The sequence below is a fragment of the Rhodococcus sp. RDE2 genome (assembly GCF_020885655.1).
Taxonomy (GTDB): domain Bacteria; phylum Actinomycetota; class Actinomycetes; order Mycobacteriales; family Mycobacteriaceae; genus Rhodococcus; species Rhodococcus pyridinivorans.
Genome location: NZ_AP025186.1, coordinates 1,311,036 through 1,368,326, shown reverse-complemented (window position 1 = coordinate 1,368,326; position 57,291 = coordinate 1,311,036). Strand labels below are relative to the sequence as shown.

50 protein-coding genes and 1 pseudogene (2 of these 51 running past the window's edge) are annotated in these 57,291 nt (G+C 67.7%); 19 read left to right on the top strand and 32 right to left on the bottom strand.

Annotated elements, in window-relative coordinates; genetic code table 11:
• A protein-coding gene (locus LPH33_RS06450) for an MFS transporter (protein WP_229567488.1) crosses the window boundary here: on the bottom strand, nucleotides 1-1,114 show its 5' portion. Its footprint begins 110 nt before the window's first position; 1,114 of the gene's 1,224 nt are visible here — the first part of the coding sequence; its start codon is at nucleotides 1,112-1,114; its stop codon lies off the left edge, out of view.
• Nucleotides 1,115-1,190: 76 nt separating this feature from the next.
• Here LPH33_RS06450 and LPH33_RS06445 point away from each other — a divergent pair, with 76 nt between their 5' ends.
• Nucleotides 1,191-2,069, top strand: a complete 879-nt coding sequence (locus tag LPH33_RS06445) for a LysR family transcriptional regulator (RefSeq protein WP_145692708.1) — start codon at nucleotides 1,191-1,193, stop codon at nucleotides 2,067-2,069.
• A gap of 22 nt (nucleotides 2,070-2,091) precedes the next feature.
• Here the strand turns inward: LPH33_RS06445 and LPH33_RS06440 are convergent, their stop codons facing one another.
• From LPH33_RS06440 to LPH33_RS06425, 4 genes are read right to left on the bottom strand one after another with little or no spacing between them, the layout of a single operon-like run.
• Nucleotides 2,092-3,519: a xylulokinase gene (locus LPH33_RS06440; protein ID WP_229567486.1), complete on the bottom strand. Its 1,428-nt coding sequence runs from the start codon at nucleotides 3,517-3,519 to the stop codon at nucleotides 2,092-2,094.
• Nucleotides 3,516-4,448 carry a carbohydrate kinase family protein gene (locus LPH33_RS06435; RefSeq protein WP_229567485.1) on the bottom strand — a complete coding sequence of 311 codons (933 nt, stop codon included), beginning with the start codon at nucleotides 4,446-4,448 and terminating at the stop codon, nucleotides 3,516-3,518. Before LPH33_RS06435 ends, LPH33_RS06440 begins: the two co-directional genes overlap by 4 nt.
• The gene (locus LPH33_RS06430) at nucleotides 4,445-5,917 is read right to left on the bottom strand and encodes a mannitol dehydrogenase family protein (RefSeq protein ID WP_229567483.1); all 1,473 of its coding nucleotides are present in this window, start codon (nucleotides 5,915-5,917) and stop codon (nucleotides 4,445-4,447) included. The genes LPH33_RS06435 and LPH33_RS06430 overlap by 4 nt, the downstream gene beginning before the upstream one ends.
• Nucleotides 5,918-5,923: 6 nt before the next feature.
• Nucleotides 5,924-6,943 carry an NAD(P)-dependent alcohol dehydrogenase gene (locus tag LPH33_RS06425; RefSeq protein ID WP_016693891.1) on the bottom strand — a complete coding sequence of 340 codons (1,020 nt, stop codon included), beginning with the start codon at nucleotides 6,941-6,943 and terminating at the stop codon, nucleotides 5,924-5,926.
• Nucleotides 6,944-7,027: 84 nt separating this feature from the next.
• Between LPH33_RS06425 and LPH33_RS06420 the strand changes: the two genes are divergently transcribed.
• From LPH33_RS06420 to LPH33_RS06390, 7 genes are all read left to right on the top strand, one after another.
• Nucleotides 7,028-8,134: a sugar-binding domain-containing protein gene (locus tag LPH33_RS06420; RefSeq protein ID WP_016693892.1), complete on the top strand. Its 1,107-nt coding sequence runs from the start codon at nucleotides 7,028-7,030 to the stop codon at nucleotides 8,132-8,134.
• A gap of 56 nt (nucleotides 8,135-8,190) precedes the next feature.
• Nucleotides 8,191-9,501 (top strand): ABC transporter substrate-binding protein, encoded by a 1,311-nt coding sequence (locus LPH33_RS06415; protein ID WP_186455247.1) that lies wholly within the window; start codon nucleotides 8,191-8,193, stop codon nucleotides 9,499-9,501.
• Nucleotides 9,498-10,463, top strand: coding sequence for a carbohydrate ABC transporter permease (locus LPH33_RS06410; RefSeq protein ID WP_145692713.1), 966 nt, complete (start codon nucleotides 9,498-9,500; stop codon nucleotides 10,461-10,463). Before LPH33_RS06415 ends, LPH33_RS06410 begins: the two co-directional genes overlap by 4 nt.
• Nucleotides 10,460-11,350 (top strand): carbohydrate ABC transporter permease, encoded by an 891-nt coding sequence (locus LPH33_RS06405; RefSeq protein ID WP_145692714.1) that lies wholly within the window; start codon nucleotides 10,460-10,462, stop codon nucleotides 11,348-11,350. The genes LPH33_RS06410 and LPH33_RS06405 overlap by 4 nt, the downstream gene beginning before the upstream one ends.
• Before the next feature lie 33 nt (nucleotides 11,351-11,383).
• Nucleotides 11,384-12,463 carry an ABC transporter ATP-binding protein gene (locus LPH33_RS06400; RefSeq protein ID WP_229567482.1) on the top strand — a complete coding sequence of 360 codons (1,080 nt, stop codon included), beginning with the start codon at nucleotides 11,384-11,386 and terminating at the stop codon, nucleotides 12,461-12,463.
• Nucleotides 12,464-12,500: 37 nt separating this feature from the next.
• Nucleotides 12,501-13,055: a sugar O-acetyltransferase gene (locus LPH33_RS06395; protein WP_016693897.1), complete on the top strand. Its 555-nt coding sequence runs from the start codon at nucleotides 12,501-12,503 to the stop codon at nucleotides 13,053-13,055.
• 100 nt (nucleotides 13,056-13,155) lie between these two features.
• The gene (locus tag LPH33_RS06390) at nucleotides 13,156-13,740 is read left to right on the top strand and encodes a hypothetical protein (RefSeq protein WP_229567480.1); all 585 of its coding nucleotides are present in this window, start codon (nucleotides 13,156-13,158) and stop codon (nucleotides 13,738-13,740) included.
• 22 nt (nucleotides 13,741-13,762) lie between these two features.
• On the opposite strand, the gene LPH33_RS06385 is transcribed toward LPH33_RS06390, so the two are convergent.
• The 8 genes from LPH33_RS06385 to LPH33_RS06350 form a co-directional block, all read right to left on the bottom strand.
• Complete coding sequence (locus LPH33_RS06385; protein ID WP_229567479.1) at nucleotides 13,763-15,190, bottom strand: lipase maturation factor family protein; 1,428 nt, start codon at nucleotides 15,188-15,190, stop codon at nucleotides 13,763-13,765.
• Nucleotides 15,191-15,332: 142 nt separating this feature from the next.
• The gene (gene recD, locus LPH33_RS06380) at nucleotides 15,333-17,210 is read right to left on the bottom strand and encodes an exodeoxyribonuclease V subunit alpha (RefSeq protein ID WP_229567477.1); all 1,878 of its coding nucleotides are present in this window, start codon (nucleotides 17,208-17,210) and stop codon (nucleotides 15,333-15,335) included.
• 8 nt (nucleotides 17,211-17,218) lie between these two features.
• A complete protein-coding gene (locus LPH33_RS06375; protein WP_229567476.1) occupies nucleotides 17,219-20,551 on the bottom strand; it encodes a UvrD-helicase domain-containing protein in 3,333 nt (1,110 codons plus the stop codon).
• A 14-nt stretch (nucleotides 20,552-20,565) separates the two neighbouring features.
• Complete coding sequence (recC, locus tag LPH33_RS06370) at nucleotides 20,566-23,859, bottom strand: exodeoxyribonuclease V subunit gamma (protein WP_229567474.1); 3,294 nt, start codon at nucleotides 23,857-23,859, stop codon at nucleotides 20,566-20,568.
• Nucleotides 23,860-23,988: 129 nt separating this feature from the next.
• A complete protein-coding gene (locus LPH33_RS06365) occupies nucleotides 23,989-24,219 on the bottom strand; it encodes an RNA-binding S4 domain-containing protein (RefSeq protein WP_019287993.1) in 231 nt (76 codons plus the stop codon).
• Between the two features lie 99 nt (nucleotides 24,220-24,318).
• Nucleotides 24,319-24,516, bottom strand: coding sequence for a hypothetical protein (locus tag LPH33_RS06360; RefSeq protein ID WP_019287992.1), 198 nt, complete (start codon nucleotides 24,514-24,516; stop codon nucleotides 24,319-24,321).
• Between the two features lie 165 nt (nucleotides 24,517-24,681).
• Nucleotides 24,682-25,182 (bottom strand): DUF2505 domain-containing protein, encoded by a 501-nt coding sequence (locus LPH33_RS06355; RefSeq protein ID WP_229567473.1) that lies wholly within the window; start codon nucleotides 25,180-25,182, stop codon nucleotides 24,682-24,684.
• Between the two features lie 66 nt (nucleotides 25,183-25,248).
• Complete coding sequence (locus LPH33_RS06350) at nucleotides 25,249-25,584, bottom strand: hypothetical protein (RefSeq protein ID WP_037215768.1); 336 nt, start codon at nucleotides 25,582-25,584, stop codon at nucleotides 25,249-25,251.
• A 341-nt stretch (nucleotides 25,585-25,925) separates the two neighbouring features.
• Between LPH33_RS06350 and LPH33_RS06345 the strand changes: the two genes are divergently transcribed.
• Together LPH33_RS06345 and LPH33_RS06340 are read left to right on the top strand one after the other, a co-directional pair.
• On the top strand, nucleotides 25,926-26,885 hold the full coding sequence (locus LPH33_RS06345) for a ferritin-like domain-containing protein (RefSeq protein WP_229567472.1): 960 nt from the start codon (nucleotides 25,926-25,928) through the stop codon (nucleotides 26,883-26,885).
• A 210-nt stretch (nucleotides 26,886-27,095) separates the two neighbouring features.
• On the top strand, nucleotides 27,096-27,809 hold the full coding sequence (locus tag LPH33_RS06340; RefSeq protein WP_229567471.1) for a type 1 glutamine amidotransferase domain-containing protein: 714 nt from the start codon (nucleotides 27,096-27,098) through the stop codon (nucleotides 27,807-27,809).
• Here the strand turns inward: LPH33_RS06340 and LPH33_RS06335 are convergent.
• A complete protein-coding gene (locus tag LPH33_RS06335) occupies nucleotides 27,799-28,821 on the bottom strand; it encodes an alpha/beta hydrolase (RefSeq protein ID WP_229567470.1) in 1,023 nt (340 codons plus the stop codon). The genes LPH33_RS06340 and LPH33_RS06335 overlap by 11 nt on opposite strands.
• Nucleotides 28,822-29,322: 501 nt before the next feature.
• Here LPH33_RS06335 and LPH33_RS06330 point away from each other — a divergent pair.
• Nucleotides 29,323-30,780: a benzaldehyde dehydrogenase gene (locus tag LPH33_RS06330; RefSeq protein WP_229567469.1), complete on the top strand. Its 1,458-nt coding sequence runs from the start codon at nucleotides 29,323-29,325 to the stop codon at nucleotides 30,778-30,780.
• A 64-nt stretch (nucleotides 30,781-30,844) separates the two neighbouring features.
• On the opposite strand, the gene LPH33_RS06325 is transcribed toward LPH33_RS06330, so the two are convergent.
• Nucleotides 30,845-31,822 carry an NAD(P)/FAD-dependent oxidoreductase gene (locus LPH33_RS06325; protein WP_229567468.1) on the bottom strand — a complete coding sequence of 326 codons (978 nt, stop codon included), beginning with the start codon at nucleotides 31,820-31,822 and terminating at the stop codon, nucleotides 30,845-30,847.
• Nucleotides 31,819-32,664 carry a class I SAM-dependent methyltransferase gene (locus LPH33_RS06320; protein WP_229567467.1) on the bottom strand — a complete coding sequence of 282 codons (846 nt, stop codon included), beginning with the start codon at nucleotides 32,662-32,664 and terminating at the stop codon, nucleotides 31,819-31,821. The genes LPH33_RS06325 and LPH33_RS06320 overlap by 4 nt, the downstream gene beginning before the upstream one ends.
• 48 nt (nucleotides 32,665-32,712) lie before the next feature.
• On the opposite strand from LPH33_RS06320, the gene LPH33_RS06315 reads away from it, so the two are divergent.
• Entirely contained in the window at nucleotides 32,713-33,297 is a 585-nt protein-coding gene (locus tag LPH33_RS06315; protein ID WP_019287984.1) for a helix-turn-helix domain-containing protein, read from the top strand.
• 18 nt (nucleotides 33,298-33,315) lie between these two features.
• Here the strand turns inward: LPH33_RS06315 and LPH33_RS06310 are convergent, their stop codons facing one another.
• The 4 genes from LPH33_RS06310 to map all read right to left on the bottom strand — a co-directional run bounded on the left by LPH33_RS06310 (nucleotide 33,316) and on the right by map (nucleotide 36,379).
• Complete coding sequence (locus LPH33_RS06310) at nucleotides 33,316-33,804, bottom strand: FBP domain-containing protein (protein ID WP_229567466.1); 489 nt, start codon at nucleotides 33,802-33,804, stop codon at nucleotides 33,316-33,318.
• 86 nt (nucleotides 33,805-33,890) lie between these two features.
• Complete coding sequence (gene fmdA / locus LPH33_RS06305) at nucleotides 33,891-35,144, bottom strand: formamidase (protein ID WP_006550661.1); 1,254 nt, start codon at nucleotides 35,142-35,144, stop codon at nucleotides 33,891-33,893.
• 75 nt (nucleotides 35,145-35,219) lie between these two features.
• Nucleotides 35,220-35,504 carry an FmdB family zinc ribbon protein gene (locus LPH33_RS06300; RefSeq protein ID WP_324256236.1) on the bottom strand — a complete coding sequence of 95 codons (285 nt, stop codon included), beginning with the start codon at nucleotides 35,502-35,504 and terminating at the stop codon, nucleotides 35,220-35,222.
• Between the two features lie 95 nt (nucleotides 35,505-35,599).
• Nucleotides 35,600-36,379: a type I methionyl aminopeptidase gene (map, locus tag LPH33_RS06295; RefSeq protein WP_019287982.1), complete on the bottom strand. Its 780-nt coding sequence runs from the start codon at nucleotides 36,377-36,379 to the stop codon at nucleotides 35,600-35,602.
• Between the two features lie 92 nt (nucleotides 36,380-36,471).
• Here map and LPH33_RS06290 point away from each other — a divergent pair, with 92 nt between their 5' ends.
• Nucleotides 36,472-36,738, top strand: coding sequence for a helix-turn-helix domain-containing protein (locus LPH33_RS06290; RefSeq protein WP_006550664.1), 267 nt, complete (start codon nucleotides 36,472-36,474; stop codon nucleotides 36,736-36,738).
• An 81-nt stretch (nucleotides 36,739-36,819) separates the two neighbouring features.
• Complete coding sequence (locus LPH33_RS06285; RefSeq protein ID WP_138842094.1) at nucleotides 36,820-37,734, top strand: hypothetical protein; 915 nt, start codon at nucleotides 36,820-36,822, stop codon at nucleotides 37,732-37,734.
• 16 nt (nucleotides 37,735-37,750) lie between these two features.
• Here LPH33_RS06285 and LPH33_RS06280 read toward each other — a convergent pair whose 3' ends face one another.
• Entirely contained in the window at nucleotides 37,751-39,022 is a 1,272-nt protein-coding gene (locus LPH33_RS06280) for an MFS transporter (protein WP_071934545.1), read from the bottom strand.
• Nucleotides 39,023-39,144: 122 nt separating this feature from the next.
• On the opposite strand from LPH33_RS06280, the gene LPH33_RS06275 reads away from it, so the two are divergent.
• Together LPH33_RS06275 and LPH33_RS26940 are read left to right on the top strand one after the other, a co-directional pair.
• Nucleotides 39,145-40,119, top strand: a complete 975-nt coding sequence (locus LPH33_RS06275; RefSeq protein ID WP_229567464.1) for a pseudouridine synthase — start codon at nucleotides 39,145-39,147, stop codon at nucleotides 40,117-40,119.
• Nucleotides 40,120-40,472: 353 nt separating this feature from the next.
• The gene (locus LPH33_RS26940) at nucleotides 40,473-40,772 is read left to right on the top strand and encodes an SAP domain-containing protein (protein WP_229567463.1); all 300 of its coding nucleotides are present in this window, start codon (nucleotides 40,473-40,475) and stop codon (nucleotides 40,770-40,772) included.
• Between the two features lie 870 nt (nucleotides 40,773-41,642).
• On the opposite strand, the gene LPH33_RS06265 is transcribed toward LPH33_RS26940, so the two are convergent.
• From LPH33_RS06265 to LPH33_RS06240, 6 genes are all read right to left on the bottom strand, one after another.
• Entirely contained in the window at nucleotides 41,643-42,068 is a 426-nt protein-coding gene (locus LPH33_RS06265; RefSeq protein WP_229567462.1) for a nuclear transport factor 2 family protein, read from the bottom strand.
• Between the two features lie 25 nt (nucleotides 42,069-42,093).
• Nucleotides 42,094-43,005, bottom strand: coding sequence for an acyl-CoA thioesterase (locus tag LPH33_RS06260; protein ID WP_229567461.1), 912 nt, complete (start codon nucleotides 43,003-43,005; stop codon nucleotides 42,094-42,096).
• A gap of 37 nt (nucleotides 43,006-43,042) precedes the next feature.
• The gene (locus LPH33_RS06255) at nucleotides 43,043-44,236 is read right to left on the bottom strand and encodes a thiolase family protein (RefSeq protein WP_229567459.1); all 1,194 of its coding nucleotides are present in this window, start codon (nucleotides 44,234-44,236) and stop codon (nucleotides 43,043-43,045) included.
• A gap of 67 nt (nucleotides 44,237-44,303) precedes the next feature.
• A complete protein-coding gene (locus LPH33_RS06250; protein ID WP_229567458.1) occupies nucleotides 44,304-45,347 on the bottom strand; it encodes a hypothetical protein in 1,044 nt (347 codons plus the stop codon).
• Between the two features lie 72 nt (nucleotides 45,348-45,419).
• The gene (locus tag LPH33_RS06245; RefSeq protein ID WP_229567456.1) at nucleotides 45,420-47,144 is read right to left on the bottom strand and encodes a class I adenylate-forming enzyme family protein; all 1,725 of its coding nucleotides are present in this window, start codon (nucleotides 47,142-47,144) and stop codon (nucleotides 45,420-45,422) included.
• 358 nt (nucleotides 47,145-47,502) lie between these two features.
• On the bottom strand, nucleotides 47,503-49,020 hold the full coding sequence (locus LPH33_RS06240; RefSeq protein WP_229567455.1) for a carotenoid oxygenase family protein: 1,518 nt from the start codon (nucleotides 49,018-49,020) through the stop codon (nucleotides 47,503-47,505).
• A 203-nt stretch (nucleotides 49,021-49,223) separates the two neighbouring features.
• Here LPH33_RS06240 and LPH33_RS06235 point away from each other — a divergent pair, with 203 nt between their 5' ends.
• The 3 genes from LPH33_RS06235 to LPH33_RS06230 all read left to right on the top strand — a co-directional run bounded on the left by LPH33_RS06235 (nucleotide 49,224) and on the right by LPH33_RS06230 (nucleotide 51,773).
• Nucleotides 49,224-50,444, top strand: coding sequence for an acetyl-CoA acetyltransferase (locus LPH33_RS06235; protein ID WP_229567454.1), 1,221 nt, complete (start codon nucleotides 49,224-49,226; stop codon nucleotides 50,442-50,444).
• 143 nt (nucleotides 50,445-50,587) lie between these two features.
• A complete protein-coding gene (locus LPH33_RS26815) occupies nucleotides 50,588-50,710 on the top strand; it encodes a hypothetical protein (protein WP_267499192.1) in 123 nt (40 codons plus the stop codon).
• A gap of 118 nt (nucleotides 50,711-50,828) precedes the next feature.
• Nucleotides 50,829-51,773, top strand: coding sequence for a winged helix-turn-helix transcriptional regulator (locus LPH33_RS06230; protein ID WP_229567453.1), 945 nt, complete (start codon nucleotides 50,829-50,831; stop codon nucleotides 51,771-51,773).
• 121 nt (nucleotides 51,774-51,894) lie between these two features.
• Here LPH33_RS06230 and LPH33_RS26935 read toward each other — a convergent pair.
• The 5 genes and pseudogenes from LPH33_RS26935 to LPH33_RS06205 all read right to left on the bottom strand — a co-directional run.
• A pseudogene (locus tag LPH33_RS26935) lies at nucleotides 51,895-52,068 on the bottom strand (hypothetical protein); the annotation flags it as partial.
• 291 nt (nucleotides 52,069-52,359) lie between these two features.
• On the bottom strand, nucleotides 52,360-53,907 hold the full coding sequence (locus LPH33_RS06220) for a class I adenylate-forming enzyme family protein (RefSeq protein ID WP_229567451.1): 1,548 nt from the start codon (nucleotides 53,905-53,907) through the stop codon (nucleotides 52,360-52,362).
• Nucleotides 53,908-54,352: 445 nt separating this feature from the next.
• Entirely contained in the window at nucleotides 54,353-55,837 is a 1,485-nt protein-coding gene (locus LPH33_RS06215) for a carotenoid oxygenase family protein (RefSeq protein WP_229567450.1), read from the bottom strand.
• 46 nt (nucleotides 55,838-55,883) lie between these two features.
• Nucleotides 55,884-56,342, bottom strand: a complete 459-nt coding sequence (locus tag LPH33_RS06210) for a PaaI family thioesterase (RefSeq protein ID WP_229567449.1) — start codon at nucleotides 56,340-56,342, stop codon at nucleotides 55,884-55,886.
• Nucleotides 56,343-56,346: 4 nt separating this feature from the next.
• Nucleotides 56,347-57,291, bottom strand: the 3' portion of a protein-coding gene (locus tag LPH33_RS06205; protein ID WP_229567448.1) for a class I adenylate-forming enzyme family protein. The gene runs 720 nt beyond the window's last position; only the last 945 of its 1,665 coding nucleotides appear in the window; the start codon falls outside the window, past its right edge; its stop codon occupies nucleotides 56,347-56,349.

Sequence of the window (57,291 nt, the reverse complement as noted above, 5' to 3'; positions counted from 1 at the left end):
CGCACACCGCCTTCCACCCTCCACCGAAGTACACGAGGGTGGACAGCACACTTCCGAGCGATCCTGCGAGGAAGTAGCAGGTCATATAGGCGGTGTTGAGCCGGCTCCGCGCATCGGACCGAAGCGGGTAGATCAGGCTCTGGTTGCTGATGTGTGTTCCCTGTATCCCCAGATCCAGCAGCGCGACCCCGATCGCCAGAGCGACGACGTGACGCTCCCCGACGGCGAGCAGGAGGAAACTCACCGCGGTGACGGCGACGAAGAAGCCGGTCTGACGACGCGCATATCCCCGGTCGGCGAGAGCACCCGCCACACGGGCGGCCAACGCACCCGCGACCCCGTAGAGGGTGAACATCCCGATGCGCGCATCGGACCATCCGTATCCCGGTCCGGCGAGGAGGAATCCCACACTCGTCCAGAACACCCCGAACGACGCGTACGTCAGTGCACCGTACGCAATTCGTTGCCGCAGAACGGCTTCGGCGGACACCAATCGGATCACCGAGGCCAGCACCGCACGGTACCCGGCATCGGTGGTGGGGACCGACTCCGGCAGGGTGCGGATCAACAGCACAGTGAGCAGCATCAGCGCCGCTGCGCATACGAATACCGCTCGCCAGCCTGCCACCTCGGCAATCAGTCCTGCCACTACGCGGGACAGCAGGATGCCCAGCAACAGACCGGTCATCACGTTGCCGATGACACGTCCACGTTCGTCGTCGCGGGCGAGACTCGCCGCGAAAGGCACCAGCACCTGGCCCACGACCGATCCCGTACCGACCAGGACGGCACACGCCGCCAGAATCCGCCAGTCCGGTGACCATGCCATGATCAGCAGGCCGGCAGCGGTGGCGAAGAGCATCCAGCGCAGAAGTGTCCGTCGTTCGACCATGTCCCCGACAGGAACGAGGAACGCCAGGCCCAGCGCGTACCCGATCTGTCCGGCCGTGACCACGAGCCCGACCTCGGCAGTGGAGGCGTCGAAGGTGTCGGCGATGGCGCCGACCAGCGGCTGCGCGTAATAGCTGTTGGCCACCACCAATCCCGATGCAAGGGCCATCACCGCGACGAGTCGGCGATCCATGCGAGGCGTCGAGGTATCGGTACGTGACATGAATCCGATCCTCGAATGCCACCCATTGATCTGTCCAACGGGATAAATCAATCGGATCCAGAAGTAGAATCGATCAATGGAATTTCGTCAGCTCCGCCATTTCCTGGCGGTCGTCGAGCACGGCCACTTCACCCGTGCCGCCGAATCCGTGCACCTGTCCCAATCGGCCCTCAGCGCCTCCGTCCGCGCGTTGGAGAACGAGCTGGGAACACCGCTGTTCGAACGCACGACCCGCTCGGTGGTCCCGACCGATGCCGGCAAGGTGCTCTATCCCTATGCGCAGAGAATGCTCGGGGAGGCGCAGGATGCGGTGGCCGCTGTCGGACGGTTGCGGACCGGAGAACTGGGCACATTGACGCTGGGGACGGTGCAGACGTTCACCGTGGTGGACCTCCCCGCACTGCTGGCTCGCCTGCACGGCAGGTTTCCGGGAATCGGAGTGACGCTGAGGGAAGCGACCACGGACGAACTCTTCGATGCCGTGACCACAGCGGAGCTGGACCTGGCGTTCGTCGCGCTCGATGCACGCCCGCTCCCGTCGGGGCTGACTGCGCTCCGGACCTACCGTGAGGAACTGACCGTCGTCGCGGCTCCGGATCATCCGCTCGCAGCTGTAACGGAAATCGACATACACGCCCTGCAGTCCTGTTCGTTCGTCGACTTCCAGGCGGGCACCGGTCTGCAGACCACGATCGAGTCGCTGTTCGCGGCCGCGGGAGTGCGACGACACATCACGTTCCGGGTCGGCGACATGGACCGTCTCCTCGAACTGGTCCGCTACGGCCTCGGCGTGGCGGTCGTGCCCGAACCGATCGCGCAGCGCAGCGGGCTTCGACGGATTCGCATGAACACCGGAAACCGTTGCCGCACCCTCGCACTCGTCGGACGCGCCACCGCGTCCCACAACAGGGCCGCGAGACTCTTCCTCGACCTGCTCGCCGAGCCGATCGTGTGACCCCCGTGCCGAACGGGTGTTCTCACCCCACCGAGGGTGACTCCCGGGCAATGTCCGAACCGTCCGTCAGGTCCCGCACCTCCGCGTAGCGCTCCCGCACGTGCGGTGTCGGGTCGGCCTCGTAGTGGCGTGTCGCGCCGGATTCCCACGATGGGGGTTCGTCGTCTCCGCGCAGCACCCACGCGGCCTGTCTGGCGGCGCCGCGCGCCACGTACTCCCCCGGTTCGGGAACGTCGACAGGCATGCCCAGCACCGCCGGCGCCAGCTCGCACACCGCCTGCGAGCGCGCCCCACCGCCGACGAGCAGCACCCGCCGGACCTCGGTGCCCTGCGCCCGGATGTGGTCGATGCCGTCGGCCAGCGAACACAGCAGGCCCTCGAACGCCGCGCGGGCGAGATGCGCGGGAGTCGCCGTTCCGAGCCGCAGCCCGTGCAGTGCGCCGGTCGCGCCGGGACGGTTCGGGGTACGTTCCCCTTCCAGATACGGGACCAGCACGAGTCCGTCGCTGCCGGCCGGCGCCGAGAGTGCGAGCCGCGTGAGCTCGGTGTGGTCGACGCCGAGCATCGTCGCGGTGGCGTCCAGTACCCGGGCCCCGTTGAGCGTGCACACCAGTGGCAGATGCCGGCCGGTCGCGTCGGCGAATCCCGCGACGTAACCGTCCGCATCGCGGGCCGGTGTCGTGGACACCGCGCACACCACGCCCGACGTGCCGATCGAGACGACCACATCGCCTTCGCGGACGTCGAGGGCCAGCGCGCTCGCCGCATTGTCGCCGGCCCCCGGACCGAGCAGGGCACCGGCGACCGTCTCACCGACGCTCTCGGCCGGCCCGGCGACCCGCGGAAGGATCGGGCTCGGCCGGCGCAGGGCCAGTTCGAGCAGATCCCGGCGGTAGGTGTCCGTGGATGCGTCGAAGTAGCCGGTGCCGCTCGCGTCGCTGCGATCGGTGGCGAGCCGGTCGAGGTCGCGGTCGGTGCGCATCGTCCACGTCAGCCAGTCGTGCGGCAGGCACAGCGCCGCGGTGCGGTCGGCGTTGCCGGGTTCGTGGTCGGCGAGCCAGCGGGCCTTCGCGACGGTGATCGCGGCGAGCGGGACCACCCCCGCGGCCTCGGCCCATGCGGCCGAGCCACCGGCCTCGTCGACGAGATCGGCTGCTGCCGCGGCGGATCTCGTGTCGTTCCACAGCAGCGCGTCACGGACCACGTCGCCGCGATCGTCGAGGCACACCATGCCGTGCTGCTGCGCTCCCACCGAGATCGCCGCGACGTCGTCGAGCCCGCCCGCTTCGGAACACGCCCGATCGAAGGCGGCGCGCCACTCCAGCGGGTCCACCGCGGTGCCGGGTGGATGCGGAGCGCGACCTTCGCGCACGACGGCTCCGGTGTCGGCGTCGCACACGACGACCTTGCACGACTGGGTGGACGAATCGATCCCGGCGACGAGCGTCATCGTCCCGCCTCCCGGGCCGCGGTGCGGTCGGCCAGCGTGGGCAGGTCGGCGCCGGCGCGCGCGACGGTCAGACCGGACGTCCACGCGGCGGTGTCGAGTACGTCGCGCAGGTCGTCGATCCCGATGCCGCGCAGCCGTTCCCGATGGTCGGCACCGAGGAGTCCGCAGGTCCACAATCCGTCGAGCAGACCGGTGGTGAAGGCGTCGCCGGCGCCGACCGTGTCGACAACCTCGACCCGCACGGCGGGCACCTCGACGGTTCCGGCCGCACACAGCGCCACCGCACCGCGTTCTCCGCGGGTCACCGCGACGATCGCCGGCCCTCGCGAGAGCCAGTCCCGTGCGGTGTCGAGCGGGTCGCGGTCGGGCGCGAACCACGTCAGGTCCTCGTCGCTGGCCTTGACCACATCGGCGAGCGAGACGAGGCGTTCGATCCGTTCCCGTCCGCGCGCCGGGTCGTCGAGCAGTGCCGGGCGGACGTTCGGGTCGAAGCTCACCGTGGACGTTCCCGACTGCTGCGCAACCAGTTCGGCGACGAGATCGCACCCGGGTTCGAGCACCGTCGCGATGGACCCGGTGTGCACGAGCACGGCGTCCACCGACGGTGGCGGCTCGACCGGATCCCAGACGATGTCGAATTCGTACTTCGCGGAGCCCTTCTCGTCGATCTCCGCGTGTGCGGTCGCCGTGCGCTCGGCTGCCGCGCTGCCCGGTGTCAACGACACACCGGAGGCTGCGAGATGGTCGACGATCCGCCGTCCGCGGGCGTCGGTGCCGACGCGGGTCGTGAACTGCACGGGCCGGTCGAGCCGCCCCAGACCGAGCGCGACGTTGAGCGGGCTCCCGCCCACATGCTCGACGGGTTCGGCACCGCCGCGGTGGACGATGTCGACGAGGGCTTCTCCGACGACGAGGGCGTGGCCGTTCATTCCGGCTCTCCCGGAAGTTCCTTCAGCGTGGCGCGGGCGCCGTCGTTGTGCAGGGCGTTGAGCGCCCAGGTGTAGGCGTCGACGAAGCGGTGGTTCTGCGCGAGATCGCCGAAGACCTCGGTGTTCTCGATGAAAGCGGTGGGATGCGTGAGTTGTCGTCGCGCGATCGGGACGAGCGTGTCGGCGAGCCGGTCGACCACCTCGATCGGTTGCCCCTGTTCGTCGACGCCTTCGGCGTAGCGCGCCCACGAGGCGACGATCGCCGCGGACGACTGCACGTGACCACCGGTGGCCAGGTTCTCCCGAATCACCGGCACCAGCCACTTCGGGATGCGATCGGACGACTCGGCGCACAAGCGGGCGATCGTGTCCCGGATCTCGGGGTTCGCGAACCTCTCGATGAGGGTGGTCTTGTACTCGTCGAGATCGATGCCCGGCACCGGTTTCAGGGTAGGTGTCGCTTCGGTGTCCATGTACGCACGGACGAATCCGGCGAGGAGCGGATCCTGCGCGGCCTCGTGGACGAGCCGGTAGCCCATGAGATACGCGAAATAGCAGAGCCCCTGGTGACCGGCGTTGAGCAGGCGCAACTTCATCAGCTCGTAGGGAGCGACGTCCTCGACGATCTGCACTCCCGCATCCTCGAAGGGCGGTCGCCCGTCGGCGAAGGCCTCCTCGAGGACCCACGAGGTGAAGGGCTCGGCGGCGACCGGCCAGCGGTCCTGCACGCCGAAGCGTTCGGACAGCGCCGAGACCACCTCGTCGGTGGTCACCGGGGTGATCCGGTCGACCATCGAGTTGGGGAAACGGACGTGCTCGGTGATCCATTCCGCGAGATCCGGATTCAGGAGGCGCGCGTATTCGGTGAAGACGCGGCGCGCGACACTTCCGTTGCCCTCGATGTTGTCGCACGACATCACCGTCGGAGCGCGCAGTCCCCGCTCCCGTCGCCGGGCGAGAGCCTCGGTGACGAGACCGAATACGGTGGCCGGGGGTTCGCCGGACCGCAGATCGTGTTGCACGGCCGGATCGTCGACGTCGAACTCGCCGGTGTCGTGACGGATGTTGTAACCGCCCTCGGTGACGGTCAGCGAGATGATCCGGGTGGTCGGGGCCGCGAGGAGCTCGATGACCGCCTCGGGATCGTCGGGGGCGTAACGGTAGTCGACGATGGAGCCGATCACCCGCGGCTCCCACGTGCCGTCGGGGTGGGTGAGCACCAGTGTGTACAGGTGGTCCTGCGCGGCGAGCGCCTCCTGCATACGGCGATCACCGGGGAGCACCCCGACACCGCAGATACCCCATTCCTTCGCCTTCCCCTGTTCGAGGAGCCGGTCGACGTACATCGCCTGGTGCGCGCGGTGGAATCCGCCCACACCGAAGTGCACGATGCCGACGGAGACGTCGTCGCGCCGGTAGCTCGGGACGGGCACGCCCAGCTCGGGCAGGGTCTGCTCGTTCACCTGCATGGATCTTCAGTCCTTTCCCGCCGGATCGGTCACGTCCACGACGGCCTTGATGTTTCCGGGTGTCCGGTCGGATTCGAGCGCGTCGGCGGTCTTGTCGAGGGGGAACCGGGCGGTGACCATCGAGTCGAGATCGACCCGGCCCGCCTCGACGAGTGCGAGCGCGGTCGGCCACGTGTTCGCGTAGCGGAACACACCGGTCAGGATCAGTTCGCGGTTCTGGACGAGCTGCACCGGCAGGGTCATCGTCTCCGCGCCGGATCCGACGAGGACGACGGTGCCGCCGGGACGGACCGCGCGGATACCCGAGTCGACGGCGGCGGGGGCACCGGACGCGTCGATGTAGGCGTCCACGCGCAGGGCCGACGGATCGTCGAGGCGGGGATCGAGCGCAGCGCTCGCCCCGAACGACAGTGCGGTCTCGCGTCGTCGTTCGTCGAGGTCGGTGACGACGACCTCGACCGCACCGAAGGCGCGCGCGACCTGGGTGACGACGATGCCGACGGGCCCGGCGCCGGTGACGAGGACACGGGAGCCGGCAGTGACGCGGGCCTTGCGGACAGCCGCGATGCCGACCGACAGCGGCTCGCACAGCGCGGCGGCGTCGTCGGACACGGTGTCCGGAACGGGATGGGCGAAGGCCGCCCCGATGGTGACGTACTCGCACAGCGCGCCGTCGACGGGCGGCGTGGCGTAGAAGCGCATGTGCGGGCACAGGTTGTAGTCGCCGCGGCGCGTCTCCTCGGTGAGTGGGTCGGGACGTTGCGGTTCGATCGAGACCCGCTCGCCGATCCGGCTCTGCGGAACACCGTCCCCGACCGCGACCACGACCCCGGACGCCTCGTGGCCGAGCACGATCGGATCGGTCACGACGAACTCGCCGATCCGCCCTTCGCGGTAGTAGTGCGCGTCCGAGCCGCACACCCCCACGGTGGTCACCCGGACGAGGACGTCGCCGGGCTCCGGTACAGGTAGAGGCCGTTCCTGCATCTCGATGCGGCCCGGTTCGAGAAGCACGGCAGCACGCATCGTGTCCGGGAGCGTCGGGCGAACTGTTGTGTGGGTCACACTCCGATGCTAACGTACTGAGCAGATGCACGCACCCCTGAGCAGATGCTCACGGAGCGCGACGAAGACTGCTCGCACCAAGGAGAGCTCGTGACCGCCCCCGGCCCCGCCAACATCCCGGACACGGAGAGCCCGGTATCCACCGAGGATCTCCGTCTCGCCGTGCGGGCCGCGACGCTCTACTACCTCGACGGCCTCACGCAGGCGGAGGTGGCGCAACGCCTCGGCGTCTCCCGCCCCACCGCCGGCAGGCTCGTCGCGCGCGCTCGCGCCCAGGGTCTGGTGCGCATCGAGGTCACCGTGCCACCCACCTGGCGCGACGACCTGCACGCCGAGACCGAACGGGCACTCGAGGAGCGCTACGGACTCGTCGAGGCCGTCGTGGTCGGGCGCCGCGTCGACGACGCCGGCCCGATCGAGGACTCCGCGAGCTTCGCTGCCCTCGGACGCGCCGCCGCCGGCCTGCTCACCCGCCGCCTCCGCCCCTCCGACACCCTCGGATTCACGTGGGGTCCGGAAACGGTCGCCGTGGCGCAGGCCCTCCCGTCCGGTGTCGCCAGTTGCGCGACGATCGTCCAGCTCGACGGATCCATCTCCACGAGCGCCTACCAGACCGGCACCGAGTTCGTCCTCGGCCGCTGCGCCGAACAACTTCGGGCACAACCGCTCCGGCTTCCCACACCGCTGTACGCCGATCCGTCCACGGTCGCGTCGATGCGCACCGACTCACTGATCTCCCGCACACTCGAGGTCGGACGCCGCGCCGAGGTGATGATCTTCGGTGTGGGCGCGGTGTCGACCTCGACCACTCTGTTCGAGGGTAGTTTCCTCGACACCGCGATGCTCCACGAACTCGACGGCCTCGGTGCGGTCGGCGAGATCGGCGGCCGGTTCTTCCGCGCCGACGGCACCGCCGTGCACGGCGAACTCGAGACCCGCACCATGTCGGTCCCCCTCGACGACGTCCGCGACTGCCCCGCCACCATTCTCGTCACCGGCGGACAGTCCAAGCACCGCGCTGTACTCGGTGCTCTCCGAGGCGGTCTCGCGAACATGCTCGTCTGCGACATCGCGTGCGCCCAGTACCTGCTCGACCATCCCGACCACGCCCTCGAGAACGGCACCCCGAAGGACGAGGCACCACCGAAATGAGGTAGACCATCGTGCCTACAGCAAGAAGATCCATCCGCACGGCCGCGGCAGGAGCCGTGGCCCTGAGCGTCGCACTGACCGGTTGTGCCGGTGCAGGATCGATCGGTACGTCCGGCCGCACCGTCACCATCGCGATGGTGTCGAACTCCCAGATGCAGGACGCACAGCAACTCGCGTCGCAGTTCGAGGCCGAGAACCCGGAGATCGACCTGAAGTTCGTCACGCTCTCCGAGAACCAGGCCCGCGCCAAGATCACCGCATCCACAGCGATGGGCGGCGGCGAGTTCGACGTCGTGATGATCAGCAACTACGAGACGCCCCAGTGGGCGGAGTACGGCTGGCTCACGAACCTGTCGCCGTACATCGAGCAGACCGACGGCTACGACGCCGACGACATCATTCCCTCGCTGCGCGACGCACTCTCGTACGAGGGCGACCTGTACTCGGTGCCCTTCTACGGCGAATCGTCGTTCCTGATGTACCGCAAGGACCTGTTCGAGCAGGCCGGCATCACACTGTCCGATCCACCGACCTGGACCGAGGTCGCCGAGGCCGCAGCGCAACTCGACGGCCCCGACATCAACGGCATCTGCCTGCGCGGCAAGCCCGGCTGGGGTGAGCTGCTCGCACCGCTCGACACCGTCATCAACACCTTCGGCGGACGGTGGTTCGACGAGAACTGGAATGCGCAGCTGAACAGCCCCGAGGTACGCGAAGCGGTGCAGTTCTACGTCGACCTCGTCCGCGAGTACGGTCAGCCCGGTGCCGCGACGAGCGGATTCAGCGAGTGCGCAACGCAACTCGCGCAGGGTCGGGTCGCCATGTGGTACGACTCCACCTCGGCCGTCTCGACTCTCGAGGATCCCGCGTCGAGCAACGTCGTCGGCAAGATCGGCTACGCGGCCGCGCCCGTCCAGGAGAAGGATCCCTCGGGCTGGCTCTACACGTGGTCGCTCGGTATCCCCGCGAGCAGCGAGCACACCGAGGACGCGTGGAAGTTCATCTCGTGGATGACCGACCAGCAGTACCTGCGCACCGTCGGCGAGCAACTCGGCTGGGAGCGGGTGCCGCCGGGCAGCCGACTGTCGACCTACGAGATCCCCGAATACGCCGAAGCCGCCGCGGCCTACGGTCCGATCACCCTCGAATCCATCGAAGGAGCCGACCAGCAGAACCCCACGGTCGACCCCGTCCCGTACACGGGCATCCAGTTCGTGGCCATCCCCGAGTTCCAGGATCTCGGCACCCGGGTCAGCCAGCAGATCAGCGCCGCCATCGCCGGACGGCAGAGCGTCGAGGACGCCCTCGACCAGGCACAGAAGTACGCCGAGGCCGTCGGCGCGACCTACCGGGAGAAGGACCAATGACCGCACCTGCAGCGCAGCGTCCCGCACCGGACGCCGACGAGCGAATCCGCGCCGTACGGGAAGCGAAGGAGGAACAGATCTCCCGCGCCGAAGGATGGCGCCGCCGCGGACCCCTGCTCCCGGCCCTGATCTTCACGATCGTGGTCACGCAGATCCCGTTCCTGTTCACGCTGTACTACTCGACCCAGTCGTGGAACCTCGTCAGCCCCGGTTCCCGCCGGTTCGTCGGGCTCCAGAACTACGTCGACGTCTTCCAGGACAGCCAGTTCTGGCAGGTCACCCTGAACACGGTGATCCTCATCGTCGGCACGGTCCTGATCTCCGTGATACTCGGGTTGCTCCTCGCGCTCCTGCTCGATCGGGCGTTCCTCGGACGCGGTATCGCACGGACCCTGCTCATCACGCCGTTCCTCGTCACCCCGGTCGCCAGTGCGCTGATCTGGAAGACGTCGATGTTCGATCCCGTCTTCGGCATCATCAACTTCGTACTCTCCCCCTTCGGAGTGGGCGAGGTGGACTGGATCAGCCGATTCCCGCTCCCGGCCGTGATGGTCGCGCTGGTGTGGCAGTGGACGCCGTTCATGATGCTGCTCATCCTCGCCGGACTGCAGTCGATGCCCCGCGACATCCTCGAGGCCGGCCGCGTCGACGGCGCCGGAGCGTTCGCACTGTTCCGCGAACTGACGCTGCCGCACCTGCGCCGGTTCATCGAACTCGGCACCGTTCTCGGCGCGATCTACTTGGTGAACACGTTCGACGCGATCTACATGATGACCCAGGGCGGACCCGGCACGGCCAGCTCCAACCTGCCGTTCTACATCTACCAGCGCGCGTTCCTCGGCTTCGACATCGGCCAGGCCGCGGCAATGGGTGTCGTGGTCGTCATCGGCACGATCGTCATCGCCACCTTCGCACTGCGCCTGATCTTCACATCGTTCACCGGCAAGGAGGAAGCGGCATGAGCACCACGGCCACGGAGCCGCAGGCTTCGGACACCACGGAACCCACCGGCCGTGTCATGCGCACGGCCCGGAAACGCAAGAACCGCAAGTTCAATCCCTGGGGTGTGGTCGCGTGGATCGCCGCCATCGGATTCTTCTTCCCGGTCTTCTGGATGGTGCTCACCGCCTTCAAGCAGGAGGCCGACGCCTACTCCGACCCCCCGAAGTTCTTCTTCACCCCCACCCTCGACCAGTTCCGGGCGGTGTTCGAGACCGGAGTGGGCACGGCCTTGCTCAACTCGGCGTTCGCCACCATCGTCTCGACGGTCCTGGTCCTGTTGCTCGGTGTACCGGCGGCCTTCGCGCTGTCGCTGCGTCCGGTGAAGAAGACCAAGGACGTGCTGTTCTTCTTCATCAGCACGAAGATGCTGCCGATCGTCGCCGCGATCATCCCGCTGTACGTGATCGTCGCGAACCTCGGTCTGCTCGACAACATCTGGGCCCTGGTCATCCTGTACACGGCGATGAACCTGCCCATCGCGGTGTGGATGATGCGGTCGTTCTTCCTCGAGGTCCCGGGCGAGCTGCTCGAGGCGGCGAGCATGGACGGTGCGAGCCTGTGGACCGCGGTGCGCGAGCTGATCCTGCCGCTCGTCTCCCCCGGTATCGCCGCAACCGCCCTGATCTGCGTGATCTTCTCGTGGAACGAGTTCTTCTTCGCCGTCAACCTGACCGCAGTTCAGGCGCAGACGATGCCCGTCTTCCTCGTCGGCTTCATCACCGGTGAAGGTCTGTACTGGGCCCGGTTGTCCGCCGCCGCGACGATGGCGGCGCTGCCCGTCGTGCTCGCGGGCTGGCTCGCCCAGAACAAGCTCGTGCGCGGCCTGTCGTTCGGCGCCATCAAGTAGACCCGATTCCCCTTACCAGCAAGGACTTCCACCATGGCCGACATCACCTACCGCAACGCCTCGTGCATCTACGAGAACTCCGACACCTTCGCGGTCGATTCGCTGAACCTCGACATCGAGGACGGCGAGTTCGTGGTCCTCGTCGGACCGTCCGGATCCGGCAAGAGCACCGCGCTGCGCATGCTCGCCGGACTCGAGGACATCGACGAGGGGTCGATCTCCATCGGCGGCAAGGACATGACCGGTGTGCCGTCGAAGGACCGCGACATCGCGATGGTCTTCCAGAACTACGCGCTGTACCCGAACAAGACGGTTGCCGAGAACATGGGATTCGCCCTGAAGATGCGCGGTGTGAGCGCCGACGAGCGCCGCCGCAAGGTCGAGGAGGCAGCGAAGATCCTGGACCTGACCCAGTTCCTCGACCGCAAGCCGGCCAAGCTGTCGGGTGGTCAGCGCCAGCGCGTGGCGATGGGACGCGCGATCGTGCGTGAGCCCCAGGTGTTCTGCATGGACGAGCCGTTGTCGAACCTCGATGCGAAGCTGCGCGTGCAGACCCGCACCGAGATCGCGGCGCTGCAACGCCGTCTCGGCACCACCACCGTCTACGTCACACACGACCAGGTCGAGGCGATGACGATGGGTGATCGCGTCGCCGTCCTGAAGAACGGAGTGCTGCAGCAGTTCTCCAGCCCCACCGAACTCTACGACCGCCCCGCCAACGCGTTCGTCGCCGGTTTCATCGGCTCACCGTCGATGAACCTGCTCCGCGCGAAGGTCGTCGACGACGGAGTCGTCGTGGGCAGCACCGTCATCCCCGTCGAACGCGACCGCATCGCGCGACTGCACTCCGCAGGCATCGATGAGGTCACCGCCGGGATCCGGCCCGAGGACTTCGAGATCGCCGACGAGGGCGTCGAAGCCGTCGTCGAACTCGTCGAGGAGCTCGGCAGCGAGTCGTACCTGTACACGCGGGTGCCCGGCACCGGCAATCAGGTGGTCGCGCGGGCACTGGTCCGTACCCCCGCGCGCCCCGCCGACACCGTGCACCTGCGCAAGCGCGAAGGTACGGTGCACCTGTTCCACGTCGACACCGGAGAGCGGGTGGGCGACTGACCCGGCGACGGAAGGATCCTCAGTGGGCGAGCAGTCGGTGGGCGAGCAGAAGGAACGGATGCTGGCCGGCGAACTCTACATCGCCGACGATCCCGAACTCGCCGCCGACGCGCTCCGGGCAGCGCTGCTGACCGAGAAGTACAACGCGTCGAGTGCAGCGGATCCGGATGCGCGTCGCGCACTGCTCGAGGAGTTGTTCGACTCGATCGGTGACGACGTGGAGATCCGGCCGCCGCTGCAGGTGGACTACGGATACCGGATCACCGTGGGGAACGGGACATTCGTCAACTTCGGCGCGATCATGCTCGACGTCGCGCCGATCACGATCGGCTCGGACGTGCAGATCGGCCCGAACGTGCAACTCCTCACCCCCACGCATCCGCTCGAGCCCGATCTCCGCCGCGCGAAGTGGGAATCGGCACAACCGATCACGATCGGCGACAACGTGTGGCTCGGCGGTGGCGCGATCGTCGGACCGGGCGTCACGATCGGCGAGAACACCGTCGTCGGAGCCGGCGCGGTGGTCACCCGCGACCTGCCGCCGAACGTCGTGGCGACGGGCGTACCCGCGCGGGTGACGCGCCGGCTCTGAAACGATCGGAGCCGCCTGCTCAGAGACGATCGGAGCCACCGGCTCAGTGACGATCGGAGCGGAACTTGCGTCGCTCTCGGCGCTCGCTATGCTGCCCCGCATGATCAGTCGCCGCACACGCCTCGTCAGCTTCGTCGTCGTCGCGGGTGCGGCACTCGTCGCGGCAGGGTGTTCGCGGAGCGTGGAGGGTGAGGCCACCGCATCCGGAGCACCCGCCGAGCCGGCGAGCACCAACGCCACCTCCTCGGCGCCGTCCACGACCACGACCACGACGGCCGCACCGAAGCCGGTCGACCCCGACGGCTACGCCGCGACCAGCGAGGGCGTGTACTACTTCGCGTCGCCGGGCGGACAGTTCGGATGTGCCATCCTCGTCCACACCACGCCCTTGACGGGCTGCCAGGGCACGATGCCGGCCAGTGCACCCCAGGTCCCCGGCAGCGGTGCGCCCGACGCCCTCGTGCCGGCGAACGCCCTGATGCTCGAAGGCGACGGCCCCGGAGAGTGGGTCAGCATCGGCGACATCGCGTTCACGGATTTCGGCGGTGCCCCGAAGACGCTGCCCCACGGCAGCACTCTCACGGTCGATCCGTTCACGTGCACCGTCGACGAGAAGACCGGTGTCACGTGCGAGACGGACGCCCACGGATTCACCGTGTCGGCGACCGGCGGCGAAGTCTGGTGATCGCGGCGGTGCTCGGGGGTGATCAGGGCAGGTCGTCCCGCGCCATCGGCATCATGAAATCGCCGATCTCGTCCCGCATCCACCACTGGCCCGTCGCGCGCCGTTCGGCGTGCGTCGCGAAGCGGTATCGGAACAGGCGGGCCCGCACCAGGCGCGGCGGTTCGTCCGGGAACGGGTTGTGCCGGAGCAGTTTCACGGTGGCCGGATCGTTCTCGAGCAGCTTGCCCGCGAACCGCGGGAACCACCCCGCGGCGTAGTCGCGGGAGATCCCCGCGAACCACATCAACCAGTCCAGACGCAGGTGGTACGGCGCGTACTGACGCGGCCTGCGGTACACGTCGCCCGGTTTGCCCTTGAACTCGTACTCGCGCCACTCCGTCGCCGGTGTCACCACCGCATCGGTGGTGCCTTCGACGATCACTTCCCGCCGGGTGCGTGTGACGGTGCCGAACGCGCCGTACGTGTTCACGAAGTGCCACTTGTTGAACGAGGCGTTCATCGCCTGCCGATGCGACATCATGTTCGCCACCGGCCAGTAGCTGAGCACCGCGACCAGCACGGTCAGTGCCACCACGGCGACGGTGAACGCGATCGGTGTCGGACCGTAGGTCGTGTCGGAGTCGATCAGCAACCCGTAGAAACTGTCGGGCACCACCGAGAGCGCGATGACGATGGTGATCCAGTTGAGCCACGCGAAGTTGCCGCTCGTCACCAGCCACAACTGCGTGACGATCATGATCAGTGCGGCGATCCCGGCGACCGGCTGCGGCAGGAACAACCCGAACGGCACGACGAGCTGCGTGAAGTGGTTACCCGCCACCTCCACCTTGTGCAGCGGCCGCGGGATCAGGTGGAAGTACCGGCTGAGCGGGCCGGGCATCGGCTGGGTTTCGTGGTGGTAGTACAGGCAGGTCAGGTCGCGCCAGCACCGGTCGCCGCGCATCTTGATCAGCCCGGCGCCGAACTCGAGGCGGAACAGCAACCAGCGCAGCAGGATCAGCACGAGCAGCGGCGGCGCGGTATCGGCGTTGCCCAGGAAGATCGCGAGCACACCGGCCTCGAGCAGCAGCGACTCCCAGCCGAACGAGTACCAGACCTGCCCGACGTTGACGATCGACAGGTACAGCAACCACATCACGAACCACACGAGCATGCAGACCACGAGCGGCAGCTGCTCCGTGACACCGAGCACGGTCACCACCGACAACACGAGACCCATCGCGGCGACCGCGGTGAACAGACCGTCGGAGTATCTCCAGTGGAACAGGCTCGGCGACTGCCGGAACGATGTGAGTGCCAGGAATCGGGGGGCGGGAAGGATGCCGCGTTCGCCGATCAGCGCCCGGAACTGCAGCAGGGCCGCGAGGAAGGCCACGGCGTACAGCACCGCGAGTCCACGGGTGACCAGCAGCCGCCCGATCGTGTACCCGTCCGCGTCCAACCAGTCCATCGCTCGGCTCGTTCGTCGTCTGTCGTGCGCGCCATCTCGAGCATGCCACGTCCCGTTCGCCGGCGGAGACGGTCTCGCGACGATGGAACCGGACTCGTCCTCATCCGGTCGAGCGCGGAGGTCGACGACCGCTGACGACCGGCTACACGCGAATCTCCCGTCGCAGCCCGCTCGCTCGGAGCACCTGCCGTGCCACGCCCGCGCGTACCGCGTCCTCGGTCCCGATGATCCGCACGTGCGACCGCGCACGTGTGATCGCGGTGTACAGCAGTTCGCGGGTGAGCAGCGCCGATCCGGAATCGGGCAGCACCACCGAGACGGTGCCGTACTGGCTGCCCTGGCTGCGGTGGATCGTCATCGCGTAGACGGTGCTCACCGCCGGGAGCTGACTCGGGCGCAGTTCGAACGGTGTCTCGCCGCGGGCGAACGCCGCGACGAGTTCGTCGCCGCGCCGCACCACCACGCCGGTGTCACCGTTGTAGATCTGCATGTCGTGGTCGTTCGCGGTGACGAGCAGCGGCCGGCCGGGGTACCAGCTCTCGGGGTCGAGGCGCTGCCCGGCGGCCTCCCCGATCCATTCGGCGGCCTGCCGCGCCCACCACTGCACGCCGGCCGGGCCGTCGCGGTGCGCGCACAGCAACCGGTGTTCCTCGAAGCGCTTCAGCGCCGTGTCGACGTCCCCCGTCTCGGCGGCCTTGGTGACCTCGGCGGCGGAGCGGACGATGTCGTCGCGCAGGGCGTCGAGGTCGTGGGGAGATAGGAACGACACCTTCGGGTCGCCGCTGCGCAGGATCTTCAGTACCTCATCGGCTTCACCCTCGCGTACGGCAACGGCCAGCTTCGCGATTGCGCCACCGAAGCGGCGGCCACGGCTCAGGCGCACGACACCACCACCGAGCCGGGCGCGTTGGGCCGGAGTGAAGGCCGCCTCGGCCGGGTCGTCGGCGGCCGCCAGATCGCGGGCGACGACCCGTTCGAAGACCGGATCGAGGGTGCCGCCGACCGGGCTCCCCACCAGATCGGCCAGCACGGCACCGGCGTCGACGGAGGCGAGCTGATCGGGGTCGCCCACGAGGACGAGCCGGGTGTCGGGCCGCACTGCCTCGAGCAGGCGGCACATCATCGTCAGCGACACCATCGACGTCTCGTCGACGACGATCACGTCGTACGGCAGATGGTTGCCCGCGTGGTAGCGGAAGCGGGTGCGGCCGCGCTGCCAGCCGAGCATCCGGTGCACGGTCATGGCGGTGAGATTCGGCGGCAGACCCAGCTCGGTCTCCTGCTCACGCACCGACTCCTGCAGGCGCGCGGCGGCCTTACCGGTGGGAGCGGCCAGGCCGATGCGCAGCTCGTGCCCGTACAGACGGGTGAGCAGCGCGAGGATCCGCGCCACGGTGTGGGTCTTGCCGGTGCCCGGCCCGCCCGCGATCACCGTGGTCGGTCGGGTGGCGGCGAGCGCCGCCGCGACACGCTGACGGTCGGGTGCCGGCGCGGGCCGGGACGGATCGTCGGGATGGTGGAACAACTCGTCGAGCGTCGCCGCGATGCGCTCCTCGTCGAGGTCGGTGAAGGTCGCCGCGCGTTCGGCGAGCACCCGGCGGATCGTCTGCTCCTGCCGGAAGTACCGGTCGAGATACAGCAGCGGGCCTTCCGCGGTATCGACGAGACGCAACGGTCGCAGGGGCCCACGTTCGCCGCCGACCACGAGGGGGCTGCGACGCAGCGCCGCGAGCACGTCCTCGTCGCGGGGCCACGGCAGGCTCGCGGGGTCGACGACGGGATGACCGTCCGCGTCCTCCTCGACCGTGACCTCGCGGAAACGCGTGAGGTCGAGGCACACCGACCCGGATCGCACGGCACGCACAGCCAGCGCGGTGGCGAGATGCACGTGCGGGTCGTCCTCCCCGCCGAGTGCCGCGAGTCGCAGCGCGACGTGCACGTCGGCGGCGGAGAGTGCGCCCACCTCGTTGAACTGCCGCAGAGCACCCTTGCCGCGCTGGGCGATCCGAACGTCGGTCATGGACTCGATCACGAGATCACGGCCTTTCCGGCGAGGAGGTCGGACAGGTCGGTGACGAGGTCGGCCGGCGGATGCCAGTCGAACACCCCGCTACCGGGTGGACTGTCCGGTCCGGCCATGCCGCGGACGAACAGGTACTGCACGCCACCGAGGTGGACGTGCGGGTCGTAGTCGCGCATCCGCCACCGCAGATAGCGGTGCAGGGCAACGGAATAGAGCAGAGCCTGCATCGGATAGTGGGCACGGAGCATCTCCGCCGCCATCGACTCACGGGTGTAGTGGGCGGTGGTCAGTTCGTCGACGGGCGCGAGCCGGTTGGTCTTGTAGTCGACGACGACGAATCTCGGACCGTCGATGCGCAGCACGGCGTCGATACTGCCGTTGAGGTAACCCCGCAGCGGCACGGGTTCGAGGGTGCGCACCAGATCGGCGTAGGCCGCCATCGGATCGTCGGCGGGCAGGTGCCGGCGCAGCAACCCGCCGACCGCGTCGAGGGTGACGGTGACGGGCACCGGGCTGTCGCCTCCGGTGAGCGGCAACTCGAAGTCGAGCTCGGAGAGCCGGTCGGACGGAGTGAAGTCGGCGAGGGTCCGGCCGAGCGGCCCGAGCGGGGTGCGCATCACCGGGAGCAACGCCGCCGCGAGCTGGGCGGAATCGATCGGCGACATCTGGCGGCGCACCGTCTCGCGGCAGCAGTCGAGCAGTTCGGCTTCCAGGTCGGGGGCGGAGGTGTCGACGACCTCGAGGACGGCGTGCACCAACGTGCCGAAGACCGTGCCGCCGGGCAGTCCGTTCATCGGTGACGGAATGCCTTCGCGCGCCGGTTCCGTTGCGCTCAGCGGAGGCTCGGCCGGCTCGTCGGTCGTCACCGGTTCCTCCACCTCACCGCTCACCACTGGCGCATCGTGCACCGAGGCGGTGAGCGCCGAATAGGAGGTCCTGCGCCAGTTCTCGTCGACGACCCGATCGAAGCGCGCGGCGGCGAGAGGGCCGGTCTCCACGCGGGGGCGGGTCCAGCGCAACACCGGAATCGGATGCGACCCCACCGCTTCGGCGGCGATGACCCCGTCGGCGCGCGCGGCCCACCGGTCGAATTCCTCGGCCATGGCCTCGTCGTGGCCGATCCGGCCTTCCGCGGCGACCTCCGCCGAACCGGGGTCGCGGGCGAACAGCAACCGGTGCAGCGGCGACCGTGAGGTGGGTGTGGACGGCGCCCACCAGAGGGTGAGCGCACACTGCGCGCGCGTCACCGCCACGTACAGCAGGCGCAGTTCCTCCCCCGCCTCCTCGAGTTCGTGCTGACGCCGCCGCGCGACGTAACCGGGACCGCTCTTGCCGCCCACATCGAGGATGCGTCGGCCGTTCTCGTGCAGCAGCAGCTTGTCGGGCTCGGGGTTCTTCGCGGCATCCCACCCGTACGGGACGTGGACGACGGGGAACTCGAGTCCCTTGCTGCCGTGCACGGTGAGGATCTGGACCGCCGCGGCGTCGCTGTCGAGGCGCCGGATCCGGTCGGCCCCACCGCGGTCGGGGTCGTTGATGCGATCCTCGAGCCAGCGGGTGAGCGCGGCCGGCCCCAGCGACTGCGCCGAGGCGACATCCTCGAGCAGCTGTGCGACGTGCCGGATGTCGGTGAGGGTGCGTTCCCCGGACGGCTCGTCGAGGAGGCGGGCCTCGACCGAACCGAAGGACGCGAGGCGTTCGAAGACGGCAGCGAATCCGGTGCGGGCGTAGACGTCGTTCAGTTCGCGGAGCAGTCCGCCGACCTCCACGACCAGCGCTTCGCCCTCCGAATCGATGTCGGTCATCGTGCGGCCGAGCAGCGGGGTGAGCGCGGCGAGCCGGACGCGATCGGCGCGATGGGGCTGCTCGAGCGCATAGAGAACCCACAGCCAGTGCTGTGCGGACGGTGTGGCGAACACACTCGTGCCCCCGGCGACCACGCACGGCACGTTCGCCTTCGTCAGCGCGTCGTGGACGAGCGTCACCTGTTTGTGTTTGCGCACGAGGACCGCGATGTGCCCGGGTTGCACACGCTCGGGCCCGGAACCGAGGTCGACGGTGACGTTCTCGTCGTCGAGCAGGCGCACGATGTCGGCCGCCACGTCGCGAGCGACCCGCCCACGTAAGCCGTCGAGGTTCTGCGGGAAACCCCAGTCGTTGAGCGGACCGGCACCGGCGCGGGGCAGGTGACGCACCCGCAGGGGCGCGATACCCGAGAGCCGGGAATCGGCGGCTGCCGCCTTCACCGGGTTCACCACGATGCGGGGATCACCGAGAGCCGCACCGAGATGGACGTGTTCGAGCGCCCGGACGAGATCGCCGTCGCTGCGCCAATTGGTGGTCAGCTCGCAGTAGGTGTCGGATTCGGAGACGGCGTCGAGATAGCTGAGCACCTCCGCGCCGCGGAAGGCGTAGATCGCCTGTTTCGGGTCGCCGACGAGCACGAGCGTGCTGTGCCCGTGGAACGCCCGGCGCAGGATCTCCCACTGCTTGGGGTCGGTGTCCTGGAACTCGTCGACGAGGACGACGGAGAAGCGCGCACGCATCCGCCGGCAGGCGGCGTCGCCGTGCTCCGGATCGCCGAGCACCGCGTGCAGTAGGGACAACTGGTCGTCGAAGTCGCGCAGTCCGAGCCGGCGCTTGCGCCGTTCGACCTCCTCGCGGACCGCACGCGCGAATTCCACACGCTCGCCTGCCGCGGTGCCGTCGGCGTCGTTCGGTGCGAGTTCGGCCTGCGGGTCGAAGATCGCCTCCTTCGCGGCGACGGCCGCCTCGGCGTAGGTGATGGGGGCCTGTCCCCTGCCGTAGCGCCGCAGGTAGAGATCGTCGACGACCTCCACCCGCAGGTCGTCGACGTCCTCGACGACCGTGACGTCGGGTTCGCGTTCACCGGCGATCCCGAGTTCGTCGAGCATGCGGCGGCAGAAGCCGTGCGTGGTGGAAATGGTGCCGGAGTCGAAGTCGGACAACGCCTGTCGTAGGCGGGCCCGCCGCGCGTCGACGTCCTCGCTCGCGAGATGACGGACGAGCATGTCGGTGCTCGCCCGCGCGCTCTCGGGATCGGCGAGGGCGGTGGCGACCTGCGCGAACCGGTTCCGGGTACGTTCGCGCAGTTCCTGCGTCGCAGCCCGGCTGAAGGTGACGAGCAGCAGATCCGACAGGTGGGCGCGCCCTTCGGCGACGAACCGGGTGGCGAGCCCGACGATCGCGTACGTCTTCCCCGTTCCCGCGCTGGCCTCGAGAACGGTGGTGCCGCTCGGGAGCCGGCCGAGCAGATCGAAGCCTGCCGGCGGCGGACCGCCCGCGGCGCGCGGATCGGTGATGGCGGTATCGGGCACGCTGCGTCCTTCTCTCACGGGCGTCCCTGGTTCTCGGAGGCGAGCAGGGGTTCCCACAACCGTCGGGCGAGCACACCGAAACGGGTGGGGTCGTCGAACCAGCCGGCCTCGACACCCTCCGGTGCGTCGGCGGTGAGCTGCCCGAACGTGACGTCGGGCCCGTACAGATACTGCACGTGACGGTCCTTGCCGTCGCCGAACGCGCCACCGAACGCCTTCCCGGCGGCCGACAGTGCCATCTCCACGGAATCACCGCGGTGGCGGCGATCGGCGTACTCGGCCGACGCGCCCGTCACGAGCGGCAGCGGCCGGCACAGTCCACGATCGCGCAGATCGACGAGTGCGGCGAGCAGCGCGACGGGATCGGCGGGAGCCAGAAGGGTCGAGCGCCAGGCCGGATACGAGCGCGAACGGCTGCGCCCGGTGGTCACCGCACGCCACTGTCCGGGATGACCCGAGGCGACGACGGCGAGCAACCGGATCCATGCTTCCAGCCGGTGTTTCGGGGACAGCTTGGAATAGGTGCTGCGGGCCAGTACCTCGCCGTGTACACCTCCGACGGTGCCGGTGAGCCGACGACCGTCGCCGAGATCGACGCGGATGTCGACGGTGCGGGCCTGCCCGGTGTGCACACCGGCGCAGGCGTGCACGAGGCGGTCGACGTTGTCGCTCACCGCGTCGAGGGTCCTGCGGCCGAGCGCGAACGGCGGGAGCGTGCCGCGACGCCATTCCGCGTCCTGGAAGGCACCTGCGGACATGCCCGCCAATCGCGCTTCGAGCATGCGGTCGCCCAGTTGCCACAGGGCGAGACCGTCGAGTTCGACGTCGAGTGCGTCGGCGATGCCCTCGTCGGTGTCGGGGATCCGCAGACCGAGTCGCTGCCGGAGGAATCCCTGCGTCGGATGTGTCAGGAAGGAAACGAGTTCGTCGAGATCGACATCGGTGCGTGCCGGGGCCGGAAGGTCGTCGACGAGGAGCGCACCCGACCGGTCGCGCTCCACCGAACATCCTTGTCCGGCACGGGCTCCCGCGAGTGCAGTGACACCGAACCCGAACGGGTCGTCGGCCCGGAAATTGCGCGGATCGAAGGGCTGCAGGGGATGTCGCCGCACGATGCGCTCGTCGTCGACGTCGACTCCCGTCATCGTCGACACCACGTCGCGCACCTCGGTGAGCGGAATCGCCGGTGGGCGCAGTGCTCCGGTGACGGCGTCGGCGCCGGTGTGGAACAACAGCACACGCTCCTCCGCGGCCATCAGCGCGTCGAGCAGCAGCTGCCGGTCCTCGCTGCGCGGATCACGCTCTCCCACACAGGGATTCTGGGTCAGGACATCGTCGCCGTCGATGTGGGCCGTGCGGGGGAAGACGTCGTCGTCGAGACCGAGGAGAACTACCACGCGATGGGGCACCGAGCGCATCGGCACCATCGTGCACACGGTCAGTTCGCCGGTACGGAAGTTCGAGCGCGACGGACGCCCGGCGAGCCGGGAGGAGAGCATGGACCGGACGTCGCTCAGGGACAACTGCGTGTCGCCGGCATGCTCGACGGCGTCGCCGATCTCGCGCCGCGCGCGGGTGAGCTGCCATGTATCGGCGGCGGGAACGTCGGCGAGCAGATCGATGCCGTAACCGAGTTCGTCCGACCACCGCGCCGCCGGGTGCGGGCCGCGCAACCGGAGCAGCACCACCGTCAACCGGTCGATGAACTCGGCGAACCGCCCGGCAAGGTCGATGTCGTTGCTGTCGACGTCGTCGAGGGGCAACGACAGGGACAGCCACTCTCCGTCCGCGCCGTCTGCGGCGACACCGAGCAGGATACGGTCGAGTGCCGCGCCGAAAGTGTTCTGCATGAAGTCGCCGAGGCCGAAGCTCTTGCGCTGCCACGGCCCGAGACCCCAGCGGGCACCGGTCTCGGTGGTCCACTCCTGCAGGCGCTCGAGTTGATCGTCGTCGAATCCGAACTTCCGGCGCACCGGAGCCGACGCGGCGAGGTCGAGAACCTCGCTGGCGGTGACCCGGCCGTCGGCGAGCGCGAGCAGTTCGGACACCACCGCAAGGATCGGATCGGTGCGGCGCAGGCCGCGATCGGCGAGACGGACCCGCAGCGTGTGGCCGGGATGCTCGCCGACCCCGGCACCGAAGGCGGCATGGACGAGCGGCGCGTACGTCTCGACGTCGGGGCACATGACGACGACGTCGCGCGGTTCGAGCGTGGGGTCATCGCGGAACAGGTGCAGCAGGCACTCTCGGAGCACCTCGACCTGCCGGGTGGGGCCGTGGCAGGCATGGATCATCACGGTCCCGTCGGGCGCGGCCGATCCGTGTGCGGGGGCGCGGTCGTCGCGGAGATCGGCCTGCAACCGGCCGAGGAGCGTCGCCGGCGGCCGGGGTGAGGGATGCGGAAGGTCGGTGCACTCGAGGCCGGAGAGCCGGCTCTGAAGTTCGCGCACGTCGCGGCCGAGCGCGGCCAGCAGCGGGTGCTGCACCCCGAGAGCGCTGTGGTCGTCGGCGCGACGCATCGACTCCGGACGCCGGGTCAGTCCGTCCCACATCACCGGGCTCGGATGCGGAAGCCAGATGTGCACGTCGCGGTGGTGCCCGAGCGCGGTCAGCACCTCGACGAGGACGGTGTCGAGGCGGGTGGGACCGAACATCGAGAGTCGTTCGGGCAGGTCGACGACGTCGGGGTCGTCTCGCAGCCGGCCGCACAGTTCGTCGAGTCGCTGCGACGGGCTGTCGACGCCGATGCGGGCGCGCAGCCGTCGCCACAGCTCGGCTTGCCAACGCAGATGGTCGTCGAGAGGCGCACCCGTGCCGTCGGTGTCGTTCCCCGCCGCCCACTGGGAGATCATCCCGGGGCGCTGGAGTCCGTAACTGCGGAGAAGGCCGGTGAGATGCGCTGCGGTGGCGTACCGGCGTCCGGCCCGGTGGTCGTCGGCGCCGTGACCGAGATGCCGCGCGAGGGTGGCGCACCACGGTTCGCCGACGCACTCGTCGATCACCCCGAGCAGCGACCACAACATGCGGGAGGGATGCCACGGATCGTCGTCGGCGGTGATGCCGGAGGCCGCGGCGAGCGCTTCGTCGACGAGGCGGGACGGGGACGGGAAATCGATGTTGGCGGCCACCCCGTCGCCGGCGGAGGAACCGAGCATTCCCGACAACCGCTGGGTGAGCCATCTTTCGACACCGCGCGCGGGCACCGCGACGACCTCCCGCGCGAACGGATCGTCGAGGGGCTCGGCGAGCACCTCGGCCAGCGCATCCGCCAGGATGCCGGTGCGCTCGGCACGGTGCAGTATCAGCACGCGTCGCTCCCCCTCGTCGTCGCTCGTTCCCGTCCGGTACGGCTTATCACACCGCCCGGACAGGCGACTGCGTCGCAGGTCGCGAGTGCTCCGTGCCGGAGGTTGCGGGCGCTCCGTGCGACGGACGAGCTACAGGACGGGACGAACCCCGCCGGGAGAGACTCCGAAGACCGCCATCGATCGCGTACCCGCGATCGAGACGACGTCCCCGGCACGAAGTGGAGTACGGGGACTGCGGACCTGGCGATGATTGACGCGGACGAGACCTTCCATGAGCAGCGCCGCCGCTTCACCGCCCGAGCCGGCCAGTCCGCTCTCCTGGAGGAAACCGAACAGGGAGTCGCGCACGAGTGCCTCCATGACACCTACGGTCCCCTCCGGAGGCGACGATGCCTCCTCACACGGGGTCCGTGCGGGTGCACATCCGATGAACACACGGCGAACACCGGCGGCCGGGATTCAGGTCTCGGTCGAGATATCGAACAACGACAACTGGTTCCTCGTCATCTCGGCAGTGATATCCGCGCGGTAGCGCTCCCCCAGATTCTGTGCGACATGGGCAGGGCAACCGAGTTCGCTGCCGATCTGCTCCCAGGTGTATCCGGCCTCGCGGCGTTCCCACGCGTAGCCGCCGTCCTCGTCCCACGGCATCGACATGATCCGATGGTGGCCTGGGTCACACCCCTCTTCAACGACCTGACCCGGTGTGTCGCCGACGAATCCGGCGGGAACGACAATGCCGCCGTACCTCGGAAGAGGAACGACGGCATCGGACCAGATGATCCGTCGATCGGAAGCCGATCGATCGGGCGCCCCTGCGAATCAGTTCTCCGTGAGCCACTTGTCGAGGTCGGTCCGATCGTTCTGGACGATGTTCTCGACGAGCTGGACGATGAGGCCCTCGATCTGCCCACCGACGACGGGAACCTTGACGGTGGCCTCGCCACGCACCTCGATCTCGGTACCGCCGTCCGCGTTGCCACGAAGCTCCGAATGGGCCGCGATCGTGATCGGCAGCCCCGACGTGCTGCCGGCGAGGGTTCCCTGCGCCGTACCGTCCCCGAGTCCGCCCCATTCGTCGGTACGCTCGATGATCAGAGGTCCTCGCACCACGCCCCGGACGACCGCGGGCAGCGCGGAGGTGTCGATCTGGTCGGAGACCTTCGCGCGGAAGGTCCCGGGACCGGAGCCGACCTCGAGCTGCGCCACGCCGGTCTGGCTCGCAGCCAGTCGGCTGTTCCAGAAGTCCTCGCTGGTCAAAGCGCCGTGGACGCGTTCGACGCTGTGGTCGAGCGTGGACGTGAAAACGAATTCCTTGGACATGACCGGAGACGATATCCTCCCGCTCGGATCTGGACGAAACGGGCCTACCGGTGTCGTTCTGCCACGTCAGAGAACAGCGACGAGGGTCGCCGCCGCTCCTCCGACGACACCCACCAGAGCGAGCCCGGCCGCCAGGGATCCTGCGACCACCGCGGCGGCTGCGAATCCGCAGACGGCGAGGACGACGAACATCAGCATGCCCGCGATCGGGTGCTCGAGCAGGGCCGGCATCTCCTCTGTCGCCGGAGGTTCCACCTCCCTCGACGCCACGGCGGCCGACGGCGGGGCCTCGACGGACCGCGCGTCGATCGTCTGCGCCGGAATGTCGGCCGACTGCGACGGAGCAACCGTCGCCGGAGCGGTGATCACGTCCGTGGGCATGACGGGTGCTGCCGTGGTCATCGTGTCGTCCCCGCTTTCCTTTGTGCTGCTTGCGGCCGTCTCACGGTCGCCGATCACCTGAGGAGTCAGGCGGACCGCGTCTCGTCCCGGCCTCGATCTCTCACGTCAAGGTGTGCTCCGAAGTTTCCCCGCGAGTAACCGGCTCAAACCGAGACCCGTGCGACTCGCGTGCGCCGAGTGGTCACTGCAGCAACGAACCCGACCAGAGGGTGTGTTATGGATCACACAGACGTTAGCAGTTACGGGGGTCGGGTAGCCGACATTTGTCACGTCATTTCTCGATGGATGTGAATTCGTCGGTAGATCACCGACTCTTCCAGTGCGAAGGAGGCGAACGCACGATGACCGAGAACCGAACTCCCGCGTTGCTCACCCAGTTGCGCACTCTCCACGAACTGACCCATGCAGAGACCCAGGTCGCCGAAACGCGTGTCGCGCAGGCCCGAACCGAAGCGGTACGCAAGGAGCTGACCGAGAACGCCGAGAACTGCCGCATCCGTGCGGTGGCGATCGAAGAGGCGATCCGCGATCTGGGCGGACTTCCCGATATGGTCGGGCCGTTCATCGGCCGCGCCGCCATCATGGTGAAGACCCTCACCGAGCAGGCGCAGCCGTTCGACGAAGCACTGCTGTCGGACCTCGCCCTCGAACATCAGCTCCTCGACCGTGCCCGCTACGTGAAGGCCCTGGCCATCGCGGGCGGACACAAGTCGATCGTGTCGCTGGCGGACCGTCTGATCACGGCTCACACGGCGACGGTCGAGTGGCTCACCACGGTCATCGCGGAGGAGGCGCTCGGTGGTCCTGCCGCTTTGCGTCGCACTCCCCTGCAGGCCGCGGCCGGCGCAGCGGTGCGCCTGGTCAACACGCCGGTCACCTGGTCGGCGCGCAGCATCGATCGAGCGATCGATGTCGCCCGCTCGACGCGTCCCCGCATCGAGTCGCTGCTCTCGCGCGGCGCGCATGCCGGTGACGTCGCAGCCAAGACCATCGGTGCCTCGCGCGATGCGGCTCTCGAGACGGCCGAGCGCGTGAGCCGTCGTGAAGGCGCCGACGGCACCGCCGACGCTCTGCACAAGGCACGCAGCACCTCGGGTGTCCTCACCGAGGAGGAGTTGCCGATCCGGAACTACGACGATCTCACCGTCCCGAAGGCCGTGGCGGCGGTCAAGGAACTGACCGAGCCCGCGGACATCCGGGCGATCGTCGCCTACGAGGAAGCGCACAAGGCACGACACGGTGTTATCTCCGCGGCCCAGACCCATCTGGCCGCCATCGCGCAGGAGGTGGTCGGCATCTGATCCGCCGCACCCCAGTCACGTCACACGATCGCCGGGTCCCTCGTGGGCCCGGCGATCGTCGTCACTGTCGCGGACCCGGCGACCGTCGTCACTGTCGCGGGCCCGGCGACCCATCGTCACTGTCGCGGACCCGGCGACCGTCGTCACCGCCGGTGTCGGTCCCGCTCACAGCGGGTACCCGGCCTCTACGTTCATCAGAGAGGACACACCATGACCCGCATCCTGTTCGTCGTCAGCTCCGCCGATCATTGGACGTTGCAGGACGGCACCCGCCATCCCACGGGCTTCTGGGCGGAGGAACTCGTCGAGCCGTACACCGTCTTCGAGGAAGCCGGCTACGACATCACCGTTGCCACTCCGGGCGGCCGCACGCCCGTCGTGGACCAGGCCAGCCTCGAACCCGACGCCGCAGGCGGTGAGGACCGCGTGGCCGAGTTGAAGTCGTCGCTCGAGAAGCTGCAGCCGGTGCTCACCGGTGCGGCGGTGCTCGAGGACCAGCGGGCCGAGGACTTCGACCTGCTGTTCGTGCCCGGTGGCCACGCCCCGATGGAGGATCTGGCCGTCGACGAGCGGTTCGGTGAACTCGTCCGGCACTTCGTCGAGGCCGACAAAGTGGTCGCGATGGTGTGCCACGCCCCGGCTGCCCTGCTTCCCGCCCACGAGTCCGGCGGTCGCTGGTTGTTCGAGGGTTACAGCCTGACGGCGTTCACGAACGTCGAGGAGGTCCAGGCGGGACTGGCCGACAAGGCACCCTGGTTGCTGCAGGACCGCCTGCAGGAGGCCGGGGCCGTCTTCTCGTCCACGGACGCCTGGCAGCCGCACGTGGTGGTCGACCGCGTCCTGTACACGGGCCAGAACCCGGCCTCCTCGCGGCCGCTCGCCGAACGCATCGTCGCCGAGATCCCCGCGCGCGCTACGTCGTGACCTTGCGGACGAAATCGATCGTCCGCTCGAGCGCGGCACGCGCATCCGGTGTCGACAGATCGAACTGGTACTCGTGTGCCAGTTCCGGTGTGTGGTCGTCCGGATAGAACAACGCATCCACCTGCACACCCAGTCCGGAGAGCCGCTGCGCGAGCCTCTCGGACTGGGTGGCGGTGAGCGGATCGGCGTTGCCACCGGAGATGTAGGTGGCCGGGAAGTTCTCGGTGACCGAGTTCAATACCGACATCTGGCCCGCCGCATCCGAAGTGGCGAACTCCCGGGCGCCGGTGTAGGCCCACATCGCCTGCTCCACGCCCCATCCGGTCAGCCCGCCGCTCCCACCGATCGCGGACACGTCGTAGATGCCGCAGTTGAGCACGACACCGCGAACGTTCTCCCGAGTGAACGCCGGGTCGACACCGAGGGTCGCGGCGTAGTCGGGGTCGGTGATCGCCGCGGCGATCTGCGCGGACAGTTGCGCCCCGGCCGAGTCACCGGCGAGCACGATCCGCTCGGTGTCGATGTGCAGTTCGTCGGCGTGCTCGAGCAAGTAGCGCTGTGCATCGACGAGTTGCCGCACCGGGGTCGGATAGCGGTGGCCCGGTGCGAGCGAGTAGCCGACCGACACCACGGTGAATCCGGCGGCCGCGAGACGCCTGTAGTAGCCCGCGTAGTTGGTGCAGTTACCCGACAACCACGCGCCACCGTGCGTCCACACGATCGTCGGCAGCGCCTCGGTGGTCCCCGGCGCTGTGTACACGTCGAGATAGGCGTCCGGGTCGTCCTCCCGATAGTGGAGGTCGGCGACGAAGTCCGTCTGCGGAGCGTCCACCGCGAGCTTCGCGGTCTGCTCCCGCGCGTCGCGTTCGAACACCTTCCGCACCACCAGTGATCCCGGCACGGGGGTGAGGACGAACGCCGCCGCCACGACGACGAGCACCACGACGAAGACGATCAGGATCCATCGACCGACGCGCCGACGCGGCGCTCTGTCCGTACTGCCCTCCGACACCTGTCACTCCTACGCGGGTCACGACGCGCCCGGGCGGATCCGGACCGAACGATCATGTCAAACAGTGCGGCGGGATGCGGGTTCTCGGGCGGGGCGTCCGCGCCGCGAGACGACCGTCAGGGTTGTTCGCTCAGCGCCTGCAATCGGGTCTCCTCGAGGTCGAGGCGGCGCTGGGCCGCACCGAGCGTCTGCGAACTGTAGGTTCCGGGGGAAGTCCTGGGCCGGCATGCTCAGCGCGGCCGCGTACAGCCGCGATACTCACGATGCCGGCGATGCCGACCACTGCCATGAGGGCCAGATCCATTCGCATCATTGTGCTCGCTCATGACCCTTCGGCCACGGAGCGGTGCACGTGGTGTTCGTCGTGCATAGACGGATATCGCGGGCTTTCTCGTTGAATGAGAAGAATCGATCCTACAAGCCGTCATCGCTCCCACACTCGTGGAACACATCGGTGTCCCACGCGCGCGGGACGGCGACGACCACGCTGAGGAGAACCCTATGGCCTTGCTCGACGAAGCCCTGTGGACGGGAAAGATCCATCTCGACGGCTGGCGCCCCGGCAACGGCGGCACCACGAAGGTCACCAACCCCTCGACCGGGGAACAAATCGCCGAGATCGGCCTGGCCGACCCCGATGACGTCTACGCCGCCGCCCGCGCTGCCGCCGCCGCACAGAAGTCCTGGGCCGCCACGGCGCCGTCCGAGCGTGCGGAGATCCTCCGTCGCGCCGGCGAGAAGTTCCGTGAGCACGCCGACGAACTCATCGACTGGGGACTCCGCGAGGCCGGGTCCATTCCGGACAAGGCCGCCATGGAGGTGTTCGGTTCCGCCACCGAGTGCTTCGAGGCGTCGGCGCTGCCCACCCATCCGCACGGTGAGTACCTGCCCTCGGACAACGGTCACTGGTCCATCGCGCGCCGCCTGCCCGCCGGCGTCGTCTCGGTGATCGCACCGTTCAACTTCCCGTTGCTGCTCGCGATGCGCTCGGTTGCCCCGGCTCTCGCCCTCGGCAATGCGGTGCTGCTCAAGCCGGATCCGCGGACCACCGTCATCGGTGGTGTCGCCGTGGCCCGGATCTTCGAGGAGGCCGGACTACCCGCCGGTGTGCTGCAGATGCTGCCCGGTGGTGGTGACGTCGGCGCCGCAACCGTCGATGCTCCCGAGGTGCGGGTGGTCTCGTTCACCGGATCCACCGCCGCCGGACGCCACGTCGGCAAGGCCGGCGCGGAACATCTCAAGCGCACCCACCTCGAACTCGGCGGCAACAACGCGATGATCGTGCTCCCCGGCGCCGACGTCGATCTCGCTGCCGGTGTCGGAGCGATGGGATCGTTCTTCCACCAGGGCCAGATCTGCATGACCACCGGCCGGCACCTGGTGCACGAGTCCGTCTACGACGACTACGTGCGCGCCCTCGCCGCGAAGGCGGATGCGCTCGTCGTCGGCGATCCCGCAGGCGGCCCGGTTCACCTGGGCCCGATCATAGACGAGCGTCAGCTGGCGAACATCGACACGATCGTGCAGGACACCGTCGCCGCGGGCGGCACTCTCGCTGCCGGAGGCACGCACGAGGGGTTGTTCTACCGGCCCACCGTCCTGACCGATCTGACCACCGAGATGCCCGCCTGGGGCCAGGAGATCTTCGGTCCCGTCGCGCCGGTGCTGAAGTTCTCCGACCCGGACGAGGCCGTCGAACTGGCCAATGCGTCCGAGTACGGCCTGTCGGTGAGCATCGTCGGCGACGTGGGACAAGCGATGAAGATCGCCGACCGGATCCACTCGGGCAAGATCCACATCAACGAGATGACCGTCGCCGACGAGGCCAACGCTCCCTTCGGCGGGGTCGGGGCATCCGGTACCGGTTCCCGTTTCGGCGGTCCAGCCGCGAACATCGAGGCGTTCACCGAGACCCAGTGGGTCACGGTGCGTCCCGACATCGCGCCCTACCCGTTCTGACGCAGATCGCGAATCGGCCGGGCGAGCGTGTGCTCGCCCGGCCGTTCTCGTATGCCCGACAGGACTATTCGGCGAAGGTGAGTCCGCGGGCGGCTCGTTCCTCCACCGCCGCGGCCGTCTCCTCCGCGATCAGGTCGGCGTTCACGGCCGCTCCTGTCATCACGCCGGAGCCTGCAGCGACCACGACCACCGCGGAGAGGTCGGCGGAGTTGCCCGCCGCCCATACGCCGGGCAGAGCGGTCTTCCCCGTCGGATCGGTCTCGATGAGGGTCCCCACGGGATGGTCGGTGACCGTTCCGCCGAGCTGCTCGTACAGGTCGGCGCGGGCGACGAAACGCGGTGCGACCACCACGGCGTCGACCTCGACCTCGGTGCCGTCCTCGAGCACCACGGCACGGACCTCCTCGCCGTCCGCTCGCAGTTCCGCGACGGTGCCGTCGACGATCCGCACGTCGCGTGCCTCGAGCTGGTCGCGGGCCTCGCTCTCCAGGGCGGGCGCCGAGTGGGTGAAGAAGGTGACGTCGTCGCTGAGCTGACGGAACAACAGGGTCTGGTGCACGCTCATCGGCCCCGAGGAGATCACGCCGACGCGCCGGTCCCGAACCTCCCAGCCGTGGCAGTACGGGCAGTGCAGGACACTCTTCCCCCACAGTTCGCGGACTCCGGGCAGGTCGGGCAGCTCGTCGACCAGTCCCGTCGCGAGGATCAGTCGATGTGCCTGCACGGTGGTGCCGCCGGAGAGACCGATCTCGAATCCCGTGTCGCTGCGACGAGCGGATTCTGCTCGTGCGGACAGGATTTCGGCGCCGTATCCGGCGGCCTCCTTCCGTCCGAGAGCCAGCAGTTCGGTCGGCGCGATGCCTTCGTGTCCGATCACGTTGTGCGCGGCCGCGGCAGGGGCGTTGCGCGGTTCTCCGGCATCGACGACAAGCACCGAGCGGCGTGAGCGTGCCAGCGCTGTGGCGGCACTCAGTCCGGCGGAGCCGCCGCCGATCACGACGACGTCGTAACCGTCCTGTGTGGGGTTCTCCTGGGTGTTCATCGGTTCTCCTCCTTCATTCCCTGTGCGATCCACACGGTTCGGGATCCACGCACCACCAGATCTGCCCGGTGCAGCACCGAGTCGGGACCGTCGCCGACGAGTCGATCGAGCGTGTCGAGATCCTCGTCGGACACGGCGTTGTCGAGGCCGGTCCGCATCCGGCTCAGCACCGCGTGGGCGTATCGGCGTGCGGTGTCGTCGACGTCGGCACCGAGTTCGTCGCGGCGCATCTCGACCATCCCGAACCCGGCGCGACGCAGGTTGTCGCTCCAGTCGGGCCACCTGTTCCACCCTCGGGACGCCGCGGCCTCGTGACATCTCGCTTCGAGTCCCGATGTACCGATACCGATGTCGTCGGGCAGGAATCGTGGTTGCGACTCCATCTCGGTGACGACCACCGTCCCCCCGGGTGCCATCGCCTCGGCGAGTTGCCGGAGCGTTGCATCCGGATCCTCGATGTGGTGCAGGGACAGCGCCGCCCAGGCGAGGTCGATCGCACCGACGGCCGGAAGTCCTGCATCGAGGTCGGCCTCGACGGTCCGGATCCGATCACCGAACCCGTTGTACGCGGCGGTCTTCCGGAGTCGTTCGAGCATCCCGGCGGACCGGTCGAGAGCGACGAGCTGCGCGTGGGGGAACCGGCGCGCCAGGGCGAGTGTGCCTGTTCCTGTGCCGGCGCCGATGTCGACGACGGTGCGCGGTTCGCGCTCGAGCTGTCCGGCGACCCGGTCGAGCAACGACTCGAAGTAGGGCCGGTTCATCGCGGCGTCGAGGTCGAGCACCTCGGCCATCGACTCGTCGTGCGCGTGGTCGTGCGGTGCGTGGTGGGCGTGGTGGTGCATGACTCCACGTTAGGACGCGTCATCCAGTTTCGGCATACACTCTTGCCTATGGAGCAAGAATCGTCCGATCTGGACCAACTCATCCGTCAGCGCATCCGCAGCCTGCGGCTCGCGCGGGGGTGGACCCTCGACACTCTCGCAGGCCGGTGCCACATCAGCCCGTCCAACCTGAGCCGCATCGAGACGGGCCGTCGCAGGATCGCACTCGACCAGCTCGTTCCCATCGCGCGGGCACTCGACACCACGATCGACCAGCTCGTCGAATCCGGCGAGGACCAGGACGTGGTGATCAGGCCCCAGGCGTGCGACACCCCGGGGTACACGACCTGGCTATTGTCGCGGGAACGATCACTGGGCGGCGTCACCATCGCCAAGATGCGGATCACGAAGCAGGAGCCGGTGCCGGCCGACACGCTCCCCGTGCACCCGGGGCACGAATGGTTCACCGTCCTGACCGGCACCGCCCGGCTCCAACTCGGCGAACGGACGATCCTCATCCAGGAGGGCAACGCCGCCGAGTTCTCGACGATGACACCGCACGCCATCAGCGCGCACGACGGACCGGTGGAGATCCTCACGATCCTCGATCAGAACGGGGAGCGTGCGCACCTGCGCAACCCCGCATCGCACTGAAAGGGCCGGGTTCGCCCGTCAGGCGTACAGGCGATCGACGAACGCGCCGAGATTCTCGCGGACGCGCTCGGCCTTCTCCTCCGGCTCGAGATCCTCGCGGTACCGGCTGCCCAGTGCGGGCCTCTTCTTGCCGCGCGCGTACAGCGAGCACTGCAGGTCGATGCACATGTAGGTTCCGACCGCGTTGCCCGCTCGACCCGCATCGCCGACCTTGTTCGCCGTCATCAAAGCGATGCCACCCCGGGTGTGGGTGGTGAGGCAGATCGTGCACATCTGCGTCTTGCCCGAGCCCTGCTGTTCGAACCGCATGGCGACACCCACGAGTTCGCCGTCGCGGGGGACCACGATGTAGCCGCGACCGGGGAACGACGGGTCGGTCCAGCCGAGGAAGTCGAGTTCGTCCCACGGTCGGTCGTCGAGATCGCGCGGCACCGGAAGCCGCTTCGCATCACCCTTGGAGCAGTTGACGAAGGATGTTCGAATGTCCCGTTCGGTGAGCGGGTCCATGGCCGGGACCACCTTTCGTTCGCGTATGTACCGACCCGAGGACGGTACGCGCACCGCTCACACCGGGCAAACGATTTTCGCGGCCCTCACGCCGACGAACGCGGTGCTCCGATACCCGGATCGATCGTCACCGGACCGGATGCGGTGGGCGCGACCGGGAAGTCGAAGATCGCCGTCGGAAGATACACCGTGGCACACGAATTCGGGATGTCCACGACACCCGACAAACGTCCCTCGATGGGTGCAGCCCCGAGCAGGAGATACGCCTGCTCGGGGCTGTAGCCGAATTTCGTCAGATAGTCGATGGCGTGCAGACACGCCCGCTGGTACGCCAATTGCGAATCCAGATACCGCTGTTCGCCGTCGAGCGTCACGGACGTGCCGGAGAACGCGAGCCACTCGGAATACTGCGGGTCGGTGTTGCCCGGCATGAAGATGGCGTTCTCGCTCACCCCATAGGTCTCCATACCGCCGGGGATCAGATCGACGCGCAGGTCGATGAACCCGCCCATTTCGATGGCACCGCAGAAGGTGATCTCGCCGTCACCCTGCGAGAAGTGCAGGTCGCCGACCGACAGATTCGCGCCGTCGACGAAGACCGGATAGAAGATCCGGCTTCCCTTCGTGAGGTTCTTGATGTCCTGGTTGCCGCCGTTCTCCCGCGGTGGAGCGGTGCGCGCCGCTTCGGCCGCGACCCGGTCGAAATCGGCGCCCGACAGGCTGCCGAGAATCGCGCCGTTCGGCTCGGGCGGCAGCGCCAGCGCCGGCTCGCGGTCGGGATCCGTCGCGATCAAAGCAGCTTCCCGAGTGTTCCACGTCGACAGCAGTTCGTGCGACGGCGCCGTCCCCATCAGGCCGGGATGCACGATGCCGGTGAACGACACGTGGGGCACGTGGCGGCTCGTCGCCTTCTGCCCGGAGAAGTCCCAGATCGCCTTGTAGGCGTCGGGGAACTGGTCGGTGAGGAATCCCCCGCCGTTCGTCTTCGCGAAGATGCCCGTGTAGCCCCAGCCCTGCCCGGCGAGCGGACCCGAGTCCTCCTGCGGAATCGGGCCGAGGTCGAGGATGTCGACGATCAGCAGGTCGCCGGGCTTGGCACCCTCCACCGCGAACGGTCCCGACAACGCGTGCACGATGTGCAGCGGGGCATTGCGGATGTCGTCGGCGGAGTCGTCGTTGTGGATCTCGCCGTCGAACCATTCGCGGCAGTGCACGCGGAAGGAATCCCCCGGTTTCAGCATCGCGACGGGCGGGATGTCCGGGTGCCAACGGTTGTGGCCGATCTTGTCCTGATCGGTGAACCGGCGGGTCGAATCGAGCGGGAACACGACGTCGGGCACGGGACCTCCTGGAGCGGTGTCTGGTTACGGGCGGTGTCGGATCACGGGCGGTGTCGGATCACGGGCGGTGTCGGATCACGGGCGGGGCAACGTTCGATGTCGGGGATCGGTCGTGACCGGCCGCGACGGACGCCTCGATACGCCTGGGAGGGAACCCGAGACGACGTCGGGCTCGGAAGCGGTACGGGCCGTCGCGTCGTGCAGGCGCATCGCTGCCGAACCTCCCCGACCGAGACGCGGTGGGGTGAGAGAGCGACGAGACTGTTGCTCGCACCGCGGGCACGGAGCCGATGCGGAGACTTCACTCATGGGAACGGAGACGTCGAAGGGCCCGCAGTCGGCACATCGGAACTCGTACATCGGCATCTGCATCGCCTCTCGCGCGTCGGTGCACCGACCATAACGGACCGAGCGGAAACCCGCGTGTCTACTCCGAATCTTCCTGCCGTCCGGATCTATTCGGTGACGCGCTCCCGTTTCGTCAGCACCAGCGGTTCACCTTCGGTGATCGCGATCGTGTGTTCGCTGTGCGCGGTACGCGAGCCGTCGGCGGAGCGGATGGTCCAGCCGTCCGGGTCGTAGACGATCTTGTCCGTCCCCGCCGCGAACCACGGTTCGAGGGCGAGCGTCAAGCCGGGACGCAGCACGAGCCCACGCCCCTTACGCCCGGCGTTCGCCACGTGCGGATCCTCGTGCATGGTGCGGCCGAGACCGTGACCACCGAATTCGGTGTTGACGGGATAGCCGTACTCGGCGGCGACGGCGCCGATCGCCGCGGAGATGTCGCCCAGGCGGTTGCCGGGGAGCGCGACGGCGATACCCGCGGCCAGCGCCACCTCGGTCGCCTCGACGAGATGCCGGTCCTCGGGACGCTCCGCGCCGACGATGATGCTGCGCGCCGAATCGGCGACCCAGCCGTCGATCGAGACCGCGATGTCCATGCTGAGCAGGTCGCCGTCCCGGAGCACGTAGTCGTGTGGGAGTCCGTGCAGCACTGCGTCGTTGACGGACAGGCAGATGACGTTGCGGAACGGTCCGCTCCCGAACGACGGCGCGTAATCCCAGTAGCACGAGACCGCGCCACGTTCCTCGATCATGTCCCGTGCGCGCTGTTCGAGGTCGAGCAGGTTCACGCCGGGACGGGCGCGGCCCGTCAGGTCGTCGAGCAACTCGGCGATGAACGTACCGGTCACATCCATTGCCGCGATCTCACCGGGGGTCTTCAGTTCCAACACGTGGGCACTCCTCAGGATCACAAGACGGTATTTAAATACCACCCTATCGCGACGATCGGTATTTTCATACCGACGCGGTTAGACTGCGGGTCATGGTGCGACTCCCCCTGACCCCGGAACAGCTGGCCGCCGGCAAACGCCTGGGTGGACGGCTGCGCGATGCCCGAGGCAGCAGGACGCTCACCGAGGTGGCTCAGGCCGCCGACATCTCGCCGGAGACCCTTCGGAAGATCGAGACCGGACGACTGGCGACGCCGGCCTTCGCGACGATCGCCGCCCTCGCACGGGTGCTGCCCGTCTCCCTCGACGATCTGGCCGAACTGACCCTTCCCTGTGACGACCTGCAGCAAACCGGGTGATCTTACCCCGCATGACGTAACAGCAGCAGACATCGGCAGCGATATCAGGAGGCGTAACACCGCGACAGCGAAGGGACCCGAATGTCGATGCAGCCTCCGCCGGACGGATACGGCTACGGCTACGGCGCTCCCCCGCCACCCTGGCCCACCCCGACCCCGCCGCGACGACCGAAGTGGCCGTGGCTCGTGGGCGGTGCCCTGCTCGTCGCCGTCGTCGCCGCAGTCGCCGCCCTGGTCGTCGTCCTGACCCGCTCGTCCGATCCGGGATCGGAGAGCGCCGTCGCCGCGAGCCCGTCCCCGTCGACCGTGACGGTCACCGTGTCGCCATCCGCAGCCCCGCAGACCGAGGCGGATCCGCCCACCCCGCGAGCGCAGACGAGCCGGCCTGCCACCCCGAGCGGCTTCCCGACCAACGGCACCCTGAAGGTCGGAGTCGACATCACCCCCGGCGAATACGCGCTACGCCCGACGGATTCGCTCGGCGGCTACTGGGAACGGCTGTCGTGCCTCACGGGCGACTTCGAGTGCATCACGGCCAACAGCATCGTGCAGGGCAACAGCTACGTCACCGTGCTGCCGGGCGACCTGGCCCTGCGGATCGAGGATCTCGAACTCACAGCAACCGGCAATCCCGCGCCCGCGACCGGACCCGCACGTCCACTACCGCCCGTGTCGGCCTCCGAGGACACCGACCCCCAGGGTTTCGTCGGCATCCCCGAGGCGCGGTGCAACCACACGAATCCCGCCGTCGCCATCGGCCAGACCGCCGACTCGCTCGTCGTGGTGTGCGAGACCGGGGCCGGCCGGTACTACTACAAGGGCGTTCGTACGAACGACGGTGCGGCGATCGAGATCGACGACCCCGTGCCCTCGGGCGACGGTTTCACCGCCACGAACGCCGGTGTGCAGTACAGCATCTCGTCGCGTGCTCTCGTCATCTCCGAGGGGTCGACGGTGCTCGCCGAGGAGCCGATGCTGCAGTACTGGTCGCAGTGATCGGCGGTACCGGTGATCACCGGGGACGCGAGGCCGCCCGCCCCGCGCCGCTCTGCCACACACCGTGCACCCCGCTCGGCCCGATGCCTCGATCAAGAGCGAGCAGCAGGACGGCACATCCGATTCCCGACAGCACCAGGCTCGTGCCGAACAGCGCGGGATAACCGAACACGTCTCCGACCACACCGGCGGTGAAGCCCGCGATGCCCTGCACCACGACGATCGCGCACGCGAGCAGGGTGTAGTCGCTGCCGGCGTGGTCCCTGTCCGCGGCGTCCATCATGAGCGTGAACACCGCGACCGTCGCGGCGCCGCCGAGGACGTGTTCGGCCAGGCTCGCGGAGACGATGAGCCCGAACCCGCCGTAGCCGAGCGACGCGACGACGTACAAGGCGAGGCTCGCTGTCTGGGTCACGCCACCGATCAGCAGGGCTTGCCGACGACCGCGACGGAAGCACAGCCACCCACCGAGGGCGGCACCGCCGAGAGCGCCTGCCGAGGACAGCACACCCTTGACCAGCGCGATCTGCCCGAGGGTGAGTCCCGAGTCGGACATGAACGGACCGACCATCGCCGAGCCCATCGAGTCACCGAACTTGAAGCCGCCGATGAGCAGGATGAACGCGAGCATCCCGGGGCGGCGCAGACGCGTCCACCACGCGACCGTCATGCGGGTCGCGCTTCGCGGTTCCCGATCCGTCGTGGCTCGTCGCTCCGTGCGCGGCAGTCGCCACACCGGGATCGTCGTCAGCACCAGCAGGAATGCCATCGCGAGGAACAGGCTGCGCCAACCCGCGAGGGAGAACACCCACAGCAGCGCTCCCCCACCGACGATCATCCCGATGCGGTACGCACCGACCTGGATGCCGTTCCCCAGCCCGCGTTGTTTCGGTCCGAGCAGTTGCACGGCCAGACCGTCGGTCGCGACGTCCTGCGTTGCCGAGAGGGCGTTGACCACCGCGATGCCGACGAGCAGCCACCGCAGCGTCGACGACAGGTCGAGGCACGCCAGGATCAACGACACCGCCGACGCCGCGAGCTGGAGCGAGAGCAACCACTGCCGCCGGGTCCCGTAGTGGTCGACGTACGGCGCCCACAGGAACTTCAGCGCCCACGGCGCGAAGAGCACACCCGTCGCGCTGATCGCGATCAACGAGAAACCGGACTCGCGCAGCACCACCGGAAGCGCTTGGGTGAAGAACCCGTACGGCAGACCCTGCGCGAAGTACAGGGCGGCCAGCAGCGCGAGCGTGCCGGTCGGGATGCCGAGCCGGGCCGGTGCAGTCATGCGGACATGGTGGCAGAACGGTGTCGGCCGTCCCCGACGAGCATCTGTGAACCGCGCCTCGCTCTCCGATCGCGCCACCGCCGATCACCCGAGGCGCAGCTCACGTTGCAGCCGATGGGAGGATGGTGCCCGTGCCGATGCCCTCACCCTTGCCCGTCAGGAACGGGGTCGGGCCCACGCGACTGCGTGTTCCGACCTCCGGTCCGTGGTCGACGGTCGCCGAGTACGTCGTCGCACGCTTCGACCATCTCGACGCCGACGATCTCTACCGCCGATTCGACGACGGCGAGATCGTGGGCATCGACGGAGAACCGATCGGTCGCAGCACCGAACTCCGAGAGCACCGGTTCGTCTGGTACTACCGCGATCTGCCCGTCGAGGAACCGGTGCCGTTCCACGAGGAGATCCTGCATGTGGACGACGACCTCGTCGTGGTCGACAAACCGCACTTCCTGCCGACCACTCCGGGCGGGCGCTACCTGCGCGAGTCGGCGCTGGTCCGGTTGCGCACCCGCCTCGACAACCCGGATCTGACACCGATCCACCGGCTCGACCGGGCGACCGCCGGGCTCGTGATGTTCTCGGCCCGGCCCGAGACGCGCGGTGCCTACCAGTCGTTGTTCGAGAAGCGCCGGGTCACCAAGGTGTACGAGGCGGTGTCTGCACTGCCGGCGGAATGGGATCCGGCAACGCCGGAGATCGCGGGACGTCCGCTCCCCGTGTTGTACCGCAATCACATCGAGGCGCGGCGCGGTGAGTTGCGCGTCGTCGTCGACGACACCCGCGAACCCAACTCGGAGACGCTGATCGAGGTGCTCGGATCCGGGATGAGCAGGTCGGGACGGGCCGTCCTGCACACCCTGCTGCGCCCGCGCACGGGTCGGATGCATCAGCTGCGAGTACACCTGACGGCGCTCGGTATCGGGATCCTCGGCGACCACTGGTATCCCGTCCTGCTGCCCGAGACACCGGACGACCATTCGCTCCCCCTCCAATTGCTCGCGCGGGAACTCGAATTCGTCGACCCTCTGTCGGGCGCCGAACGCCGGTTCGTCACGCGGCGCATCCTGGACGAAGCACCGCTGCCGGAAGACTGAGCACGTTCGGCTCGATCCGTGCTTCGTCATGCAGTGGTTACGGGATACCGCTACCCCTGGGTACCGAGGACGACCGGTCACGGCACGGAGACGACCCGGAGCGGCTGCGCGAAGAGGCGCCGATCCGAACGGAACTCCGCCGCATTCCGGTACCTGACAACCTGTCACTGTGCCGTAGGGGTAGTACTCCGGAGCATGGGTCCACGCGTTCTTTGCGGCCGGCAGCCACGCGTCGAGCTCTCGGCGCGTTGCCCCCAGTAGCATGGACCACCGTATCCGCCGAGAACCGCCCCGCCTTGACAGGTGACCTGACCAGCGCCGAACTGCTCCGTTGGTTTTGACTCGAGGACGAATTGGCCGACCTCGCCAGGAAGCTCGACATCAGAGTCTCCGGCAGCAAGGAACTCCTGACTCGACGGATCGCAGCGAAACTCGGCGGCATCCCATTCGCGGAGCCGCAGCCGGCCAAGCGTGCGTCCCGGGCACAGCTGGCCGGTCCGCTGACTTCGGCGACGGCGATCCCCGAGGGCCAAAGGTGCAGCCAAGTCGTGCGCACATGGTTCACTCGATCACTATCTGGCAACGCGCGATCAGGGCACGAAGTCCATCGACAGACAGTTAGAATTCAACCGATTCACCCGCGCATGGCATGAGGCGAACCCGACGGGGATCCGGGACGATCTGCTTCATGCCCGGAGACGTTACCGGCAGCTCCCAGTGGACCGGCGGGGCAGGGCATTGTCCACTATCCGGTCCCATCGGCCATTGATCAGCCCTAGGCAACGGGTACGGAGCAGGTGCGCAAGAAAACGGGCGCTCACCAGCACCGTACTTCGCACTGATGAGCACCTGAGCCGAGGGAACGTAGCTCATACACGTTGAAGCGGAACTCGGTGCTGGGCGTTCGCTGCGAACGCCTACCGTCGAGAACCACTCCTACCTGGACTTTCACTTGTGGGTGGCGCTGCGGCGGGTTGAGCTCGATCGAGACTCCTGCGGACGCGCTGCGGACGGGCCAGCTCCTATCATGCGGAGGTACCGTCCAGTGACATGTTTCTCGATGGCAGCGACCTATCTTCTCGGTATGCCCATCCCAAAAATCATGGACGTAAAGCAGCTGATGGCAGCCTCCAAGCGCGGCGAGGTCCGTGTCCGTAGAGCCGCGAACTCAGGCGCTCGCGAGCATCTACCGCGGAACCCTCACAGCCGGTTCTTCTTCACCGAGGAAGCCGTCGCCGAGTGGATCCTGCAAGGTTCGCCCGAGATTCCTCCGAGGAAACGTTCGAGACGAACTCGGTAGCCGAGATCTCGCACGCGATCGTGCAGAGATCTCGCCGAGTACGACTTCAGCACCGGCAGGGCCGACGAACAGCGCAAGGATCGCTCGTGCCGGCCGCCGACCTCGTACGGGAGCCGACCGTCGAACGCCGGAGCGCGAAAACTGCCCAATCCTTCCGCTGTCGGATCGAACGGGGTCGGCACGAATCCGATGTCGGAGCGAAGCATCGGACACATCTGCGTCCTCAGTGCGAATCCGCCGTCAGGCCCATCCCAGCCACGAGGGTCGCCCGATCGTAGTACTCGAGCCATTCGGTGACGAGGCCGTCGGCCATCCGGAGAACCCCGACCACAGGGACCTCGCCGTGATGGCCGTTGAACTCGAAGTCGTCGACGCGCTCGACGAAAACACGTCCGTCGATGACGCCGAGCGCCTTGATGTGCAGCTTGATGCGCTCGGTCCCGCTGCCGAGAGCGTAGATACGCTCCGCGATTGCGTCGCGCCCGACGAGCGGTTCCTGCATCACACTGTGAAGGACCCTGTCCCGGGCGAACAGGTCGACCACAGCGTCCCAGTCCATGGTGTCCCAGGCGTGGAACATGCGTTCGGCAACGACCAGTTTCTCTTCGTCGTTGATTCGACTTCCTTTCCTCCTGTGGGTGATACGCACGCGGCGTTCGCCACGTGCCTCCGGGTCACCGGCTACCGGGCGAGAAGAACAACCCCTCCTGCACGAACGAACCCACACAGCGGCCATCCTCGTCGAACACGTCGGCGACCGTCAGACCTCGACCTGACGATGCGGTGGGAGATCTCTGCGCGTAGAGCAACCACCGGTCGGCCGGGGCCGGACGGTGGAACCACATCGCGTGGTCGATGGACACGCCATCCCACGGATGGTCGCCGAGGTGCTCGCCGCCGACCGGCACCCCGTGCGGGACCAGGCTCGCCGACAGCGCAGTGATGTCCGACATCATCAGCGTCACTGCCTGATTCAGGACGGGGTCGGAAGGCACGGAACCGGCGGCGCGCAGCCAGACCATGGTCGAACCGGCAGGCGCGTCCGGCACCACCCTCAGGTCCGCGACGGTGGTGGTGGACCAGATCTCCGGCACGCCTCCCCAGGGTTCGGCCCATTCGGCCATGGTAGGGCACTGCTCCGCCGGTGGGACGTCGGGCATCCGGTCCTGATGCTCCAGCCCGTCCATCGGAGGCGTCGACGACACCATCGCGTGGCAGAGAATCTTCCCCGCCTGCTCGACGGTCACCAGTCTGCTCGACATGCGGCGACCGTCCCGCGACCGCGAGACCGCGAACTCCAGGGGCTCGTCGGGCGTTCCCCCGGCGAGGAAGTAGGCGTGCAACGAATGGGGACGGGACGGAGCCTCTGTCGTCAGCCCTGCCGCGACCAGCGACTGTGCGAGCAACTGCCCCCCGAAGAGGCGGGGGAAGCCCAAATCGATGCTGCCGGCACGGAATCGATCGCCACCGAGCGGGGTGAGTTCGAGTGCCGCGAGCGTGTCGTCGAAACGAGCACGCTGGTCGATCACCCCGCCTCGGGTGTCGGCCCCGAGAACGCCGTCGGTCGTGCCGTCCATGGTGGTCATTCGGTCGTGGTCCTTCCGTCGTGGTGCGGGTGGTCGGTCACACACGCTGGACGATCACCGCCGCGCCGAGGCCGAGCCCACCGGGAATGGCGAGGAGAGCGAACTCGCCGTCGACTCTGGCCAGGTGATCCAGTGCGTTCACCAGGATCGAGCCACCGCTCGCACCCAACGGATGACCCGTCGCCACAGCGCCCCCGTTGGGGTTGACCCGATCCGGATCGAGGTTCAACTCCTTCGTCATCAACAGCGGTGACACAGAGAAGGATTCGTTGGCCTCTACCACGTCCAGATCCGCTGCGGTGAGTCCCGCGCGATTCAGCGCGTCCCGTGCCGCGTGTACACCTGCGGTCAGCCCCGGAGATCGGACGGCCGCCTGGCCCACGCCGACGATCCGGCCGATCGGCTTGGACCCGATCACCGCCGCCGCGGCGGCCGACCCGAGCACGACGGCCGCGGCGCCGTCCGCCAACTGAGGTGCGGTACCCACGGTGTGCAGTCCCCCCTCCGGACGCGACGAATCCGGAAGTTGGCGTGCGACGCGAGCCCACGACGGATCGTCGGCGAAGAGCGTCGGCAGCGCCGCGAACTCTCCGATGTCGGCGTCCGCCCGCGCTCCCTCGTCCCGATCCAGGATCACCGTGTCACCGGCCATGACCGGGATGATCGAGTCGGACGACGGTGCTGCCACCGAACGGCGGTGGGAGGTCACCGCATAGTGATCCAGCTCCTCGCGGGTGAACCCGGCGTCCGCGGCGGTCATGTCGGCCGCGACGCCGATCGTGACGTATCCGGTGGCATCCTGCAGGTCGCCCTCGAAGGCGAAGGCGGGCTTGTCGACGAGCATCGGTACCCGAGACATCGACTCCACACCTCCGGCGACGACGACATCGTGCATCCCCGCGCCGACCTTCGCCGCGGCCGTGCCGATCGCGTCGAGCCCCGAGCAGCACAATCGCGAGACCACGCCGCCAGGCACACCGTCCGGCCATCCTGCCCACAGTGCGGCAGCGCGCGCAATGTCACCGCCCTGCTCGCCTGCAGCGGTGCTGGTGCCGATGACCATGTCCTCGACGAGGTTCGCATCGAGTCCTCGGTTCCGCAGTGCCCGTAGCAGAGTCGCGAGAAGTTCGTGGGCGGGAACGTCTGCGAGGGTTCCCCCGGTCCGCCTGACACGTCCCTTCGGGGTTCGTACGGCGTCGTAGACGAAGACGCCGGGAACAAACTTTGGCATGGCAATGTCCAATCGTCGAGGGGCAGGCGACCGCGTGCCCCGTCACGTCGAGTCGAGTTGTGGATGCTCAGGAGCAGGGTCGTGCGGCCCCCGCCTGATCGAAGTCGCCTCGGAACGGCGTGACGACGGGCCGGATCAGCAGTCCTGCCGGTGCGGCGCACACCTGCGGGACGGTGTTGACCACCGCGGCCGCCACCGCGTACTGCTCACTCGTCATCTTCGTGGTGTCCGACGGGTGCTTGTGCAGGTCCACGGAGATCGTCGCGCCGGGATGACCGACGAGGTTCACCTGCCACAGCGGCGGATCCGGGCGATCGAGGTGCGTGCTGTCGACGTACCAGTTGATCGAGATCGTGATCATGGGCCTGCCGCCGACGATCCCGGTCCACCGCCAGTTGGTGTGGCTCACCGTGCCCCTCTTCAACAGACCGGCACGGAGCTCGAGGTCGTGCGGCGCGGCGTACACCCGGTGGTCGGTCTCCACGGTATCGAGGACGAGCCCGAGTCGCGCGGCGACGGCACCGACGGCCTCCTCGAACATTCCGTTCAACGCCGACACCGGGCCCCAGTTGACGTCGTTCGGGTCGACCTTCGCCGAATCGGAGCCGAAACCGAGTGTGCCGAAGAGATATCCGGGATTTCGGATGGCGGTGCTGTCGACATTTTCCACGATCTCGATCGAGTCGAGGTCCATCGTCAGGCCCGAGGCCACGACGGCGAGCTGTTCGCCGACGAAGCCGGGGTTCAGGCCGGCGGACACGAGGGTCGCGCCGCCCTTCTCCCCCGCAGCGGCGAGCGCCGCGGCCCGAGGGCCCGGCCAGTACCCCGGATGGCTGTACCCGTTGATGCTGATGACGTTCTTGCCCGATTCCAGAAGAGCGATGATCTCGTCGTCGTGACTGCCGTACGGTCCGAGCCGGGACGCGTGGATCACGACGTCCGCGTCGAGCGCGAGGATGTCCTCCACCGAACGCGTCGCGATCACCCCGGTGTCGGGACGGCGCGCGATGACGCCTGCGTCGAGTCCCTCTTTCTCCTCGCCGTAGACGAACACCCCGACCAGTTCGAGAGCGGGATGGTCGATCACACCACGCAGGACAGCCGTTCCCATTGCCCCTGTGGCCCATTGGACGACGCGATACACCATCTACGAACTTCCTCTTCCTGGAACGGGATTGCCGGGTCAGTCGACGTTTGTCGGCTGCTTGCGGAGTTCGCGCTTGAGCAACTTGCCCACTGCATTTCGCGGAAGCTCCTCGCGAATGTCGAGTCGCTCGGGCAGTTTGAACGAGGCGATCTTGCGCTCCTTCAGGAAGGCGACGAGCTCGTCGAGTGACAGGGTCGCATTCTCGCGGAGGACGACGACGGCCGCGACACGCTCGCCGAGCACCTCGTCCGGGTCACCGACGACCGCGACCTCGGCAACAGCCGGGTGTTCGGCGATGATGCCTTCCAGTTCGACCGGCGCGATGTTCATGCCGCCACGGATCACCAGGTCCTTGCCGCGGTCGACGTAGCGCAGGTACTGGTTGTCGTCTCCCGCGATCTCGAAGATGTCCCCGGTCTTGAGGTAGCCGTCCTCGTCGAAGGGGCTGTCCAGGTTTTCGCCGTCGACGTAGCCGGGGAAGATCGTGGGGCCCGCGAGGTGGAGTTCACCCGGGCGGCCCGGCTCGGAGATCTCCTCTCCGGACTCGGGGTCCACGAGCTTGACGCTGACCCTCTTGGCGATCCGGGAGGACCACGTGATGCCCGGGGTGCCGTACCGCGGGAAGTACCGCGCCCGGTTGTCCGGATCCGGGAAGTCTTCCGCGCTCGACAGCAGGGAGACGCCCTCGTTCGACCCGAAGAAGTTGATTACACTCAACCCGAACTTCTCTTGCCAGCCGCGCACCATCGCCGGCTGGAGCGGCGCCGAACCCGAACCGATGCGGGTGAGACTGGAGAGATCGATCTTGGCGAGCAGGGCGTCGTTGTGCAGCAGCATCCACAGCAGCGCCGGCGGCGCAAGGGTGTAGGTGACCCGCTCGACCGCGATCTGCCGGAAGAACGTGGGGGCGTCGAACGGGTGGTGCTGCACGAGCGTCGCGCCGGTGACGAGCCACGGCAGGAACATGCCGTTGATGCCTGCCATGTTGATCATGGGGAACGGATTGAGCAGGACATCGTCGACGACGACACGCGGCGCGTCGATCGTCGCGACCGAGAACGAGATCCAGTCGAAGTGCGTGCGCGGGACGCCCTTCGGCTCCCCTTCGGTTCCGGAGGTCCAGCAGATCGTCACACAGTCGTTGGGGTCGTTCGGATCGTCCGAACGCCGCGCCCCGACCAGCTCGCGATCACTTGCAGATGCCGTGGCCGGGACTATGTGGGCGTCCGGGGCATCGGTCGCCTCGATCGCTGCGCCGAGGGTCAGCACCGATCGGAGGGTGGGGATCTGGTCCCGCGCGGCGACGGCGTCGGCCGCCGGGTTACGGGCACCGAACTGGTTGACGGTCACCAGGGTCACGAATTCGGCCCGGTTGGCCATGGTGACGAGTTCGTGCTCGCGGTACTGCATCGCGAGCGGCGAGACGACCGCACCGATCGACCAGGCGGCGAGGTAGACCTCGGCCAGTTCGATGGAGTTCGGCAGCTGAACCCCGATGACGTCGCCTCGAACGATGCCGTGTTCGACCAGACGAGCCGCGAGATGTGTGACCTCGGCTTCCAATTCGTTCCAGGACACCCGCCGCGGATCGGACCCGACCAGGTCCCGACGGTTCGCGGGGTCGACGATCGCGGTGGCGTCGCCACGCGCGGTCACCTGATCGAGGAACAACTGGTCCAGTGTGTCCGTCGTCCACCATCCACGCTCGAGGTAGTCGTCGACACGACTTTTCGGGTGCAGTCCGCGCTTGGCCTGAACCATGAGTCCACCTTTCTGACAACTGACATCTGCGTTCGAGTGGCGGCCCGTCGACATCACCGGCCCTTCCCGCCTGCTGCTTCAACCAGCAGCGTGACGCACGCTACTACAATAGTGAGAGTGTCTCAATAAGGGAGGAGATGGCTCGAAGCCGTGGACAGAGCCGCGAATCTCGTCCGTTCGCGGCTCCACAAGCCGAGGTCAGCGTTGCGCCGGCGAGTGTCCCGAGATCCCCGCCATGACCACCCAAAAGCACTGAATACAGGATCAACAGTCTTATTTGTGTATTTCGTACGAATCGGCGGGGCGCTCGTAGGGCCCCGGCAGGCGCTGGACAACTGCCGGGACCCGACGAGACGACCTACAGGCCGATGGCCTCGGCCGCGTTGTCGACGCTGCGCCACCGGCGGATTTCCTCACCCGACGCCCAGGTCGAGTGCGTACCGCTGGAGATCCGCTCCGGAAGCTCGAGCTTGCAGACAGGCCCGTCCCCTACCCGGGCCGCGTCGAACACCAGGCAGTACGAGGCATCCTCGTTCATGTCGGTGGTCAGGGTGACGAGGTATCCGTCGTCCTCGGACTTGCTGCCCACGCGGGGCGCCATCGAGGTCTCGCTGCCGTAGACACCCTCACCGAAGGCGTAGTTCTCCTCCTTACCGGTCTGGATATCGTGCTTGACCAGCCCGTTGAACAGGAACCATCCCGGCTTGCCGGTCGCGGCGTACACGTAGCGGTGTTCACGGCCGCCGTGCGTGCCGTTGATCATGCCAAACTCGGTGATCCGCTCGCTGAGCGGCTCCTCCTTCACCTGCCCGGTGACGAGATTGAACCGCCAACGATGCAAGCGGGTCTGCAGGAAGTCGAGCGCCAGGAATCGGAAGGCCTTCTCCCACTTGTTGGCCAGCCCGTCCAGAGAGGGTTCTGGGGCACCCTGGTAGAAGCCGTCGAGGACGATCTCGTCGCCGTCTTCGTAGGCATTGGCGAAGTGCAGGACGTAGGTCGGATCCGCCTCGAACCACCTGATGTCGGCCGTCTGGCCGCGCCGCGGGATCACCGCGAACCGCGCCGGCATGTCGCGGTGGAACTTCGGCGAGTGGATGCCGTGCTCGAGTCCCCTCGGATCCCAGAACATCGGCAGGTCGTTGAGAATAGCGTAGTTCTCGGTGAACGCCATGTCATGTGGCAGGCGTGGACCGGGGAGCGGAATGTCGACATAGTGGACGAGATCGTTGTTGCTGTCGACGACGCCGTACTTCATGTACGGCGCCTCCTTGCTGTAGTTGAAGAACAGCATCTCGCCGGTGCTGTCGTCGACCTTCGGATGCGCCGACACACCCCAGTGGTACGGGAACTTTCCGTTCCAGTCCTCCTTACCGAGGGTCTCGGCCGAGTACGGATCGAGGCGGTACAGGTCACCGCACTGCCAGAAGCCGGTCAGGGCCGTGCCGCGGTGTACGACGACGTCGGTGCTCGACGCGTCCTTCATCCGACGCCGCGCACCCCAGCCGTCCTCGCGCTTGGACCACGCGGGCATCTCCGACGCGCCGGCCCAGATGGCATGGCCGGCCTCGTTCTCCGCGAGCAGCCCGTCGGTCCGAACGAACCTGTTGCGGTAGAACGCCTTTCCGTCGCGGAATCCCACCGCGTGAACCATGCCGTCACCGTCGAAGGGGTGATAGTTCCGAATGGCCGGATGTAAGGGGTTCTCGGTGTTGCGCAGGTAGACCCCATCGAGGTCCGCGGGGACTGCACCCTCGACGACCCGAAGATCGTCCGCCTTCCACTCGGTGGTCTGCGGGCGCCACGGCCCGGTCCGGTAGGGGTGGTCGTCATCCTCGGGGAGGGTGGACAGCAACCGCCCGACAACGTCAACGTCCATGACCTTGTTCACCTTTCACATGTCGCGGCCCCGACGTCCACCAGGGTCGCAATCCCGGGCCTCGTTCTACAATTAAAAGAGTGACGAGCTGGCGTGCCATTGTCAAGCATGGGCGCAGAATCACCCCGAACTCCCCCTCGCGATATACTCTTATAGTTGTAGTAAGCATCAGCTGCCTCGAGCACCCAGAAAGCGGTGACACCATGACCCCCGAACCCGTGTGGATCGCCGGCGGATACCAGTCGGACTTCTCCCGCAACCTCACCAAGGAGGGGCTCGACCTCAGCGGCCTGACCGCGGAGATCGTCAAGGGAACCCTCGACTCCTCGAACATTCCCGTCGGCGACATCGACGTCATCCACGTGGCCAACGCCTTCGGACAGGTGTACACCGGCCAGGGCCACCTGAGCGCGATGCCCGCCTCGGTCGAACCCGAATTGTGGAACGTCCCCGCAACCCGACACGAAGGCGCCTGCGGCTCCGGATCTCTCGCGATCCTCGCCGCGATGGCGGACCTCGAGTCCGGCCGATACGACTGCGCACTTGTCGTCGGCGTCGAACTGGAGAGGAACGTGCCGGGCGACCTCGGTGCACAGTACATGGAGGGCGCCGCGTGGATCGGGCACGAGGGCCAGGATGCAAAGTACATGTGGCCCTACATGTTCAGCCGCGTCGCGGAGGAGTACGACAAGCGCTACGGTGTCGATCCGCAGCACCTGTGGAGCATCGCCGAACTGAACACACGTAACGCCCGCAGGAACCCGAACGCGCAGACCCGCGTCCGCGAGTACGGGCCGGCCTCCTTCACCGCGGATGACGAGGCCAACCCCGTCGTCGAGGGCCGGCTGCACAAGGCCGACTGCGGCCCACTGACCGACGGCGGCGCGGGCGTGATACTACTGTCCGAGCGCTACCTCGCGGCCCGTCCCGAACTGCGCGAGCAGCCGATGTCGCGCATCCTCGGCTGGGGTCATCGCACGGTGGGACTGCTCCTCGAGGAGAAGCTGGCACGCAGCGCCGACACGCCACTGATGTTCCCGCACGTCGCAGGCGCCATCGAGGATGCGTTCACCCGCGCGGGCATCGAGGGCGTCGACGACCTCGACCTGATCGAAACGCACGACTGCTTCACCGTAAGCGAGTACATGGCGATCGATCACTTCGGGATCACCCCGCCCGGCGAGAGCTGGCGTGCCGTCGAGTCGGGCGACCTGGAGATCGGCGGCCGGATTCCGATGAATCCGAGCGGCGGCCTGCTCGGCGGTGGGCATCCCGTCGGCGCGACCGGTGTCCGGATGCTCCTCGACTGCCACCGCCAGGTCAACGGTAGCGCGGGCGACTACCAAGTGGCAGACGCCCGCCGGGCAGGCATGCTCAACTTCGGTGGCAGCACGACGACCACCGTCAGCTTCGTGGTCGGTTGACAGGACGACTGACTGTGACACGACCGCGCGGTCACACACCCCGATCGCGCGGTCGGCTCCTCATCGCTGCGATGCAGAGCCCGGTCGAGGACCTTCACAGCCAGATCCCGGTCCTGCTCGGAATCGGCGAACAGGGAGCCCATATGAATCGCCCGATCGAACGTCTCCTGCGGCGACGGCCGCTGCCGTTGATCCCCACTGATCGGCTGGGCGACGTCAAACAATCCGTCGATCGGCAGCAACTGTTCCGCTTGGGCACGAAGTGAGCTACGCAGACAGCGACACGGGGGACCAGCCGTGTTCGAAGCCGTCACGCATGGTTCGCCACAACCGCTCGGCAGATCCGGTCGAGCACCATGGACAGGCCCTACTACAGTGGCCGACGTGGCAAGACAACACAGGTATTCCGAACTGCCCGCCGGGGGCGACAATGCGATCGCGGTGACTCTCGGCGCCCTCGGCGACGAGTGGAATCTGTGGATCCTGCGTCATGCGATCGAAGGGTGCCGGCGCTACGGGGACTGGATGGCCCACGGCGCGATCTCGAACTCCGTCCTCGCCGCACGGCTGACACGACTCACCGATCTCGGCGTCTTCGACAAGGTCAAGTATTCGGACAGGCCGGCACGCTTCGAGTACGTCCTGACCGCGCGCGGACGCAGCGTCTGGCCCATCCTCCTGACGATGTGGGCGTGGGAGAACTCCTGGGCACCGGAGACCGACATCCCCCTGCCGAGGATGCGCCACACAGCGTGCGGCGAGACGTTCATCCCGATACTCACGTGCGGTGCGTGTGGCGACAACGCCGACCGGCACTCCGTTGGGGCGAGCCTGGGCCCCAGCGGGGCCTGGTCGCGCAGTGTTCCGGCCGCGGCGGGGCGCCGCCGATCAGCGAGCGCGAAACAACCCACGCAGGTTCTGCCGCACACCATGGAACTGCTCGGCAACCGCTGGTCCGCCGCGATACTCGGCGCGCTGTTCCTGGGGGCGACCCGCTTCGGTGAGCTGTCCGAGCAGACGAGCGCACCGCCGGCGATGGTCGCCGACCGCCTGCGGCGGTTCGACGATCTCGGCGTGATCGCCACGTCACCCAATCCGGCCCGGTCGGATTGGGTGACGTACAACCTGACCGACAAAGGGGAGGCGTTCTTCCCCGTCATCGCTCTGATGATCGACTGGGGCCAGCGCTGGTTCCGCGCCCCTGAAGGACCCGCGATCACGTTCAGGCACCTCACCTGCAAGAAGAGGTTCACGCCGCATCTCACATGCAGCAACTGCTCGACCGAACTCCGCGCGCGCCAGGTCTTGATCGAGGACGTGCCCACGTAGCAGGCGACTGCTACCACGCGCTGAAGATCGCCGCCTCGGCCGAGTCGATGTACTCGTCGAGCCGCGTGATCCTGCCGTCGTCCCCGACCTGGACCACGACGCAGGCATGCAGCGCCACTGGTTCTCCACTCGCCCGGTTCGTTCCCCGCAGAACATTCTGCTGGACGACACCACCTTCGAAGACACGGATCCGCCGCTCCGTGTATTTGCGGTCGGCCACCCAACGGTCCATGGCGGCGAGCACGCGAGCATTGTCATCGACCATCTGCTCTTTCAGGTCGTGGTTGTGCCAGATGACGGCATCCGGGGCGTAGATGTCGAAGAGGGCGGTGGGATCGCCCGCTTAGGCTGCGGCGATGATGCGGTCGCGCAGGACGACGTGGGCGTGGCGTTCGGTGGACCGGGCAGACATGACGCGCCTTCCGGAGGATGAGTTACTTCTTCAGTTGTCTCATCAGAAGACGCCTCACGCCACCACGCGGATGCACGAAAGCTCTTGTTTCCCAGCATTTCAGAGACTCCTCATGACGGACAGAGCGAGGCACCACCGGTCTCCCGGCGGCACCTCGCTCCCGTATGGGTGATTCTAGGACGCCAGGTTCTTCCTGATCGTGCGCTTGAGCAGCTTTCCCGATGCGTTCCGAGGCAACACGTCGACGAACGACACACCCACGGGACACTTGTAGCGCGCCAGCTCCGACCGCACGTGGCGAATCACGGCGTCCTCGTCGATGTCGGAATCGGGCATCCTGACGATGACCGCGTACGGTGATTCGCCCCATTTCTCCGATGCGACACCGACAACCGCGACCTCGGCGACTCCGTCCATTCCGCTGATGACGCTCTCGACCTCGGCAGGATAGACGTTCTCACCGCCACTGATGATCATGTCCTTGAGGCGGTCGTGCAGGTAGAGGTAGCCGTCGCTGTCGAAGCTTCCCCCGTCGCCGGTCCGCAACCAGCCGTCGACGATGACTTCGTCGGTCGCCGAAGCATTTCCGTAGTAGCCAGCCATGAGCTGCGGACCGCCGATGAGCACCTCGCCAACCGCGCCCGGGGGCATGTCCTCGAGAGTGGCCGGATCGACGATACGAATCGGGCATCCCGGCGTGGGCCGGCCGACCGACCGCAGGCGATGCTCCGCCGCCCCGGCGGCCAGATGATCTTCCGGACTCAGGACGGTCACCGCCCCGGTCGATTCCGTGAGCCCGTAGCTCTGGACGAACCGGCACCCGAGGATCTCCGTGGCGTCCTGGATGGTGGACAGCGGCATGGGTGCCCCGCCGTAGACGATGTACTTCAGCGCGGACCAGTCGAGTGATCGCACCACCGGGGACTGGACGAGCCGCTGCACCAGGGTCGGAACCATGACCGCGTGCGAGACCCGCCGTCCCACCAACTGCTGCACGAATTCCACCGGGTCCGTCGACACGTCGAGCACCAGCGTCGATCCCCCGAGCAGCGACACGAGGGCAAGCCCCATGCCGGTTATATGCGAGAACGGAACCGGTGCCAGCGCGACGGACGTCGGCCCGAGTTCGAGTTGCCCCTGCAATCCGGCGAGCGCGAAGCCGATGCCGCGAGCGGTCAGCAGGATTCCCTTGGGCTGCCCGGTGGTACCTGAGGAGAACTGCATCACCACCGGCGCTGCCGAGTCGACCTGGATCTCCGGGTCGACGGCGTCGAACGCCCCGATCCACGCCTCGTAGTCCGCGGCGGAGGCCACGGTTCGGCGGGCACCACGCACCGTCTCCACCAGTGCCTCATGCAGACCCACCACGACGGTCGGCTCGACTCTCTCCAGGATCGAGAGGACCTCGGCTCGCGAAAGCCGGTCGCCGACGATGCTGGCGATGGCGCCGATCTTGGCCACACCGAACAGCAGCTCCAGGAACTGCGCCGAGTTGGGAACGATCACCGCGACGCGGTCGCCTGCCGCCACCCCGTCCGCGAGGAGCGCCCGGGCAACCCGGGTCGAGGCCTCGTTCAACTCCCGGTAGGTCACGGGCGTGCCGTCCTGCACGACGGCGACACCATCCGGTGTCGCGGCTGCCTGCTTGCGCAGAATATCGGCGAGGACTTCGACCGGCGTTCCATCCGCATGCATGGCCGCACGCGCTGTGGCTGTGTTCATCGCTTCCTACCTACAGTCATTGACCTGGTCACTTGTACAGTTGAAGTAATATAGCTCACAACCCGGGGAGCACGTCAACCACCGTCCGCCGGTGTGACCGGCAGGGCACCCCGGCCCCACAGCGCACCCCTCGGCATCACCTCCCGCGCGAAGCGCTCGACGATCTCGTCGGAGGTTCGGGTGCAAGTCCCAGCCACCGGTGCGAAGGACAAGGGGGTCGAAATCGGCATCGGCGGCTCCCCCGACAGTCGGTGATGAACAACTCAACTCACGCCATCTGGATCGCCGGTCGGCGAATCACCCCGGCTTACCTCGGTACCACTCGAGGCAACGCCATCCATCGTCTTGGCTGCATCCCAGGCGTACACCGATACCCGACGGGTGCCGTCGAGACTCCCCTCGGCGGAGGATCTCAACAGCACCCGCGGCTTCCGCTCACCCGACGTCAGGCCGGACCGTCGGCCTGTGGGAGCTGGTCGGCCCTGACCCAGCAGGCGTGGAACCCGGACGGCACTCGCCGCGGCAGGAGCACCCGGGCCACCGGCCCGGCCTCGAGATCCTCGGCGTCGAAGATGTTGATCTCGCCCCGGTCCTCCACCTCGTCGTTGACGAAACAGACCAGATAGCCATCAGTTTCACCGGTTGAGTTGTCCCGCGGCGCGAACGGGCCTTCGGCTCCCCACCGTCCCGGCCCGAACTTGTGCTCGACCTTCGTTCCCGATTGTGAGTCGAACCGCACGATTCCGTCGAAAAGCAGCGTCGGCTCGTTGCCGAGGCTCATGTTGTACGAGTATCGGTGCGAGCGGCCCATGATCCGGGAGTCGACACTGGGGAACTCGATGTTCGCGTCATCCAACGCCATCTCGGTGGTCTGTCCGGTCCGGAGGTTGAACCGGTACCGGTACAACTGCGCGTCGAGTCGCATATACGCGAGCATGCTCGCGAGTGGATGATCGAACGTGCTCTGGTGCTGGGGGTTCTTGACCCGGCAGACATCCATGACGATCTCGTCGCCCTCTTCCCACGAGTTGACCACGTGGTAGATGTAGCACGGCTTCGCCTCGAACCAGCGCACCTCCGCGCCGGTGCCGTGCCGAGGGATGACTGCGAAGCGCGACACCAGCTCGCGGTCGTAGAAGATCCGGTACTTGCCGGCCTTCCTGGCCTCCTGGTCCTGCACGAGCGGCAGGTCCATCAGGATGGAGTAGTTCTCGGTGATGGCCATGTCGTGCGGCAGGCGAGGTGCCGGGAGATCGATGTGCGTCAGGTGCGTCTGGGTTCCGTCCGCACCGATGATGCCGTATCGGAGGTAGTCGACGTCCGGGCCGTAGTCGAACCAGAACAGTTCGTTCGTCGCCTCGTCCACCTTCGGGTGTGCCATCATGTCGCCGGCGAACGTCCCCAGGAAGTCCTGCGCACCGAGCGTTTCCAGGGAGAGCGGATCGACACCGTACGGCGTGCCGCACAGGTACCAGGTGGCGAGCACCTGACCCCGGTGGTAAATGACGTCGGTGTTGGCGGCGTCCTTGATCCCCAACCCGTGGCCGTTACCGAACGGGTTGTCCTTCGGGTTCTCCATCAGTCCGGTCCAGAGGGCCCGGCCCTCCGCGGACTCCCGCTCGAACGCCTTGGTGCGCACATAGCGGTTGCGATAGCGGACCTTGCCGTTCTCGAAGTGAGCGGCATGGATCATGCCGTCGCCGTCGAACATGTGGTACCGGCCGGAAGCGTCGAACTGCCGGTTCGGACCGTTGCGAAGATAGACGCCGTTGAGGTCCTTCGGGATCTCGCCGATCACGGTGAGATCGTCGAGCGTCAACTCGTCCCGCACCGGCGCGAATACGCCAAGCAGGTACGGGTTCTCCGCACTGTTGTCGACGGGCGCAGCGACGGCGACCGGCTTCATACCGGTCGACTGTGTATTCGTCATCGAGATTCCTTTCGAATATTTGAGAATCATTCCTTTACGGCGATGTTCACGGTTGAATCACGAGTTGAGTGCACCTGAACAGTGCGATGGCGCGTCCGCTTTCGTCGTAGGCGGTTGCGTCCCAGAGCTGGGTGCGGCGTCCGCGGTGCCCGCAGCGGGCCGTGACGGTCACGAGACCCGCCCGCGCGGTACCGAGGTAGTTGGTTTTGATCTCGAGGGTGGTGAAAGACGCGCCGTCGGGTAGCGCCAATCGCGTACCGATACCGCAGGCCGTATCGGCCAGCGCGACAACGGTCGCAGCGTGGAGGTATCCGTTGGGTGCCAGGACCTCTTCACGAACGGTCAGCTCGGCTGCGACCGCCTCGGCGGAGGCCTCGGTGACCCGCATTCCGATCAACCCGGGGAGGCGGCCTTCGAGCATCGAGTTCAGTTCTTCGACGAGTGGCCGATCCGTGCCGGTCGGCGTCGCGCGCGGCGCAGCGACCGCAGATGTGTTCCGGTTCATGGTTTCAGCCGTTCTGTGTGATCTCGATACGAAGCTCGCGACGTTGGAGCTTCCCGACAGGATTGCGAGGTAGCTGAGTCCGGGTCTCGAGCCGCTCCGGCAACTTGAATGATGCGACGTCCTTCTCCCGCAGGAATCCGACCAGTTCATCCAACGAGACGGTCGCATCGGGGGCAGGGACGACTACGGCACAGCACTTCTCCCCGAGAACGGCATCGTCGTACCCGACGACGGCCACGTCGGAGACACTGGGATGTTCGATCAGCAGACCCTCGATCTCCGCAGGAGCAATGTTCATTCCGCCGCGGATGATGATCTCCTTGCTGCGGTCGACGAACTTCAGATACTCCGCCGATTCGCCGCACAGTTCGAACACGTCGCCGCTGCAGAGATACCCGTCGTCGTCGAAGGGGCTCTCCTGGGCGGTACCCTCGAGGTAGCCGGCGAAGACCGTCGGCCCCTTGAGCCGGAGCTCGCCGCGGTCGCCGATCCGGGTGACCACCTCGCCAGTGTTGACGTCGACGAGCCGCACGTCGGTGCGTTGCGCGACCTGGGTCGCCCAGGCCCTACCGGCGGCTCCGTAGTTCGGAAGGTACTCCGCGCGGATCATGGGATCCGGCGTGTCCGAAGGTGCACCGAGCAGGCACACGCCCTCGTTCGACCCGAAGAAGTTGAGCACCTCGATCCCGAGATCGTTCTGCCAGTCCCGAACCACTCCTGGGGGAAGGGGCGCGCCTCCGGAGCCGACCGTGCGCAGCGATGACAGGTCGAACGCGGACCGCAGGTTCGGGTTCTGCAGAAGCATGCTCAGGATCGCGGGGGGCATGCTGGTGTGCGTGACGCGGTGGCGCTGGATCTGGTCGAGGTACACCGGCAAATCGAGCGGGTGATGCTGGACGAGGTGGGCACCGCTCAGCAACCACGGCAGCAGCGATGTCGCGAAGCCGGC

What these genes read in the sequence shown, in the direction of transcription:
- LPH33_RS06445 (WP_145692708.1), top strand. Translation starts at nt 1,191, where the DNA reads ATGGAATTTCGTCAGCTCCGCCATTTCCTGGCGGTCGTCGAGCACGGC.
- LPH33_RS06440 (WP_229567486.1), bottom strand. Translation starts at nt 3,519, where the DNA reads ATGACGCTCGTCGCCGGGATCGATTCGTCCACCCAGTCGTGCAAGGTC.
- LPH33_RS06435 (WP_229567485.1), bottom strand. Translation starts at nt 4,448, where the DNA reads ATGAACGGCCACGCCCTCGTCGTCGGAGAAGCCCTCGTCGACATCGTC.
- LPH33_RS06430 (WP_229567483.1), bottom strand. Translation starts at nt 5,917, where the DNA reads ATGCAGGTGAACGAGCAGACCCTGCCCGAGCTGGGCGTGCCCGTCCCG.
- LPH33_RS06425 (WP_016693891.1), bottom strand. Translation starts at nt 6,943, where the DNA reads ATGCGTGCTGCCGTGCTTCTCGAACCGGGCCGCATCGAGATGCAGGAA.
- LPH33_RS06420 (WP_016693892.1), top strand. Translation starts at nt 7,028, where the DNA reads ATGCTCACGGAGCGCGACGAAGACTGCTCGCACCAAGGAGAGCTCGTG.
- LPH33_RS06410 (WP_145692713.1), top strand. Translation starts at nt 9,498, where the DNA reads ATGACCGCACCTGCAGCGCAGCGTCCCGCACCGGACGCCGACGAGCGA.
- LPH33_RS06405 (WP_145692714.1), top strand. Translation starts at nt 10,460, where the DNA reads ATGAGCACCACGGCCACGGAGCCGCAGGCTTCGGACACCACGGAACCC.
- LPH33_RS06400 (WP_229567482.1), top strand. Translation starts at nt 11,384, where the DNA reads ATGGCCGACATCACCTACCGCAACGCCTCGTGCATCTACGAGAACTCC.
- LPH33_RS06390 (WP_229567480.1), top strand. Translation starts at nt 13,156, where the DNA reads ATGATCAGTCGCCGCACACGCCTCGTCAGCTTCGTCGTCGTCGCGGGT.
- LPH33_RS06385 (WP_229567479.1), bottom strand. Translation starts at nt 15,190, where the DNA reads ATGGACTGGTTGGACGCGGACGGGTACACGATCGGGCGGCTGCTGGTC.
- recD (WP_229567477.1), bottom strand. Translation starts at nt 17,210, where the DNA reads ATGACCGACGTTCGGATCGCCCAGCGCGGCAAGGGTGCTCTGCGGCAG.
- LPH33_RS06365 (WP_019287993.1), bottom strand. Translation starts at nt 24,219, where the DNA reads ATGGAGGCACTCGTGCGCGACTCCCTGTTCGGTTTCCTCCAGGAGAGC.
- LPH33_RS06360 (WP_019287992.1), bottom strand. Translation starts at nt 24,516, where the DNA reads ATGTCGATGCCGTGGGACGAGGACGGCGGCTACGCGTGGGAACGCCGC.
- LPH33_RS06355 (WP_229567473.1), bottom strand. Translation starts at nt 25,182, where the DNA reads ATGTCCAAGGAATTCGTTTTCACGTCCACGCTCGACCACAGCGTCGAA.
- LPH33_RS06350 (WP_037215768.1), bottom strand. Translation starts at nt 25,584, where the DNA reads ATGACCACGGCAGCACCCGTCATGCCCACGGACGTGATCACCGCTCCG.
- LPH33_RS06345 (WP_229567472.1), top strand. Translation starts at nt 25,926, where the DNA reads ATGACCGAGAACCGAACTCCCGCGTTGCTCACCCAGTTGCGCACTCTC.
- LPH33_RS06340 (WP_229567471.1), top strand. Translation starts at nt 27,096, where the DNA reads ATGACCCGCATCCTGTTCGTCGTCAGCTCCGCCGATCATTGGACGTTG.
- LPH33_RS06330 (WP_229567469.1), top strand. Translation starts at nt 29,323, where the DNA reads ATGGCCTTGCTCGACGAAGCCCTGTGGACGGGAAAGATCCATCTCGAC.
- LPH33_RS06325 (WP_229567468.1), bottom strand. Translation starts at nt 31,822, where the DNA reads ATGAACACCCAGGAGAACCCCACACAGGACGGTTACGACGTCGTCGTG.
- LPH33_RS06320 (WP_229567467.1), bottom strand. Translation starts at nt 32,664, where the DNA reads ATGCACCACCACGCCCACCACGCACCGCACGACCACGCGCACGACGAG.
- LPH33_RS06315 (WP_019287984.1), top strand. Translation starts at nt 32,713, where the DNA reads ATGGAGCAAGAATCGTCCGATCTGGACCAACTCATCCGTCAGCGCATC.
- LPH33_RS06310 (WP_229567466.1), bottom strand. Translation starts at nt 33,804, where the DNA reads ATGGACCCGCTCACCGAACGGGACATTCGAACATCCTTCGTCAACTGC.
- LPH33_RS06300 (WP_324256236.1), bottom strand. Translation starts at nt 35,504, where the DNA reads ATGTACGAGTTCCGATGTGCCGACTGCGGGCCCTTCGACGTCTCCGTT.
- LPH33_RS06290 (WP_006550664.1), top strand. Translation starts at nt 36,472, where the DNA reads ATGGTGCGACTCCCCCTGACCCCGGAACAGCTGGCCGCCGGCAAACGC.
- LPH33_RS06285 (WP_138842094.1), top strand. Translation starts at nt 36,820, where the DNA reads ATGTCGATGCAGCCTCCGCCGGACGGATACGGCTACGGCTACGGCGCT.
- LPH33_RS06280 (WP_071934545.1), bottom strand. Translation starts at nt 39,022, where the DNA reads ATGACTGCACCGGCCCGGCTCGGCATCCCGACCGGCACGCTCGCGCTG.
- LPH33_RS06275 (WP_229567464.1), top strand. Translation starts at nt 39,145, where the DNA reads ATGGTGCCCGTGCCGATGCCCTCACCCTTGCCCGTCAGGAACGGGGTC.
- LPH33_RS06260 (WP_229567461.1), bottom strand. Translation starts at nt 43,005, where the DNA reads ATGACCACCATGGACGGCACGACCGACGGCGTTCTCGGGGCCGACACC.
- LPH33_RS06255 (WP_229567459.1), bottom strand. Translation starts at nt 44,236, where the DNA reads ATGCCAAAGTTTGTTCCCGGCGTCTTCGTCTACGACGCCGTACGAACC.
- LPH33_RS06250 (WP_229567458.1), bottom strand. Translation starts at nt 45,347, where the DNA reads ATGGGAACGGCTGTCCTGCGTGGTGTGATCGACCATCCCGCTCTCGAA.
- LPH33_RS06245 (WP_229567456.1), bottom strand. Translation starts at nt 47,144, where the DNA reads ATGGTTCAGGCCAAGCGCGGACTGCACCCGAAAAGTCGTGTCGACGAC.
- LPH33_RS06240 (WP_229567455.1), bottom strand. Translation starts at nt 49,020, where the DNA reads ATGGACGTTGACGTTGTCGGGCGGTTGCTGTCCACCCTCCCCGAGGAT.
- LPH33_RS06235 (WP_229567454.1), top strand. Translation starts at nt 49,224, where the DNA reads ATGACCCCCGAACCCGTGTGGATCGCCGGCGGATACCAGTCGGACTTC.
- LPH33_RS26815 (WP_267499192.1), top strand. Translation starts at nt 50,588, where the DNA reads ATGAATCGCCCGATCGAACGTCTCCTGCGGCGACGGCCGCTGCCGTTG.
- LPH33_RS06220 (WP_229567451.1), bottom strand. Translation starts at nt 53,907, where the DNA reads ATGAACACAGCCACAGCGCGTGCGGCCATGCATGCGGATGGAACGCCG.
- LPH33_RS06215 (WP_229567450.1), bottom strand. Translation starts at nt 55,837, where the DNA reads ATGACGAATACACAGTCGACCGGTATGAAGCCGGTCGCCGTCGCTGCG.
- LPH33_RS06210 (WP_229567449.1), bottom strand. Translation starts at nt 56,342, where the DNA reads ATGAACCGGAACACATCTGCGGTCGCTGCGCCGCGCGCGACGCCGACC.